At 54.5% G+C, this 57,671-nt stretch carries 47 protein-coding genes (1 of these 47 running past the window's edge); 24 read left to right on the forward strand and 23 right to left on the reverse strand.

Going from position 1 to position 57,671, the window contains the following annotated elements; translation table 11 throughout:
• The first annotated feature begins 84 nt into the window (after positions 1-84).
• Positions 85-1,500, forward strand: coding sequence for an alanine/glycine:cation symporter family protein (locus tag LKE08_RS20720; RefSeq protein WP_324706154.1), 1,416 nt, complete (start codon positions 85-87; stop codon positions 1,498-1,500).
• A 258-nt stretch (positions 1,501-1,758) separates the two neighbouring features.
• On the opposite strand, the gene LKE08_RS20725 is transcribed toward LKE08_RS20720, so the two are convergent.
• Both LKE08_RS20725 and LKE08_RS20730 read right to left on the reverse strand, forming a co-directional pair.
• Positions 1,759-1,914, reverse strand: a complete 156-nt coding sequence (locus LKE08_RS20725; protein ID WP_324706155.1) for a hypothetical protein — start codon at positions 1,912-1,914, stop codon at positions 1,759-1,761.
• 53 nt (positions 1,915-1,967) lie between these two features.
• Positions 1,968-3,752, reverse strand: coding sequence for a hypothetical protein (locus LKE08_RS20730; RefSeq protein ID WP_324706156.1), 1,785 nt, complete (start codon positions 3,750-3,752; stop codon positions 1,968-1,970).
• 95 nt (positions 3,753-3,847) lie between these two features.
• Here LKE08_RS20730 and LKE08_RS20735 point away from each other — a divergent pair, with 95 nt between their 5' ends.
• Positions 3,848-4,777: a glycosyltransferase family 2 protein gene (locus LKE08_RS20735; RefSeq protein ID WP_324706157.1), complete on the forward strand. Its 930-nt coding sequence runs from the start codon at positions 3,848-3,850 to the stop codon at positions 4,775-4,777.
• Between the two features lie 379 nt (positions 4,778-5,156).
• On the opposite strand, the gene LKE08_RS20740 is transcribed toward LKE08_RS20735, so the two are convergent.
• A complete protein-coding gene (locus LKE08_RS20740) occupies positions 5,157-6,545 on the reverse strand; it encodes an NB-ARC domain-containing protein (RefSeq protein ID WP_324706158.1) in 1,389 nt (462 codons plus the stop codon).
• 244 nt (positions 6,546-6,789) lie between these two features.
• Here LKE08_RS20740 and LKE08_RS20745 point away from each other — a divergent pair, with 244 nt between their 5' ends.
• The 3 genes from LKE08_RS20745 to LKE08_RS20755 all read left to right on the forward strand — a co-directional run bounded on the left by LKE08_RS20745 (position 6,790) and on the right by LKE08_RS20755 (position 8,607).
• Positions 6,790-7,095: an SH3 domain-containing protein gene (locus LKE08_RS20745; protein ID WP_324706159.1), complete on the forward strand. Its 306-nt coding sequence runs from the start codon at positions 6,790-6,792 to the stop codon at positions 7,093-7,095.
• Positions 7,096-7,342: 247 nt separating this feature from the next.
• Entirely contained in the window at positions 7,343-7,849 is a 507-nt protein-coding gene (locus LKE08_RS20750; protein ID WP_324706160.1) for a hypothetical protein, read from the forward strand.
• Between the two features lie 20 nt (positions 7,850-7,869).
• Positions 7,870-8,607 carry a hypothetical protein gene (locus tag LKE08_RS20755; RefSeq protein WP_324706161.1) on the forward strand — a complete coding sequence of 246 codons (738 nt, stop codon included), beginning with the start codon at positions 7,870-7,872 and terminating at the stop codon, positions 8,605-8,607.
• A 72-nt stretch (positions 8,608-8,679) separates the two neighbouring features.
• Here LKE08_RS20755 and LKE08_RS20760 read toward each other — a convergent pair whose 3' ends face one another.
• Positions 8,680-8,922: a DUF4278 domain-containing protein gene (locus tag LKE08_RS20760; RefSeq protein ID WP_324706162.1), complete on the reverse strand. Its 243-nt coding sequence runs from the start codon at positions 8,920-8,922 to the stop codon at positions 8,680-8,682.
• 443 nt (positions 8,923-9,365) lie between these two features.
• Between LKE08_RS20760 and LKE08_RS20765 the strand changes: the two genes are divergently transcribed.
• Positions 9,366-10,022: a HEAT repeat domain-containing protein gene (locus tag LKE08_RS20765; RefSeq protein WP_324706163.1), complete on the forward strand. Its 657-nt coding sequence runs from the start codon at positions 9,366-9,368 to the stop codon at positions 10,020-10,022.
• Between the two features lie 58 nt (positions 10,023-10,080).
• On the opposite strand, the gene LKE08_RS20770 is transcribed toward LKE08_RS20765, so the two are convergent.
• Entirely contained in the window at positions 10,081-11,520 is a 1,440-nt protein-coding gene (locus LKE08_RS20770) for a hypothetical protein (protein WP_324706164.1), read from the reverse strand.
• Entirely contained in the window at positions 11,517-12,386 is an 870-nt protein-coding gene (locus tag LKE08_RS20775) for an alpha/beta hydrolase (RefSeq protein WP_324706165.1), read from the reverse strand. Before LKE08_RS20775 ends, LKE08_RS20770 begins: the two co-directional genes overlap by 4 nt.
• A gap of 139 nt (positions 12,387-12,525) precedes the next feature.
• On the opposite strand from LKE08_RS20775, the gene LKE08_RS20780 reads away from it, so the two are divergent.
• The 6 genes from LKE08_RS20780 to LKE08_RS20805 all read left to right on the forward strand — a co-directional run bounded on the left by LKE08_RS20780 (position 12,526) and on the right by LKE08_RS20805 (position 18,594).
• Complete coding sequence (locus tag LKE08_RS20780) at positions 12,526-12,888, forward strand: hypothetical protein (protein WP_324706166.1); 363 nt, start codon at positions 12,526-12,528, stop codon at positions 12,886-12,888.
• Between the two features lie 251 nt (positions 12,889-13,139).
• A complete protein-coding gene (locus tag LKE08_RS20785) occupies positions 13,140-14,177 on the forward strand; it encodes a hypothetical protein (protein ID WP_324706167.1) in 1,038 nt (345 codons plus the stop codon).
• Positions 14,178-14,632: 455 nt separating this feature from the next.
• Positions 14,633-16,018: a sensor histidine kinase gene (locus tag LKE08_RS20790; RefSeq protein WP_375341454.1), complete on the forward strand. Its 1,386-nt coding sequence runs from the start codon at positions 14,633-14,635 to the stop codon at positions 16,016-16,018.
• Positions 16,019-16,242: 224 nt separating this feature from the next.
• Positions 16,243-17,532 (forward strand): DUF1501 domain-containing protein, encoded by a 1,290-nt coding sequence (locus LKE08_RS20795; protein WP_375341452.1) that lies wholly within the window; start codon positions 16,243-16,245, stop codon positions 17,530-17,532.
• Between the two features lie 234 nt (positions 17,533-17,766).
• Positions 17,767-17,988 carry a helix-turn-helix transcriptional regulator gene (locus tag LKE08_RS20800; protein WP_324706169.1) on the forward strand — a complete coding sequence of 74 codons (222 nt, stop codon included), beginning with the start codon at positions 17,767-17,769 and terminating at the stop codon, positions 17,986-17,988.
• Positions 17,989-18,594, forward strand: coding sequence for a ScaI family restriction endonuclease (locus LKE08_RS20805; RefSeq protein ID WP_324706170.1), 606 nt, complete (start codon positions 17,989-17,991; stop codon positions 18,592-18,594). It begins immediately after the preceding gene.
• 20 nt (positions 18,595-18,614) lie between these two features.
• Here LKE08_RS20805 and LKE08_RS20810 read toward each other — a convergent pair whose 3' ends face one another.
• Both LKE08_RS20810 and LKE08_RS20815 read right to left on the reverse strand, forming a co-directional pair.
• The gene (locus LKE08_RS20810) at positions 18,615-19,460 is read right to left on the reverse strand and encodes a site-specific DNA-methyltransferase (protein WP_324706171.1); all 846 of its coding nucleotides are present in this window, start codon (positions 19,458-19,460) and stop codon (positions 18,615-18,617) included.
• A gap of 360 nt (positions 19,461-19,820) precedes the next feature.
• Positions 19,821-20,240: a secondary thiamine-phosphate synthase enzyme YjbQ gene (locus LKE08_RS20815; protein ID WP_324706201.1), complete on the reverse strand. Its 420-nt coding sequence runs from the start codon at positions 20,238-20,240 to the stop codon at positions 19,821-19,823.
• Positions 20,241-20,515: 275 nt separating this feature from the next.
• On the opposite strand from LKE08_RS20815, the gene LKE08_RS20820 reads away from it, so the two are divergent.
• Positions 20,516-23,422, forward strand: a complete 2,907-nt coding sequence (locus LKE08_RS20820; protein WP_324706172.1) for a response regulator — start codon at positions 20,516-20,518, stop codon at positions 23,420-23,422.
• Between the two features lie 132 nt (positions 23,423-23,554).
• Here the strand turns inward: LKE08_RS20820 and LKE08_RS20825 are convergent, their stop codons facing one another.
• Entirely contained in the window at positions 23,555-24,949 is a 1,395-nt protein-coding gene (locus LKE08_RS20825; protein WP_324706173.1) for a heterodisulfide reductase-related iron-sulfur binding cluster, read from the reverse strand.
• 47 nt (positions 24,950-24,996) lie between these two features.
• A complete protein-coding gene (locus LKE08_RS20830; RefSeq protein ID WP_324706174.1) occupies positions 24,997-26,322 on the reverse strand; it encodes an FAD-binding oxidoreductase in 1,326 nt (441 codons plus the stop codon).
• A gap of 369 nt (positions 26,323-26,691) precedes the next feature.
• Between LKE08_RS20830 and LKE08_RS20835 the strand changes: the two genes are divergently transcribed.
• The 4 genes from LKE08_RS20835 to argC all read left to right on the forward strand — a co-directional run bounded on the left by LKE08_RS20835 (position 26,692) and on the right by argC (position 33,558).
• Positions 26,692-28,869, forward strand: coding sequence for a patatin-like phospholipase family protein (locus tag LKE08_RS20835; protein ID WP_324706175.1), 2,178 nt, complete (start codon positions 26,692-26,694; stop codon positions 28,867-28,869).
• Between the two features lie 207 nt (positions 28,870-29,076).
• Positions 29,077-30,270, forward strand: coding sequence for a glycosyltransferase (locus LKE08_RS20840; protein ID WP_324706176.1), 1,194 nt, complete (start codon positions 29,077-29,079; stop codon positions 30,268-30,270).
• Positions 30,271-31,117: 847 nt separating this feature from the next.
• Entirely contained in the window at positions 31,118-32,266 is a 1,149-nt protein-coding gene (locus tag LKE08_RS20845; protein WP_324706177.1) for a group II intron maturase-specific domain-containing protein, read from the forward strand.
• Positions 32,267-32,496: 230 nt separating this feature from the next.
• Complete coding sequence (argC, locus tag LKE08_RS20850) at positions 32,497-33,558, forward strand: N-acetyl-gamma-glutamyl-phosphate reductase (protein ID WP_324706202.1); 1,062 nt, start codon at positions 32,497-32,499, stop codon at positions 33,556-33,558.
• Between the two features lie 144 nt (positions 33,559-33,702).
• Here argC and LKE08_RS20855 read toward each other — a convergent pair whose 3' ends face one another.
• Entirely contained in the window at positions 33,703-34,554 is an 852-nt protein-coding gene (locus LKE08_RS20855; protein WP_324706178.1) for a universal stress protein, read from the reverse strand.
• 335 nt (positions 34,555-34,889) lie between these two features.
• Here LKE08_RS20855 and LKE08_RS20860 point away from each other — a divergent pair, with 335 nt between their 5' ends.
• The gene (locus tag LKE08_RS20860; RefSeq protein ID WP_324706179.1) at positions 34,890-35,342 is read left to right on the forward strand and encodes a thioesterase family protein; all 453 of its coding nucleotides are present in this window, start codon (positions 34,890-34,892) and stop codon (positions 35,340-35,342) included.
• On the opposite strand, the gene LKE08_RS20865 is transcribed toward LKE08_RS20860, so the two are convergent.
• From LKE08_RS20865 to LKE08_RS20885, 5 genes are all read right to left on the reverse strand, one after another.
• A complete protein-coding gene (locus tag LKE08_RS20865) occupies positions 35,339-36,679 on the reverse strand; it encodes a response regulator (protein ID WP_324706180.1) in 1,341 nt (446 codons plus the stop codon). The two genes, LKE08_RS20860 and LKE08_RS20865, sit on opposite strands and share 4 nt — an antisense overlap.
• Before the next feature lie 232 nt (positions 36,680-36,911).
• The gene (locus tag LKE08_RS20870) at positions 36,912-38,732 is read right to left on the reverse strand and encodes an EAL domain-containing protein (protein ID WP_324706203.1); all 1,821 of its coding nucleotides are present in this window, start codon (positions 38,730-38,732) and stop codon (positions 36,912-36,914) included.
• A 360-nt stretch (positions 38,733-39,092) separates the two neighbouring features.
• Positions 39,093-39,299: a hypothetical protein gene (locus LKE08_RS20875; RefSeq protein WP_324706181.1), complete on the reverse strand. Its 207-nt coding sequence runs from the start codon at positions 39,297-39,299 to the stop codon at positions 39,093-39,095.
• 30 nt (positions 39,300-39,329) lie between these two features.
• Positions 39,330-43,829, reverse strand: a complete 4,500-nt coding sequence (locus LKE08_RS20880) for a PAS domain S-box protein (protein WP_324706182.1) — start codon at positions 43,827-43,829, stop codon at positions 39,330-39,332.
• 264 nt (positions 43,830-44,093) lie between these two features.
• Positions 44,094-44,867, reverse strand: a complete 774-nt coding sequence (locus tag LKE08_RS20885) for a TIGR01548 family HAD-type hydrolase (protein WP_324706183.1) — start codon at positions 44,865-44,867, stop codon at positions 44,094-44,096.
• A 97-nt stretch (positions 44,868-44,964) separates the two neighbouring features.
• Here LKE08_RS20885 and LKE08_RS20890 point away from each other — a divergent pair, with 97 nt between their 5' ends.
• Both LKE08_RS20890 and LKE08_RS20895 read left to right on the forward strand, forming a co-directional pair.
• Complete coding sequence (locus tag LKE08_RS20890; protein WP_324706184.1) at positions 44,965-45,264, forward strand: 30S ribosomal protein PSRP-3; 300 nt, start codon at positions 44,965-44,967, stop codon at positions 45,262-45,264.
• Between the two features lie 272 nt (positions 45,265-45,536).
• Positions 45,537-46,229, forward strand: coding sequence for a Mo-dependent nitrogenase C-terminal domain-containing protein (locus tag LKE08_RS20895; RefSeq protein WP_324706185.1), 693 nt, complete (start codon positions 45,537-45,539; stop codon positions 46,227-46,229).
• A 351-nt stretch (positions 46,230-46,580) separates the two neighbouring features.
• Here LKE08_RS20895 and LKE08_RS20900 read toward each other — a convergent pair whose 3' ends face one another.
• Both LKE08_RS20900 and LKE08_RS20905 read right to left on the reverse strand, forming a co-directional pair.
• Entirely contained in the window at positions 46,581-47,324 is a 744-nt protein-coding gene (locus LKE08_RS20900; RefSeq protein WP_324706186.1) for a hypothetical protein, read from the reverse strand.
• Positions 47,325-47,415: 91 nt separating this feature from the next.
• Entirely contained in the window at positions 47,416-48,924 is a 1,509-nt protein-coding gene (locus LKE08_RS20905; RefSeq protein ID WP_324706187.1) for a UbiD family decarboxylase, read from the reverse strand.
• A gap of 485 nt (positions 48,925-49,409) precedes the next feature.
• Here LKE08_RS20905 and LKE08_RS20910 point away from each other — a divergent pair, with 485 nt between their 5' ends.
• On the forward strand, positions 49,410-49,979 hold the full coding sequence (locus tag LKE08_RS20910) for a Uma2 family endonuclease (RefSeq protein ID WP_324706188.1): 570 nt from the start codon (positions 49,410-49,412) through the stop codon (positions 49,977-49,979).
• Between the two features lie 272 nt (positions 49,980-50,251).
• Here LKE08_RS20910 and LKE08_RS20915 read toward each other — a convergent pair whose 3' ends face one another.
• Complete coding sequence (locus LKE08_RS20915) at positions 50,252-50,467, reverse strand: hypothetical protein (protein WP_324706189.1); 216 nt, start codon at positions 50,465-50,467, stop codon at positions 50,252-50,254.
• Between the two features lie 258 nt (positions 50,468-50,725).
• On the opposite strand from LKE08_RS20915, the gene LKE08_RS20920 reads away from it, so the two are divergent.
• The 3 genes from LKE08_RS20920 to hppD all read left to right on the forward strand — a co-directional run bounded on the left by LKE08_RS20920 (position 50,726) and on the right by hppD (position 54,823).
• Positions 50,726-51,997, forward strand: a complete 1,272-nt coding sequence (locus LKE08_RS20920) for an amino acid permease (protein ID WP_324706190.1) — start codon at positions 50,726-50,728, stop codon at positions 51,995-51,997.
• Between the two features lie 136 nt (positions 51,998-52,133).
• On the forward strand, positions 52,134-53,546 hold the full coding sequence (locus tag LKE08_RS20925) for an NYN domain-containing protein (RefSeq protein WP_324706191.1): 1,413 nt from the start codon (positions 52,134-52,136) through the stop codon (positions 53,544-53,546).
• 218 nt (positions 53,547-53,764) lie between these two features.
• On the forward strand, positions 53,765-54,823 hold the full coding sequence (hppD, locus tag LKE08_RS20930; RefSeq protein ID WP_324706192.1) for a 4-hydroxyphenylpyruvate dioxygenase: 1,059 nt from the start codon (positions 53,765-53,767) through the stop codon (positions 54,821-54,823).
• 99 nt (positions 54,824-54,922) lie between these two features.
• Here the strand turns inward: hppD and LKE08_RS20935 are convergent, their stop codons facing one another.
• From LKE08_RS20935 to serA, 4 genes are all read right to left on the reverse strand, one after another.
• The gene (locus tag LKE08_RS20935; RefSeq protein ID WP_324706193.1) at positions 54,923-55,378 is read right to left on the reverse strand and encodes a YeeE/YedE family protein; all 456 of its coding nucleotides are present in this window, start codon (positions 55,376-55,378) and stop codon (positions 54,923-54,925) included.
• Between the two features lie 4 nt (positions 55,379-55,382).
• Entirely contained in the window at positions 55,383-55,805 is a 423-nt protein-coding gene (locus LKE08_RS20940; RefSeq protein WP_324706194.1) for a YeeE/YedE thiosulfate transporter family protein, read from the reverse strand.
• Between the two features lie 25 nt (positions 55,806-55,830).
• Positions 55,831-56,724, reverse strand: a complete 894-nt coding sequence (gene prmA, locus LKE08_RS20945; RefSeq protein ID WP_324706195.1) for a 50S ribosomal protein L11 methyltransferase — start codon at positions 56,722-56,724, stop codon at positions 55,831-55,833.
• Positions 56,725-56,860: 136 nt separating this feature from the next.
• A protein-coding gene (gene serA, locus LKE08_RS20950; RefSeq protein WP_324706196.1) for a phosphoglycerate dehydrogenase crosses the window boundary here: on the reverse strand, positions 56,861-57,671 show its 3' portion. The gene runs 773 nt beyond the window's last position; the window shows 811 of its 1,584 coding nt (coding positions 774-1,584); its start codon lies beyond the right edge, outside the window; its stop codon occupies positions 56,861-56,863.

The following is a 57,671-nucleotide window of genomic DNA, read 5'->3' on the forward strand; positions in this document are numbered from 1 at the left end:
GGGGGCTGGGGGGGATGCGGTTTCTATTCCCTACACCCTACACCCTACACCCTACACCCGCGCGCAGCGCTATAATTGTTAATTATGAACGTTCTCTCCGCCACCGTCTCCCAACTCCTCGAACTGATTTACAACATCATCTTTTTCGAGGTGGCGGGAATCCCCCTGATCGTGGTCTGGTTTATCGGCGGCGGCTTCACCTTTACCCTGTGGATGAAATTTGTCAATTTGCGGGGTTTCAAACACGCGATCGCCGTCGTTTTGGGGCGTTACGACGACCCGGAAGAGGAGGGGGAAGTCTCCCACTTTCAAGCCCTGGCAACAGCCTTATCTGCCACGGTGGGATTGGGAAATATCGCCGGAGTTTCCATCGCCATCGGTTTGGGGGGACCCGGGGCGGTGGTGTGGATGACGCTGGCCGGTTTTTTGGGGATGAGTAGCAAATTTGTCGAGTGCACCCTCGGCCAGAAATACCGCCAGATCAAGCCCGACGGCACGATCGCGGGGGGGCCGATGTACTACCTTTCCGCCGGTTTGGAGGAGTTGGGGCGAAAAAATCTGGGGCGGGTGCTGGCGGGAATGTTCGCTATTTTGGCGATCGCCAGTGCCTTGGGAAGTTCGAGCATTTTTCAGGCGAATCAATCGAAAGTGGCGGTGGCGCGGGTATTACCAATTTTAGCAGATCGGGGCTGGATTTATGGCTTGATATTGGTGTTTTTGGTGGGGTTGGTGATCGTCGGTGGCATCCGCCGGATCGCCCAGGTGACGGCGATTTTAGTTCCCGTGATGTGCGGGATTTACGTTTTGGCTGCGGTGTGGATTATCGGTGCAAATTGGGCAGCGATTCCGGATGCGATCGCGACCATTTTTAAGGGTGCATTCGTCCCTCAAGCGGCTGCGGGGGGTGTTTTGGGGGCATTAATTCAAGGGTTTCGGCGGGCGGCGTTTTCCAACGAGGCGGGGTTGGGAATTGCCGCGATCGCCCACTCGGCAGCGCGGACGGAGGAACCGGTGCGGGAGGGACTCGTCGCCACCCTGGAACCGTTTATCGACACGGTGATTATCTGCAACATGACGGCTTTGGTCATCATTATTACCGGGGCTTACAATAACCCCGAATGGGCGGATTTGGGGGGCGCAGAACTGACATCGGTTGCCTTCGGTTCGGTACTCGGATGGTTTCCGACGGTGTTGGCGATCGCGATATTTTGTTTCGCCTTTTCCACCGCGATCGCCTGGGGATATTACGGCGAACTGTGCTGGCGATACCTGCTGGGAGAACGGACGGCTATTATTTATAAATTACTGTTTTTGACCGCGATATTTTTGGGTACAATTGTCAATCCCCAAACCGTAATCCAATTCAGCGATGCCATGTATCTCACCATGTCAATTCCCAATTTATTGGGGCTGTATTTTCTCGCCCCGGGGGTGGCGGCGGATTTGCGAGACTATTGGGAACGGCTGCGATTGGGGAAATTTAAAGTGCGATCGGGTTGAAGATCCCCCCCAGCCCCCCTTGGTAAGGGGGGAGAAGAGTTCAAAGTCCTCTTTTTTTCAGGGTTGAATATCCCCCCCAGCCCCCCTTGGTAAGGGGGGAGAAGGGTTGAAAGTCCTCTTTTTTTCAGGGTTGAATATCCCCCCCAGCCCCCCTTGGTAAGGGGGGAGAAGGGTTCAAAGTCCCCCTTATTAAGGGGGATTTAGGGGGATCAGACTGTATCGCAGTAGACAGACAAGCGCTATAATTGCCCAGCGGTTCTATTCAACCGGCTGCGGTTGATTTCGCCGTTGCAACTCCTGTTTGATCAAACTTTGCAAGGACTCGGCATAATCGGCACTTCTCTCAGCAACACCGTGGATAAAGAAGATCAGCATGGCGATCGCGCGATTAATATCGTAATTTTTTACACTCAATTATATCATTCATTGTAGGGGCGCAAGGCTTGCGCCCAAATGCCGGGACAAATTTACGTTCCCGAATTGCCTTGAATCAGACAGGGTGCGGAAACCACCGTCAAATTATTGGTGGCAAAAATCGTGCAGCGATCGCGTTCCGACAACAAAATCGGCGGCGGTTCTGACAACAATTTTTCTTGGGCTTCTTCCGCCAAATCCTTCCACTGCACGAACCAGAGATTTTCGGTCATAAATTCCGCCTCAAACGCATCATTTTCTAATACAATAAAATCGACATTGTAGGTGTTAACAAAATCCTGCATTACTGCCACATCAGAGGTATAGTGGGCGCGGATAAAATCCTTCGCACGTCGCCGGATTTGACGGTAGTAACCGAGTTGGTAGGGAAGGGAATGTTCCCAGGAAATTAACACCGATCGCCGCCCGAAACTGGGGATGTTGTCCGCCTCGATCGCCAGGGTTGCAACCACCGTATCTTTGGGCTGATTTTGCAAGAACATATACAATCCAGATTCCGCCCCAATAATATAGTTTTTTCTGGGAAACGCACTTTTCCAAAATAGGGGCGGATAGAAGATAATTAAAATTCCGATAACCGCAATTAAACCGGCGGTAATTTTGGGGCGATCGCGCAGCTTTCTCAATCCGCAATCCAACAGCAGCATCAGGGCGATCGCAGTCGAAATAGCCAGAATAATTCGGAAACTGTGGCTGGTGTAGCGACTGGGTAGAAATAGCTTAAAAAGGAGGATATGGGCGGTAAAAAATAGGAAAATCGAAGATACCGTCAAATCGGCGATAACCGTTACCCCGTCATTAATCTGTTTTACCAACGGGAAGCGATCGCGAAATTTCAGCAACACCGGAAGCAGCAACCCCAACGCCAAAATTGGAGGATTAAACGAGAGGCGGAACCCGCTGCGGCTATTTTTAAACCAAAAACTCCAAAACGCATTTTCATAAAAAAACGGAACCCGCCCATCTTCCCCAAATTCCGGCCATAGTTTGGCTTCGGCGACGGTAATTGTCGGGCCGAATTCCGAAACGGAAGAAAGGTAGTAAAATATCACCGCGATCGCCACCGAAATACCGACACCAGAAATGATGTAATCCCGGCGATTCTGGGAAAAACGAAATAGCCAGCCGTACCAATTAATCGGCCACAAAACTAACACCCCGACACCCACTAACATCAACGGCCCATAACAGAGTCCCACTAACGCCGTACAGATGGCGACACCCACCCAAGATCGCCGCAATAGATAATAGAGAAATGCCATAAAAGTGGGATATAAAAACCCCGTACTGATGGCGGTGACGAGTTCCCCATTCAACCACAGATTTTGACTCAGAAGCAGCGACCCTAAAAAGCCCACAACAGGAATCGGAAGCAGGACAAAACAGACGGCAAAACAGTAAGCAGTCGTCACCAATCCCAGAACAACCGGCAGCAGTCTATTCAAAATCAGCGGTTCGATACCCAACCGCGCAAAAATCCTGTAAAATACACTCACACCCGGCGCGATCGCGGACTGGTAAAAATCCGCGATTAAATCATTGGGAAACAGTTCCGGATCGGAAAAACGCTGCATCCAAAAGAGATATTGTCGCGCATCGTCCATGATTATATATTCGCTGCTAAACGCCGTTTTCCAGACCGGAATGGCGAAGCTGACGGTAAATGCCAAACTCAGGAAAAACCAAAATAATGTCCGGGGACTGTAGGGGTTCGGTTCGGGTTGGGTGAGAACTTTTTCCAAGTGTTGAAGTATCGGGAAATTCATCGGGCGATCGCAAATTTTTACAGTCAATTGCAGGGTAGCAGGGGCAATCATCGGAGTCAATCCCCCGACGTGGCGAATTACAGTCCGAAAATCGGTGTACAATGGTGCATCGTCCGCAAGCTGAAAGACTCATAAACAGGGGGATCATGCAGCAACCGACAGTAGCCCAGGAGTGGAATTTAAACGCCGCGATCGCCGAAACATTAGCGACGGATGGCGGGCTCTCCGTGGTCATTCCCGCCTACAACGAGGAGGCCGCCATCGGCGATGTCGTCCGGGGCATGGTGGCGCTGCTAACGCCCACTGAATGCGAATTTGAGGTGATCGTCGTGGACGACTGTTCGAGCGATCGCACCGCCGAACTCGCCACCGCGGCGGGGGCCCGGGTCATCCGCCAAGCCCGGAACCGGGGTTACGGGGCGTCGCTGAAAATGGGGATGCGGCGGGCGAAATACGGATTGATTGCAATGGCGGACGCCGACGGACAACACGATGCCGACCAACTCGCCAATTTGCTGGCGGCTTTGGGGGAGGCAGATGTCGCGATCGGAACCCGCTACAAATCCCACGTTCCATTAGTTCGCAAACCCGGAAAATTGGTTTTAAAATGGGTGGCAAATTGGATCACCGGTTGGAACATTCCCGACCTCAATTCCGGCCTGCGGGTGATGCGTCGCGATGCGATTTTGGACTGCATCCACCTGGCACCGGACGGCTTTTCTTTCAGCACCACCACCACCATCGCCCTCATCCACCACGGAATGTTAATTCAGTGGGTTCCGATCCAAGTTCATCAGCGGGTGGGGCGCCCGAGTTCGGTGAAAGTGATTCGGGACGGGTTCAATACGATCCTGTTAATTATCCGCCTGGTGGTCATTTTCGCACCGCTTCGCGTGTTTTTGCCCGCCAGTGGCTTGTTATTTTTACTGGGTTTGATCAGTTCCGCGATCGGTATTATTCAAGAGCAAAATATCGCCGATCGCGATGTCATTATCCTATTGACCAGCATCATTATTTTCTTTTACGGAATCCTCGCCGATCAACTCTCCGCCATCCGCCGGGAACTGCGGGGATAAGCCGCCGATTGACTGAGGGCGAATGGCATTGAGGACGAATGACATTGAGGGCGAATGCCATTCGCCCCTACATTCAATTATTTTTGATATCAAATCCGGTCGAATATCCGCATCGCTTGGGAATCAATTCCCAAGCTAATAGCATAAATCCTCTCAAGAGGATTGGGAAGTTTGTGCGATTCAATAATCAAACGAGATACACGGGTCAATTCAAAGTCCCCCTTTTTAAGGGGGATTTAGGGGGATCGAAACGTATCTCAGTAGATAGACAACTGCTATATTTTTTATGAATCGCATCTGTAATCATGGATTGACTGTCTCGCCCCCAAACCCTCAATTCTGAAGGCTTAGATCGATCGCATTTTAACAAATCAAGTCATTAATTGTTCGTCAGCGGTGGTAACTGCAAAATTTCGGGTATCGCCGGTGATCCGGAATGGGTGCTGCCGGCGGGATATTTTACATCGATATATTGTTTCACGATCGGTTGAATTCTGAAGTGCGATCGCGCGTTTTTTGCGGGAGTTTCCAACCACGATCGCCGTCCCAAAGATTGTAACGCGATACCCAGCAAATCGGGACAGCTTTCGATCTGTTCCTGGAGTTGGGAAAGTGTCGCCAATTGCTGTTTGAGGGCTAGGGATACGACAACCCGTCTTTCCAACTCGGAAAGGCGATAAAATTGGCGATCCAGGGAGGCGATCGCATCGTCGCTCAAACACAGATCGTCATATCGCAAAAACTCCGAAACTCGCCCCCCAAATAAATCCCGGATCATCGTCGCCACACCCTGCAACCACAGCGGATTTCCCCGATAAATGTCGATCAGCGTATCCCAACTGTCGCGATCGCAAAGTCCCAAATGTTCCAAAAGTGCGATCGCCGATTTCCCCAAACCGCCCAATTGTAAAAAATGAACGGGAATATTATCTGCGATCGCCTCGGCGATTTCCACGGGAGGTTCCCAACCGTTCAGCAGCAAACAACTGTCGTGGTTGAACGTCGCCAGATGTCGGAACAGGATGCGATAATTTTCATATTCCGGCCGATAATGTCCCGCTAATTCGCCGCTGGAAAACACGCCTTGAACGTCGTCCAAAACGATTAAATATCGGCGCGATCGCAGACATTTCATCAACTCACAAAGCTGGCAGTCGAAGCGATCGAGCGGTGTCGGTTCGGGGCGATCGTCCAAAAATTGTAATAAGTCGGCGAGGAGATTTTCCGGCGTCGGGGAAAAGAATAAACTCCGCCAGATCACCCCGTCAAAATGGGATTGGATGCGATCGACGAGTTGGGCGGACAAGCTGGTTTTTCCCATCCCCGCCATTCCCAACACCATCGCCACCCGACAGCGTTCTTTCACAATCCAGGTTTCCAAAATGTCGAGTTCTTCCCCCCGTCCGTAGAAGGGTTCGGCGTCGGGCACCTCGTCGAGATCGAGGCGGGTGGGGGGGGTGGCGGTTGAGTCCGGCCGGGGGCGATCGCTTTTTTGGTGGGAAAAGTGGGAAAAGTGGGTTCGATCTAGGGCAGCCCGAAAGTTAGATTTCTTAACCTTCTCGCCCAGAACCCGCGACAGGATTTTCCACAGGATTGAAGCCACATCTTTAATATGACCTTCCGTACAGTGGACCCCGGCGGCAATCTCCGCATATTTCTGATTTTGGAGGGTTCCCCGCACGATCGCGGTCTGCAAGTTGTCGAGGTGCTCCCCCGTTTTCTCGAATACCAGCTCGTCAGTCAGCCTGACCGCATCTTGCCCATCCATGACTCGCAATATCTATCAGGATTTTACCATTGTACTCCCACCCAATCCGACTTTTCAAGACCCGGGGCGACTTCTTCCGACTTAATCCGACTTTTTTTCCGGTGAGCGATCGCCGACCCAATCCGACTTTCTCCGACTGACTAACCGGCACATATTAAACCATAATAGAAATAAGCCTTCATCGTCGCACCTCACCGATCGCTTTCGGCATTTAGAAAGAGTCGTCAGGAGAAAAAGAGAAGCTATGAAAATAAAATCGATCTCCAAAATTATCTTAGTGTTTTCCCTCGCTTGTCTGGCCTCCCTGTCAGTGGGTCAGACGGCGAGAGCGGAGAGAGTTTGTCAAGTCACCGACCCGACCGGAACGCCTCTCAACGTCCGCGAATACCCGAACGGAACCGTCATCAATGCCTTGCGGAATGGCCGAGAAGTCTACATCCACGACACCAGCAATGATGGCCGCTGGGTGAGGGTCGGCGGCTACTACAACGGTAGCTATAGAATGTGGGGTTGGGTTTTCAGAGAATATATTAGCTGCTACGACCGATAAGAGAATTTACCCCAATTGGAAAGACAACTCCGATCGCACCGTTGACCGGTGCGATTTTTGCGATCGAAACCGGCCGGGCAAATTCCCGACTTTTTCCGACTGAGTATAAAAAAAATCAGTTTTCGGCTTATACTGATAATTGATAGTCAGAAAAATTGATATTTCCGTGTATTTACGGATGGCATTTTTCCGACAATCTCATCTTAACAGACTTGCGTAATTTTACGGATCTCCCGGGGTAAAAAATATGACATCTTCAACCATTTCTCCCGCCCAAGCCAACCTCAAAATGGCCCTCTGGCAGATCGAAGCCGATTCGACGAGCAACACGGAACTTTACGTTTGGCTCAGTGACAGCGGACTGTCCCCGGAAGTCGCCCTCAGACTCCACGAAATGATGAGCCACACCCAAACAGTCGGTCAAAAAGTGTTCTCCGTCGGCAAAATTGTCCTGATCAAAATTATCGAATTTGTCAAAGATCATCCCTTTCTCGTGGCGGGTGTCGGCATCGGTGCGACCGTCGGAGCCGCCGTCGCCGGCATCATCACCGCCATTCCTTTCATCGGTCAACTTCTCGCTCCCATCGCCCTGGCTCTGGGAATCACCATTACCGCCGCCGGTGCAGTTTTCGGCCACAACATGGATCGTCGCTTCCAAGGAGTCGGGGAAGAGATCGTCGAAATCGCGACCATTTTCTTCAAGTTGGTTGCGGATGTTTTCAACGTCATCTTTCGCCATCCCGCGATCGCCTAATTTTTAAGGAGAGTTTAAAGATGTCCGATCCGAAATCGTTGACCAAAAATCAACTCGTCAAAGCCATTGAAAAATTGGAAAAAAATCCCTACGACAAACTCACCATCCTATCGGATTTGGGAATTGGCATCGTCGGTGCGGGGGCGGCGGGTTCGGCGGTGGCAGCCTTTGGCGGCACGTCCATTTTATTTGGATTGGTGACAGTCGCCCCACCCGTCGGATTGGTGGTCGGCGGTGCGGCGTTGGGTGCGGCTGCTCTCGTCGGCGTCAAACGGATCTTGATCGACGGCACGTTCAACGGGGGCAAAAAAGCGGAACTGCTCAAACAGATGAAAGAGCGGCTCACGGAAGTCGAAGCCAAAGAAAAATCCCACCAGTTGGACGAGAGTGATAAAACAAAATTTATCATCCTCTTGAAAGAACCCATCCGACAGAACTTGATCTCGCCCGAAGATGCTCAAGCTTTGATCGAAGGGGTCGAAAGCGGCCACCTGTCTCTCTCGGAAGGGATTCAAATGGTGCGGGACATTATCGAATCGGTCGATGTACAACCCGTCGAAACTCCCCAACAACCGAAACCTTCAGACGCATCCGACAAAATCGAATTTTCTACATTATTGGAAGATGCGGTCAAACGGAAACTAATTTCCTATCAGGAAGCCCGGGCCTTAATTGATGAAATCAAACGCGATCGCCTCTCTTTCCGAGATGGAATTAAAAAAGTTCGCGAGATGGTCGGAGTAAAAATCGGCGTTTGAGAATAAAAAAAGCAGCCCGAATGGGCTGCTTTCACTGGGAGAGATACTACAATTTAGGTTGTCGTGAAGCGGTTAACTGAAGGCGGGAACGGCACTCGCCGAAACCTGTGGCGTGCGATAATCGGCGACTTGAGCCGTTCCGGTTGTGTAAGAGATGCCACGATATTTCAATGTTTTGGGGGCAGAAATTTCCGGGACTTCTGCGGTATGGATGGAATAAGTTTGACCTCGGTATTTGGCAGTGATGCCGGTATCGACCGTTTCGATAGTCCCATGATTTTGGGTGTAAGAGATGCCACGGTAGGTGAGTTTCATGAGGTTGAATCCTCGAATCTATTCATGTTTCAATCATCTCTGATTTTCCCCCTGTCGGCTGTGACGAAAGTCCGCCGGATCGGTGAATTGACCGGCGCGATCGCGTGACGAAAACTGACGGTAATCTGCGACGTGACTCGGGGAGATGACGTGACGGCGCGATCGCTTTTCGGGTGACGGCGATCGCTTTTCGGCTGGGGGGAGGCGGAAACCGTCCCAGAAGATGAGAAAAAATACTTACTTTTTTACAAAAAATCGAGCGAGAGGGCGATCGGCAACGTCAGCCCGACTGAATCGCACAATTTCCCTCAAAACCAGTATTTAAAAGACTTCCAGGCTCAAAATCGACACTCCCGATTCTCGCTCCATTATCCCAAGTTGGCAGTTTTTTGTAAAGTTATGTAAAATAAATTGTTAAGAGATGTAAATTTTACTCAGCTACTATGGAACTCAAGCAAATTGAAACCTATATCGACAGTCCCAACCCCCAGGACCGCATGAGGGCGATCGTGGCGTTGAGACACCATTCCCCCGCCACAGTCGTCCCCCTATTGATGCGGCGGGTGTCGGACAAAGAATTTATCATCCGCTCCTTCGTGGCGATGGGGTTGGGGAACCAGCAGACGGAGGAAGCCTTCGCCGCGCTCATCGACCTGATCGAATACGACGGCGACTATAACGTAAGGGCCGAAGCCGCCAATTCCCTGCTCAAATACGGCGATCGCGCCCTCCCCGCCGTCGTTCAATTATTCGAGCGGGACACCAACTGGCTGGTGCGGCAGAGCATTTTAGCCGCCGTTTCGGAAGCCAATCGCCCCGCAATTCTCATCAAACTGTGTCGCTGGGGAATCGCCGGAGAAGATATCGTCGTCAAACAGGCCGCGATCGCCAATTTGGGGCGGTTGCACGGCACACCCCAGGCGGAAGAAGCCCTGGAAATCCTGCTCTCCCTCGCCACCGATGAAGCCGTGGAAGTGCGGGCACAAGTCGCCCGGGTCCTGGGATTTTTCCAGGAACCGGAAGCCCAAGCCGCCCTCATGGAACTGCGGAGCGATCGCGATTACCGAGTTATCGGCGCCTCTTTAGAAGCGTTGCTGTAAGATTCCGTTGTTGCGCTTGGGCGCTTTTCTGCGGAGCCCAAGCCCAACAACGGGTTTTTTAATCGGATTGGAATTTGACTCGGAAATCGCCCCGCTTGACAAATTCATCCAAATCCTCCAAACTCAGGGGTTCCGGGAGCGGATAGCGGGCGGAAATCAGACGTTTGAGATCGGTGTGGTAGCGGATCATCGACGCGAAATGTCGCGGGTATTTGTCCTCGGCGACGCCGACAAAACTGCCGCCCTTTTTCGCTTTTTGAAACACCTGCCGCCAGCGACCGATCGCGGGCAACCCCACCGAATCGACCCCGTGGGAAAATAACATCAAATAAATGTCCTCGTAGCGATCGCTATTATCCAAATAATTTTCCAGAACCCGCAGGGAAGATTCCGTGTTGAACGTCATCCAGAAAGGCACCGAACCCGTCCGCAGCGTCCACATCGGTTCCGTCAATAAAAACGATTCCACCAACAGGCGATTGGTCACGATCTGACGTTTTTCGTACCACCAACGATACAGTTGGGCCACTAAAGGACTCAGATCCGAAGGCTCATCGAAAATAATCCGCCGCACGCGATAGCCGTGCTGTTTGGCGAACCGCTCCACATCGTCCCGCAGAGACGGCTCGAACCCCCATTCCGCCTCGGGTCGATCGCCGTCCGGTTCGGGCCCCTTCCACCGGCGGCGGTGGGAGTTTTCGCGTACCAAATAGGCTTCGACGCGATCGCTCCCTTCCATAAATTCTTCCGGCGTCGCGCCCCCCAGGGCACCGAACTGAAAAATGTGGCGATCGCCGATTTCAACCGTCGGCCAGGTGCGCCGACATTCGATTAAAAATATCGTCCCCCCGGGCGGCAAATTCTCCCGCAAAAATCGCTCGTAACTCGCCCCCAACGTCAACCGCTTGACGCGAAAATAAGCCATGCCCTGACTCGTCAAACGATCTTGACAGGGATCGTGCATATGGTGTAATTTTAAATCGGGGTTATTTTCCAACAAAAAATCCGCCCACTTTCGACCCCAATCCAAAGCCTGTTTCGGTTCGTCAATATTGATCTCGCCCCCGTGGTTGACCGGAATCAAAAAAGTCTGGGGAAGCCAGGGCATATCCAACGCCGCGCAGAGGTTCACCAAAGCGCCGCAGGACGACCCGATCGCCACGGCGGGATAGGAGCGTTGGGGGTATTGATTCGCCATCCAATCGGCGACCACTTCCGATCGCACGTCCTGCAAATTTTCCGGCGCGATCGCCTCCCCCGCGCTGCCAGAAATGTACACTTGTTCTTGCAGCGATCGCGGCAACTGTTCCACCAGATCGGCGATCGGTTCAAAGGCGGACGGAACCACCCCGATACCGGGAAAATCTTCCCCCCGCAAATAAGCCGACGTCGCCCGCAGCATCCCGGAAGCCGAATCGAAGTTGGCGATGTAGGGCGGCGTAAAATTATTTTTGGCAAAAATTGAACTTAAAATCGGGTTCGTCGAGGGTGCTTTCATCGGATGGGTTCCTTTTCTTTTTGGCCATGAGATTGGGTGCCGCTGAGGAAGGCTCGGGCGACCCGGGCGACGGCGACGGGTTCTTTATAATTCAACGTGTGTCCTCCCCCTGCAATTTCGACATATTGGGCATCCGGCAAAAGATTGAAAACTTCTCGCGCCCATTCATAAGGGACGACCGGATCTTTTTCGCCCCGAACCACCAATGTCGGAACTCGGACACAGGGCAATTTCTCTTCGATCGCATCCGAAATCGCCAGATTAAAAGTCTGTAAAATGCGTCGAAAACCCGCTTTTTGATAATCTTCAATTTGAATCCCGGCCTGAGAAGACGCTTCATAGGGCGCATCCAGAATCAGACGCCAGAGCTGCTGGCCGAAGGTGCGGGCTGATCGATCAACCGTCGGACCCTGTAAAATCGCCCGTTCCAGGCGTTCGGGGTGGCGGACGGCGAATTCGACGATAATCTGGCAACCGAAGGAATTTCCCAGCATCGCGGCTTGTTGAATACCCGTCGCATCCATCCACCGGCAGAGGCTATCCGCGAGCCCCGATAAATCCAGCGGCGGTTCCGGTTTGTCGCTGTCGCCGTAACCGGGCAAGTCGGGGATGTAAACGCGATAATCCGGTGCCAACTGTTCCCCCGTGGGCACCATGTAGCGCCCCGAGAGTCCCGCACCGTGTACCAAAATGACGGCGGGCGCACCCGGCGGCGCGATATCTTCCGATCGCCGGTCGTAGATAGATAAACCCTTAACAATTGTATATTGACCCTGCAATTTTCCCCTTTGTCTCGTTTTTCCGGGGTCGAGGCGATCGCCCGTTACCCTGCCACCAATTCTCCCGACGGGCGAGAATTCGAGCATCTGCCGCCGGGAAGAGATTCGGAGCGAAAATCAGTTCGCCCCGGCAATTCTAAAGAGAATTGACGCATTATTCCGAACCGGAGAGATTTGGAGCTTTAATAAACCCAGAAAACTGGATTTCTCGAACCGGTCACAAGCGATGAACTTCTGGAAATCGACCCTCCCGACGATCGCCCTCATTTCCACGATCGCCTATTTCCCCCTCTCCCCAAGTGCGATCGGCCAGACCCCGGAACAGCGGGAAGCGATCGAAGCCGCCACCATTGCCGTCGTCCGACAACCCGGACGCCCCACCCCCACCGTCGAGAAAATCACCCTCGTCGGCGAATACGGCCTGGTTTCCTGGCTGATGGGAGAAGCCGGGGGAATGGTGGCACTCATCGCGCGCGGCGGCACCTGGGAAGCGATCGTCCTCCCCGGCGGCCTCCCCTCCCCGGACGATCTCAGTCAAGCCACCGGCATCCCCGCAGATGTCGCCGCCCAACTGCTTTCAAATCATTAACGGGAGTCGGGGGGCGGAGGAAGCTTCGGTAAGCGGAGGAAGCTTCGGTAAGCGGAGGAAGCTTCGGTAAGCGGAGGAAGCTTCGGTAAGCGGAGGTTGAATTGGGGGTGGGCAGGCGCGGAGGCAGAGCCCCTACAATCTAAAATCAGGGCGCAAGCCAGGGGCCCCTACAATCCCGACACCCGACACCCGACACCCGACACCCTAATTCCGATATAATAATCCGGCAGTTTCAACACGAACCGCTTCGGATGGCCGACATTCCCCAATCTGCGACTGAACTGGCTGAAGTTCTCACCGAATTGAGCGACCTCAACTTTGAACTCCCCGACCCCGAGGACGAGGGGGTTTCCGAGCACGAGTTCGCGAACCAGGTGGACACGGCCTGGAAAGTGTGCGATCGCTTCGACTTGCAGACGGAGATCTGGCGGGGGCGGATTCTGCGGGCCATCCGCGATCGCGAGAAACGGGGGGGCGAAGGCCGGGGCTCGGGGTTCCTCAACTGGCTCAAACAGCGGGAAATCAGCAAAAGTCAGGCCTACGCCTTAATTGAACTGGCCAACAGCGCCGACTCCCTCCTCGCCCAGGGACACCTCAACCCCGAGGCGATCAACAATTTCAGCAAGCGGGCCTTCGTGGAAACGGCCAAATCTCCCCCAGAAGTGCAGCAGATGGTCAGCGACGTCGCCTGTCAGGGCGATCGCATCACCCGCCGGGAAGTCCGCCAGATGGCCGACGAGTGGACGGCGATGAGCTCCGATCTGGTCCCCGACGAGGTGCGGGAAAAGGCCGTCGCCGGGTCGATGCCGCCCCGCTACCTGGCGCCGCTGGTGCGGGAAATGGAGAAGTTGCCGGATGCCCACATTGGGGAAATTCAGCGGGAGATGAAAGCGAGTCCCGACGTCGATACAGTCCGTCAGTTGACCTCCGAAGCCCGCAACTTGTCCAAATATTTGGACGCCGCCGCCCAGGTTCAGGCCTTGAACCAGTCCTCGGTGGATGTGGAAATGGCTTTGGAAGAGGCCCTGCGGGTCGGATGCCTGAGTACCGCTTCGGATCTGGTCAAACAGGCGACCCAGTTGGAACAGAGCATCGTCAAACTGCACGCCACCTGGCGGCGGGTGGGGAGTCTCGCCGATCGCCTCTATGTGGATACAGGGGCCAGCACCCCCCACCTGCGATCGCTCCTGAATTGCCTGGAACAGTTGGCGGGTCAGGTATTGGAAGTGAATTTGGGCGAGAGTGACGAGGGGCGGATTCGCCTACAAATTCTGTCGGATGGCGAATAGCGATCGGGGGAATGCCGAACGATTGAAACCCCCCAATTTTATCGCCCGGTTAATCGGAGATTAAAATTTGGTTAATTCCGGCGCGATCGCCCGAGAGTCGAAAATCGATATGATAAACTTCTAAGTAGAATAATAAATTGTCTGTCCGTTGATTTTGATTGGGGCGGGCAAAATCAGCGATCGGTTATTTGGCAGTGTGAAATAGTTCGTCAAATTTCGCTCCGCTCAAAGCCCCCAGAATTGGGGGTTTGGGGGCAAGATATTTTCAAAATGATTTCAGATGGCTATTTCTTTTTTCATCAAGTCATCGATGACATCTGGGTTGAAAAGGTTCTCCATCGCCGGCGAGAAGAATCGAGGTACAGTTCGGATGTCCGCCTTCCTCACTCGGTAGCATCTACGGGAATTGAGTTGACAGCGATCGCCGAAAAAATTGGGTCAAAAAAAACTTAATGATGAACGTATGTTCTCAAGGCTCCCCTTTTATGCCTGCCTCCCTATTTTCCCCCCAAAATCTCCGTTTAGATTCTAGCTTACAAGAACTGTCCCTGTACGAATGTCAGGTCGATGTCGATGCGGTGGGGATGGTTCTGTCTCATATCTTTGAAACCAATCCCGGCATTCCGGGGGTGATTTTGAAGTGCGATCGCGAGTTCGTCGGCATGATTTCCCGGCGGCGATTTTTGGAACGCCTCAGCCGTCCCTACGGGCGAGAATTGTTCCTGACGCGATCGATTCGCGCCCTGTATCGGTTCGCCCAAATTGAACTGATGATGCTTCCCGGAGACACCCCCATCGTCGATGCCGCGCACCAAGCCATCCGGCGATCGCCCGGACACATTTACGAACCCATCGTCGTTCAAATTTCCCCCGAAGATTACCGCCTCTTAGATACCCAACAATTATTGATCGTTCAATCCTACATCCACCAACTCGCCACGGAATTACTTCGCCAACAAACCCAGTCCCAACTGATTCAATCCGAAAAATTGGCGAGTCTCGGACAGATGGTGGCGGGAGTCGCCCACGAAATTCGGAATCCCGTCGGCTGCATCGTCGGAAATACCCACTGCCTCTCCAATTACTACGAAGATTTGATGGAATTGATCAACACCTATGAAGAAGAAAGGACGGCCTCCAACGGGCGGATCGAAGAAGTCAAAGAAGAAATAGATTTTGATTTTTTGAAAACTGACTTATTCGAGATGATTCGCAGCATCCAAGTGTCTTCGGAGCGGTTGAATTCCCTGGTCAACAGCCTGCGAAGTTTTTCCCACATGGATCAGAATAACCGGCGAGAAACGGACATTCACGAATGTTTAGAAAGCACCCTTTTGATTTTGAAAAATCGCCTAAAAATGGGCATAAAAGTCATCAAGAATTATGGTAAAATACCGCAATTTTTGTGCTATTCAGGATTGCTAAGTCAGGTGTTTATGAACCTGATCGCCAACGCGATCGATGCCGTGGAAGAGAACGCGAAAAGCGGAAAAGAATCCGGAAAAATTTGGATTTCGACCCACATCTTAGACGGATTTCCGCCCGAGTCGCGATCGCTCCAAATTCCCCCCGAACCCGAAATTGAAATTCCCCCATCAGCCTTGACGAAAAATATTCGCTGCATCGTCATCCGCATCGCCGACAACGGCTGTGGCATCCCCCCGGAAATTCAACATCGCATTTTCGAGAACTTTTTTACCACCAAATCCGCCGAAAAAGGCACGGGTTTGGGACTGGCGATCAGCCATCAGATCGTCCAAGAAAAGCACGGCGGCAGTCTCAACCTGCGATCGCTCCCCGGAGTGGGTACGGAATTTGAAATCGTTTTACCGTTTATGTGATAACAATTAACAATTAACAATTAACAATTACTGAAATTTTCAAGTCTATGCCATACAGATTTCAACTTTAAGTCCCCATCCCCCCCTACCCCCCCTTTGTAAGGGGGGAGATCAGGGGGGATAATGGCGGATCGAACCGTATCGAAGCAGAGCGACAACTGCTATAATTCTCGGATTTCCGTTTTGTGTTTTCTGAGCTAGAATGGTGGGATGGGACATTAACGATGATTCGACTTCCGATCCAGGACGGCATTTATCACTATCGTTCCTCAACCCCTCAAATTTCCATGCACAGACGGCAATTTTTGCGATTTTTGACCGGCTTCGGAACCGGCGCGATCGCCTCCTTTGGAAGTCGCGGTTGGGTCGCCAGAAGCCTCGCCGCGACACCCAATTCAAAGCGGTTGGTCCTGTTATTTTTGCGGGGGGGAATTGACGGACTCAGCGTCGTCGTCCCCCACGGCGAAACCGACTATTACCAAGCCCGACCCGCGATCGCCCTCCCCCAACCCGACAAAGACGGCGGCGTTCTCGACTTGGACGGACAATTCGGCCTGCACCCGTCCCTGGCCTCCCTGCTGCCCCTGTGGGAACAGGGAACCCTGGCCTTCGTCCACGCCTGCGGGTCCGCCGACCCCACGCGATCGCACTTCGACGCCCAACATTATCTGGAAGTGGGCACCCCCGGAAACAAAAAGACCCCCGACGGGTGGATGAACCGCCTGCTGGGCGTCTTGCCGGGACAGACCCCCGTGGAGGCCGTCAGCGTCGGCCAGTCCATCTCCCCCATCCTCTCCGGGTCCGAACCCGCCAGCAACATCTCCCTCGGACGCCACGCCGCCCGCAAACTGCCCATCGATCGCGATAACGTCCGCACCGCCTTCGACCGCCTCTACACCGACGACGACCCCCTCAGCGTCGCCTATCGGGAGGGTAGAACCGCCCGCGATCGCCTCCTGAAGGAACTCGAAGCCGAAATGGAAGCCGCCAACAACGGCGCCCCCCTCCCCGCCGGCTTCGCCGGAGACGCCCGACAACTGGCCGGTTTGATGGCCCGCGACCCGCAAATCCAACTCGCCTTCATGGACCTGGGCGGATGGGATACCCACGTCAACCAGGGTTCGACCCGGGGAATCTTGGCGAACCGCCTCAAAAGACTCGGCGAAGGGGTGGCGACTTTAGTCGAAAGCCTGGGAGAAACCTACGCCGACACAACAATAATTGTCATGTCGGAATTCGGACGCACCGTGCGGGAAAACGGCAACGGCGGCACCGATCACGGCCACGGTAATGTCATGTGGGTGTCGGGCGGTTCGGTGCGCGGCGGCAAAGTGTACGGCACCTGGCCGGGCCTGTCGGAGGATGAATTGTACGAAGGCCGGGATCTCGCCGTCACCACCGATTTTCGCGACATCCTCGCCGCCATCCTGACCTCCCAATTTCAACTGACCTCCACCCAATTAAACCGCGTCTTCCCCGACTACAATTTCGCCGGAAATTTTGCGATCGATTAGAACGCCGCGCGCGGAATGGGGAGTAGGGAATGAAATCACCTTTAAACGGTGGTTAACGGCGGCTATCGGGTCCAGCCGCACCTCCTCGCCTCCTAAAACGGCCATTGCCCCCCGAGACGCTGAACGTAGTGCGACAGGGGTTGATCGACACCAAAAGCCATCTTGAGTATATTTTGGGCTAAATCACACTTATAGTGTGTAGATTTTGACGGGGATCGGCCGTATCCTGACGTCGTGATACCAAATCCAGAGCTTAAAAAATTGGGTCAAAACATTCGCAACCTGAGAAAAGCGAAGGATCTGTCTCAAGAACAATTAGCCGAACTCTCAGGCCTTCACCGCAACTATATTGGTGGGATAGAAAGGGGGGAGAGAAACGTAGCAATATTGAATATCCTACGCATTGCCCGGGCTTTGGAAGTGTCACCCGGTGAACTTTTGAAGGGGCTTGAATAAATGGAGTCTCCATATGAGGGAATTCCGGTTTCTGATTGGGAATCCAAGACCCGAGAGCTGATCGGGCAACATCCTCTCGACCCGGATGAAATCTACGAAGTGATCGTTCAAGTTTGGAGAGAAATCTTTGAATCTAACTTGACCAGCAGGGGGTATCGGATTGGGGTTGATTTGTTTCCGCGTCCTCAAATTATGGGATTTTTTCTGCACGAACTGATTCCCTTGGAATTTTCTAACCGTTATCCTGGAATCTGGAGGCGTGAGGAAAATGATTTTGAAAAAGATTTGGTCTATCTTCCCAACAACTACTTTTCCATAGAAATCAAAACCTCATCGAGTAAACGGAGTACCTATGGAAATCGTAGTTATGCTCAAAAACGGACGGCAGGTGCCAAGCAAAAAAAAGATAAATCGGGATATTATCTAGTAATTAATTTTCAGAAATTTGACAAGGAGCGATCCGAAACTCAGATTCCAGACATCAATTTGATCCGGTTTGGATGGATCGATTTTTTGGATTGGCAAGGTCAAGCGTCTGCCACCGGACAACAGGCTCGATTAAATCCCAATGTCGAGAAATACAAACTCCTCAAATTGCCCCTTTAATCGATTTTACTGACCTTTTTCTAGAACAGCGAAAGTTGGGATGCTTGAATTTGCTGTTGAGTCAAAAAATTATCAATTCTGTCGGCCGCAATTTTGCAGTAATCCTCTCTAATCTCAAAACCGATAACAGGACGCTGCAACTCCAAGGCGACAACTGCAGTCGTTCCCGAACCCATAAAGGGATCGATCGCAATTTCGCGGGGATTGGATGAAGCTTTGATAATTCGCGAGATCACCGCAGTCGGAAATTGTGCGGGGTGGGGCGTTCTTTCTTTCGAGGCTCTTTGAGTTCCGGAGGTAACTTTTGGAAGTTCCCAAACATCTGTCGGATTTTTTCCGAGAGGGTTGACTTTCAACTTGCCATTCTTTTTTTGATTGGGATATTTGACATTGCGATCGCGCACGTCATCCAAATTAAACGTATAATTTTCGCTATCTTTGACATACCACAAAAATTTCTCGTTGCGGGGTGAAAAAAATTTCCGCCCCGCAACACCGGCACCGTAGTTCCAAACAATTTCTTGAATGAGATAAAAGGGGACTTTATCCCAAAGCAGATAGGGAATGGGAATACTTTTGGCGCGATCGGGAATTGACAGATAGCCCAAGTTGAGCCAAAAAGCGCCGTCGGGTCGGGTGAGGCGATAAATTTCTGTAATCCACTGTTGACACCAATTTAAGTAATCTGACAAAGGCTGTTTCTGTTCATATTCTTTACCAATGTTATAAGGGGGACTGGTGACGGTGAGCGCCACCCATTCATCGGGCAGATAGCTCATGGCTTCCAAACAATCCAGGTGATAAATCAGGCAATTTTGAGCCTGGAAGTAGGGAGTTCCTAAAATCCGAACAATCTGATTGAACATGATCTTGAAGGGTCATCGGCTCCGATTGGCTTTGAGGAGCGATCGCCCCACCTCGGGGAATTGTAGACCATTTTCCGACACTCGATCGTCAATAAAATTCGTGGTCGGGGTTTCAGTCTCGATCGTATGAGTTCCACATCTCAAATGGAAATGCTATAGCAGTGTGAAATGATGAGTGAAAATTTGAGCGGCTCAAAGCCCCCAGGATTGGGGGTTTGGGGGCCAGAAGATTTTCAAATGACTCCTGATCGCTATATAGCAGCGTGAAATGATTCGTGAAAAATTGATCGACTCAAAGCCCCCAGTATTGGGGGTTTGGGGGCCAGAAGATTTTCAAATGACTCCTGATCGCTATATATATTAAAGATCTCCATTAATATGAATCACCAATTCCCGCTGATGTCCGCGGCTGCGGTGCTCCCACAGGTAGAGCCCCTGCCAGGTGCCCAGAACCAGGCGGCCCTGGGAAATGGGGATCTGTTCCGAAGTCTTGGTCAAAACGGTGCGGATGTGGGCCGGCATATCGTCCGGGCCCTCGGTGCTGTGGATGTAGTGGGGGCCTTCGGGCACCAATTTGGAGAGGAAATTTTCCAGGTCTTCGAGAACGTCCGGGTCGGCATTTTCTTGGATAATCAGGCTGGCGGACGTGTGCCGCAAAAAGACCGTGCAGAGTCCGATTTGGACCCCCGACTCGGCGACGGCATCCTGGACGTGGCGGGTAATTTTAGCCAGGGATTTGCCCTGGGTTTTAACGGAAATGAATTTTTGATAGTGTCCCATGCGATCGCTCCGATGGTCGTCGGTGGAGAGCGGAAACGCCACGATGGTGACGGGCGAGACACGCTCCAACGGTGGTGTGTTAACCTTTAACTTATATTACGGTCCATCTCCGAGCCCTATCGAGTCCGTCGAGCGATCGCGATCGCGATCGCGATGAAAAATGAAAAACTGCAAGCTGACCCCACCCTACTCCGAGAGCCGGCATTCGAGATGATTGGGCTAGAGTGAGGGGCATCTGTCAGGGACAACCCTACTGATCGAGAGTGTTTCAGTCGATGTTTCCTCCAACCCCGCTAGATTCAAACAATTTGCTGGCCATCAGCCTCAGCTTCGGTGCCATTTTCAGTGTCGCCGCCAGTTGGAGTTGGATGAAATGGCGAAAAATTCCCCCCCTCGCGCGCCCCGACTTTCGCAATCGCGCCGACTCGTTGCTCCAACAGATGGGGTGCGTCGTCATCGGGCTCTGTGCAGAGGGCAAAATTCAGGAGTGGAACCGGGCGGCCCGGGAGCTTTTGGGCCATTCCCGGGAAGAAGTCCGCGATCGCGACTTTTGGACTTTGTGCGTGCCGGAATCCCGGCGGGAAACGGTGAAAGCCCTGTACGGCAAGGCGATCGCCTGCCTCGCCCCCGTCCGCGTCCACCACGTCCTCCTCACCTCGGACGGACGGGAACGGCAAGTTCAATTCCAAATCGTCCCCTGGCGCAACCGCCGCGGCGAAATTATCGGCATCATCGCCACCGGGGAAGCAGTGGCCTGCAGCCCGGACGGTTCCGGCCAGACCGAACTCGAATGCGAACGGCTGCAGCAACTCATCTCCCACCTCCCCCTCCCCGTCGCGATGTTCGACACCCAAATGCGGTACCTCGCCCACTCCACGGGGTGGATCGATTTCTGCCAGCCAAAAACCGCCAATCTGATCGGCGCGAGTCACTACGAGATCTTTCCCGACATCAAGCCGGAGTGGAAATTGGTTCACCAACGGGCACTGCGGGGGGAAACCATCTCGACGTTGGAGGATTGCTGGGTTCGGGAAAATCAGTCGCCGACCTACCACGGTTGGGCGATCGGACCCTGGTATCGCCACTCCGGAGAAATTGGCGGGGCCATCCTCGCCCTGATCCCCCTCAACCACCTGGTGGAGTCCCGCGACGCCGCCCTGCGATCGGTGCAGTTCAAATCGCGATTTTTGGCCCAGATGAGCCACGAGATCCGCACCCCCATGAATGGCGTGTTGGGGATGGTGGAACTGTTGCTCAAAACCGACCTCACCCCCCAGCAGCGGGACTACACCGGCACCATTTACCGCAGCGCCCGACACCTGCTGACCGTGATCAACGAAATCCTCGACCTGTCCAAACTCGAAGCCGGGGAGGCCCACCTGGAGGAACGGGACTTCGACCTGCACAACTGCATCGAAACGGTCGTCGATCTCCTCGCCGTCAAGGCGGAAGACAAACAACTCGAACTGGTCGTCCTCATCGATCGCAACCTGCCCCGACAACTGCGGGGCGACGGGATGCGCCTGCAACAGGTGCTCATCAACTTGGTCAACAACGCCATCAAATTCACCGAATCCGGCCACATCGTCATCCGGGCGACCCGCGACGGCAGGGAACCCCAGAAAACCGGCATCCGCTTTTCCGTGGAAGATACGGGGATCGGCATTTCCCCCGAACTGCAACAAAAACTGTTCGAGCCCTTCGCCCAGGCGAGTTCGAGCACCAACCGCCAGTACGGGGGTACGGGGTTGGGACTCTCCATCTGCAAGCACCTCATCGATCTGATGGGCGGCCAGATCGGGCTCGAAAGCCGGGAGGGGTGCGGCTCGACGTTCTGGTTCACCGCCGGTTTCGCGCCGCCGGAGTCTGAATGCGCGATCGCCGTCCCCGAACAATTGCGAAATTTGAAATTGCTGGTGGTCGATCGCAGCCCCCTGGTGCGGGAGTCCGTCCGCCGCATCGCCGAGGAGTGGGGCATCCGGGTGGAAGAGGCCGACACGGCCGAACTCGCCCGCACTTCATGGCAACAGTGCCGGGTTCGCGGTCGTCCCTACCACCTGATTTTGATCGACTTGCACTTGCTCAACCGGGAGGGGGCGCAGTTGGTCCGCCAACTCTACCGGGAGTCCAAACCCTCACTCACCGGGCTGATTTTGATGAGCGGCATCAACCAGCGCAACCGCGCCGAACAGGTTCTGAATTTGGGAAATTTCAGCTATCTGATCAAGCCGGTGGCGCCCCTGCGGTTGTTGCAGAGTTTGGCCGTCGCCCTCAAATTGGAGATGCCGGAGATGCCCGATCCCACCGACGGCTTGGAAAATTATTGGTCGGCGCGATCGCGGGATTTCTCCCCACCCGAATCGTCTTTCCCGGATTCCGAAACCCCAGCGGGGGAAACGCCATCGAACCCCGTCAAAATCCTCCTGGCTGAGGATGATGTCGTCAACCAAGAGGTGATTGTGAGCCAACTCCGGCAACTCGGCTATGCGGCGGATGCGGTGGGGGACGGACAGTCGGCCCTCGACCGTTTGCAACGGCAAGACTACGACATCATTTTGATGGACTGCCAGATGCCGATTTTGGACGGCTACGAAACGACGGCTAAAATTCGCGATCGCACCGGCCCCAAACCCCCCCCGGCGATCGTCGCCCTCACCGCCAGCGCCATGCCCTCCGACCGCCAGCGCTGTCTGAAAGCGGGGATGGACGACTACCTCAGCAAACCCATCGATCTGAGAGCCCTCGGCAGCGTGATCCGGCGCTGGAGTTCCGTCGGGGGCGATCGCAGCCCGGAACCCCCCGTTCCATCCTCCGATTTCCCCGCCGAACCGGAAATCCCCCTCGATCTCGATCGCCTCGAACAGTTATTTCATGGAAAACTGAACCTGCAATATCGCCTGTTGTCCATGTTCATCCAGCAGGGACAAGAACGCATCGACGCGATCGCACAAGCCGTCCGCACCGAAGATTTCACCCAGATCAAACAGCAAGCCCACGCCCTGAAAGGATCGGCCGCCAACGCCGCCGTCCTGCACATTCCCGCGATCGCCAAACAACTCGAAACCCTCGCCCTCCAACAAAACCTCCAAGACGCAAAACCCCTCGTCGAACAACTCCAAAACCACCTCGATCGCCTCCAAGCCTTCGTCGAAGAAAAAATGGTCCCCCAAAGCCAAAGCTAGAAGGAGGCGACCGGAAGCGACCGGAGGCGACCGGAAGCGACCGGAAGCGGAGGGAGCGGAGTAAGTCTCTGTCTTCTTATTGCCTATTGCCTACTCCCTACTCCCTACACCCTACACCCTACACCCTACACCCTAAATTTTAACTCCCCGAATCGAACAATCCAACAATTCCATCGGGTGCATCAGGGGAACTTCTTTCTCCTGCAATTTCAGATGTTTTTTAATCTGCAAAGAACACCCCGGATTCGCAGAAGCGATCAAAGTCGCCCCCGTATTCAGCAAATTTTCGACCTTCTGTTCTCCCAACTCGTCCGCCACTTCCGGTTGCAGCATATTGTAAACCCCAGCACTGCCGCAACACAGCGCCGCGTCCACCGGTTCCCGCAATTTGACCCCCGGAATTTGTTTCAACACTTCCCGAGGTTGGCTGCTGATTTTTTGTCCGTGCAACAGGTGGCAGGCATCCTGATAAACCAACGTCAAATCCTCCCCATCAACCAACGGCGACAATTCCGCCGTCAGTCCGACTTCCGCCAAAAATTCCTGGGCGTCCCGCACTTTTGCCGCGAATTCTGCCGCCTTTTCCCGGTATTCCGGAACGTCTTTCATGATGTGGCCGTATTCTTTTAAAGTGTGTCCGCAACCCGCCGCATTGATGATAATCGCATCCACGCCAGTTCCTTCAAAACTGTCGATCATTTGCTTAATTAAAGCGTGGGATTGTTCCGTCTGTCCCTGGTGTTCCGGCAGGGCGGCACAGCAACCCTGGGATTTGGGAATTACCACTTCGCAGCCGTTCGCCGTCAGCACCCGCACCGTCGCCTCATTCACCGGGGAGAAAAAGAGTCGCTGGACGCAACCCAAAATCACCCCCACCCGGTAGCGTTTCTCGCCTTTGGCGGGAATGACAGTCGGCATATTATCCCGAAATGCGGCATCGGAAATTTCCGGCAGGATCGATTCCATCGCCGCCAGCCGTGGGAAGATTTTCGGCAGTAATCCCGTCGATCGCACCACGTTTTGTAACCCTAATTTCTGATAAATATACAGGGGAAATAACAGCGGACGCAGGCGGTTCGGATAGGGAAATAAACTGAAAATTAGGGTGCGGATAATGCGATCGCTCAAATTCCTGGGAACATTCCGTTCTACCTGGGGGCGGGTTGCCGCGATCAATTGATCATACTGCACCCCGGAAGGGCAGGTGGTGACGCAGGCAAGACACCCCAAACAACTGTCAAAATGTTGGGCGGTGGCGGGGGTTAACGGCGCCTCTCCTTTATTAATCGCATCCATTAGATAAATGCGACCCCGGGGAGAATCCATTTCTTTGCCAATCACCCGATAACTCGGGCAGGTGGCCAGACAAAACCCGCAGTGCACGCAGGTATTAATCAAATCGGGAGGGGGCGGATTATTGTCATCGAAACCCGGAAATTCTTCGGAGGGTTGCAGGTGGGGATTTTGCCCCAAAAAATTGCTGTCTTTTGCCGGAATGGCTTCGGAGGTTTTGTCGAACGTTTGCATATTAAAAAATGAAAGTCCTGCAAAATTATCGTTGTTAAAAATTGGAATTAAATTCCATCCACAAATCGATGATTGTTCAAAAGTCCTTCGGGGTCGAATTGTTGTTTGATGCGGCGCATCAGATCCGAGGCATTCCCGGTATATCCCCAAACGTCGATCTGCTGTTTGAGGTCGGCGGGGGCCTCCAAAATCGACAGGAAACCGCCATTTTTGCCGCACCACTGACGCAGGGTTCGCAACCGTTCCGGGGTAGCCGTCTCGAACCGCACCACACCCAAACCGCTGCCCCCGTGAATCATGGCGGGGGTTCGGCACTGACTCAGGGTTGCCACCGCCGTCGTCGGGGTTACTCCTATTTTGCCGATCATTCTCTGTTCAGGGGAACCGTTCCACATTTGTTGCTTTAATTGCCCCCATAAGTCCGCCTCATTTTCCCCGAGGCGGTGTCCTTGCAATGTCAATTTTTCCCCCACTTCCAAGAGGCGATCGCACTGCTGCCGGACGCTTTCGGGAATGCTCTGGAACCGCACCGCCAACCCCATCTGATTGCCGAGAGCGGCGATTTCCATCAACTCAGGGGAGAGCAAATCGACGGCGATCGGTGTCAGGGCCGATGATAGCAGAGTTTGGGCCGCCGCGGCGATCGCATCCGGATTTCCCGATAGCAGGACAGTATCCGAGGCATCCTGGCGGGGGTACAGCCGCAGGGTAACTTGAGTAATGATCCCCAACGTCCCGTAAGAGCCCGTCAGCAACTTCATCAAGTCGTAACCGGCGACATTTTTAACCACCCGTCCCCCGGCTTTGGTGATTTTGCCGTCGGACCGGACGAAGGAAATCCCCAGCAGCAGATCGCGGACCCCCCGATATCGGTGTCGCAGGGAACCGCTGTCCCCCGTGGCGACGATGCCACCGATGGTGGCGGTGTCGGGGTAGGTGGGGTCAAATCCGAGGAATTGTCCCTGTGCTCCGAGAATGTCCCGCAATTCCCGCAGCGTCATCCCCGCTTCCACTGTCGCCGTCAAATCTCCGACGGCGTGTTCGATTAAGCGGTTCATCCGGCGGGTGCTCATGGCGATGCGCGGACCGGCGATCGGATTTCCCCAGGACAGCTTGCTGCCGTTCCCGAAGGGCAAAATTCCCAACCCAGTTGCCGCGGCGTAGGCGACGAAAGCCGCCAATTCCGCCGGGGTTTCGGGGTAGATGACGCCTTCGATTTGGGAGTCGGGGGTGACGGAACGGGTGATGCGGTTTTGGATTTCCGGTTCCAGATCGTCCCACCTCCGCAGGCGATTGCTCCCGGCGATTTTGCCGATTTCCTCCCAATTCAGGGGTTCGGATGTCTGGGATAATTCGCGACTGGCTGTAGACATCGCACTCAATAGTTGTTGCAATTTTTTTATTATATAAGACTTGTTGACATCCGACCCCGTCAAGCTGATGCCAGAACGGGGGATTCCCAGAACGGCGATCGGATTCGGGCATCGATCGCTCGACTATCCTCTGTCAAACGGTTCGGGGGGGTTTCATGGGGGGAATCGCGATCGCACCCTTGTGATTTCTCGGTCAATCTCCGCCCGGGGTCTATTTCGGAATTTTGATTTCAATATAACGCCCGGTTCGGCCTGTGAGGGGGCGTCGGAGGTTGGGGGTTAAGTTTTCTGAAAAAATCGGTCAGGGGAAAAATGATCGTGTTAGATTCTAGTAAAAAACGATGTGGAGTCAGTTACTTAAAAATAACGATGATCGTAATTCGCTGGATCGATACACTGATGAAATCTCTCAAAATGCTTTTAAAATCCATCGGGGAATTATTCGGGCCTTGTATGGTTTCTTTGGGAGCATTTCTGATTTTCTCGAGCGTCGAGCAAACCAAAGAAGTGTATCGTGTTATTATTGCGGATTCACTCCTGCATCAGGCTATTTTATCCGCATTTCTCGTCCATATTTTGGCTTCATCTATCTGGTACTCTGCCTACCTGCTGTATTCGACCCCACCCGAGTCAAACTGGCAATCCTCGCAACAGCAAGAAGTCAATAAAATTCTGTCCCTAGTGATTGGATATCTGCCAATATTGGGTTTTTCATTGGGCATACTTTCGGCTGGCAAAAATCTCGAAAATGCGAATTTTATTTTTAGTTATGCCGGCAATATTACGTTTTTGTTTTTATTCAATGCCCTCGAAATAACCGGCTTTTATAAAGCCTATCGTTTGACTCCGCTTCCGGTCGAAAGAATTAAAATTCTATTTGTCAATGTTGTCTCCGGAGCTTTCAGTTTAATTTCCTTGCCTTTGATCGCTCAAACATCCAGTTCCGCCTGGGGAGTGGTCGGTATTATTATTTTACAACTCTCACTTTATTTGCTGCTCTATTGTTCTTTTTATGATTCGGATAAGGACAAAGAAAATATTCAAAAAAATGCCCTCAAATATGCGTTACTATTTCCCGGGATTTACGTCGGATTAGCTTCCCATGTATTTCCCCCGAGTTTCTCTATACTTATCCCCGTTGTGATCGGGCCAATTAGCCTGGTTGCTATCTCATTTACAATTCTTGTTGTCGGCATCTCTATCCTGCAAAAAGTGGGCGACAAAAATGATTTTTCTGCTGTCATTTTCTTGATTTGTTTACTCATTTTTAACGGCGTTACAAACATCAATGATAACCATAAATTCAGATACATAAAACCTTCTATAGATAACTTTAAATCGGAACTACCGAGCTTGAATCAATGCTTTAAAGAATGGTTGGATAGCCGTCCAGACCGCGATCAATACCGGCCTGAAAAACCCTATCCTGTCTATATTATATCGGCGCAAGGTGGCGGGATTTATGCCGCCTATCATTCGGCGATGACTTTCGCAAAATTGACCGATGAAATTCCCGACTTTCCCCAGCATATTTTTGCCATCAGTGGCGTTTCCGGTGGCAGCTTGGGAGCGTCAGTCTTTGCCAGTCTTTTAAAAAACAGTGGCGAGGGACTTCCGGGGTCGATCAGTTATTCCGAACAAGCCAAAAATATCTTGAATCAAGATTTCCTTTCTCCTTTACTTTCCCTCGGTTTATTCCCCGATCTGTTCCAAAGGTTTATCCCCTTTCCTATCAATGAATGGGATCGGGCTAGGGGACTAGAATTTGCCTTTGAAAATTCCTGGGAGCGACTGGCGATCGAAAATCATGAAAATCCGTTCAGACAATCGTTTTACAAGCATTGGAAGCCCGAAGATACTTCGCCGGCTTTAGTCCTCAACACGACCGTCGTCGAAACGGGTGAGCGCTTGTTAATCAGTCCCTTTACAATGTCATCAGATCGACCAGTAAATCCAACAAAAAATAATTCCGAATTTCCAGTAATTCTTCGTGACACGGACTTGAGATTGAGTACGGCAGTGGGCCTGAGCGCCAGATTTCCTTATATCACTCCTGTCGGTTGGTATCGACCGGGCGACGATCGCGGTAGAATACATCTGGCAGACGGGGGTTATTTTGATAATTCTGGCATTTCCACAGCTCTAGATATTGGCCGATTATTACAGCAAATAGACGGGCAAGATAATCGATTCAAGATCATCTACATCGCGCTGGTAAATGCGCCCAAAAATCGTTCTTTAAATGAGCGCAGCGATTTGGTTTTTAATGAAATTTTTTCGCCGATCCGAGCCCTATTTCGTGCCCGCGAAGCTCGCGGCCGCAATATCGTCAATTTGTCAACCTATGCCCTGGATGAGGAGCGATTGAGAATCCTCAGACTGCGGACCGTCGGCAATGGTTTCAAACTCCCCGTCGGCTGGTTTCTCTCTCGCAATTCGCAAAATTTTATTGACGATCAAATCCTCGCATCAATCTCCTGCGACGAAGAAAGTGTCGGGCGGGATAACAGTTGCATAGTCAAGTCAATTCGGGAAGATTTGACGTAAGGGTGTAGGGTGTAGGGTGTAGGGTGTAGGGAGGAAAGAAAAATTTCTGACTCCTGACTCCTCACTTCTACCTTCTCCGGGAACCGATCGCGCGACTGAGGTGCGACGGTCAATTCTCGATCGCCCCGAAAAGGTCAATCCATCAATAATTGTCAATTATCAATTGTCAATGAATAATAGATCCTCGAACGCGACTTTTGAAAAACCATGAAACTAAGCTTTTGCGCGATCGCGAAAAATGAGGCGGACAATCTGCCCGACTGCCTGAACAGCGTCCGGGAGGTGGCGGAAGAGTTGGTGGTGGTGGATACCGGATCGACGGACGGAACGCCGGAGATCGCCGAAAAATTGGGGGCGAAGGTGTACGAATTCCCCTGGTGCGACGACTTCGCCGCCGCCCGGAATGCGTCGCTAAAATATGTCACCGGGGATTGGGTTTTGGTACTCGATGCGGACGAACGGTTGGTTCCCGATATTATCCCCCAAATTCGGAGAGCCACTGGACTCGAAGATCATTTATTGATTAATTTGGTGCGGCAGGAAATTGGGGCGGTGCTCTCCCCCTATTCCCTGGTGTCGCGGCTGTTCCGAAACCATCCCGATCTCTATTTTTCCCGTCCCTATCATGCCTTGGTGGACGACAGCGTTGCGGAAATTTTGCGGCGGGAGCCCCACTGGCGGATCGGTTCAATCTCGGAAATTGCGATCGCCCACGAGGGATACAGTGCAGATGCGATCGCGGGACGGAACAAGCGAGAAACCGCCAAAACCTCGATGGAGAAGTATTTGCGGCAACATCCCGGCGATCCCTACGCGGCGAGTAAATTGGGGGCGTTGTACGTGGAAATGGGGGATATGGAAGGCGGAATTCGACTGCTGAAAGGGGGACTCGAACAAAAAAGTCAAATCGACCCGGGAATTTTGTACGAACTGCATTATCATTTGGGCATCGCCTACCGAAAAAAGGGATTCGCCAAACTGGCCGAACGCCACTACCGGGAGGCGATCGCGGCGGAAGTGCTCCCCCAACTGAAATTGGGCGCCTATAACAATTTGGGAAACCTGCTGAAAGCCAAAGGGGATCTCGCCGGCGCCCGGACCGCCTACGAAACCGCCGTGAACATCGACCCCAATTTTGGCCTCGGCCACAATAATCTGGGGATGGTGCTGCGGGCGATGGGAAATTCTCGGGGTGCGATCGCCTCCTACCGACGGGCGATCGGGCTCAATCCCAATTATGCCGAAGCTTACCAAAATTTGGGAGCCGCCCTGCTGGGCATCGGCAACCTCCCCGAGAGTCTGGATGCCTTCCGAAAGGCGATCGCACTTTACGAAAAAACGAACCCCGCCGAGGGTTCGCGCCTGCGGCGGGGGTTGTCGGAGATGGGGTTGCCCATTTAAACCCTGCGATCTTGGGGAATTTGATACTACAATGCAGCAACAATTCAGCTATGCTGTTTTGTCGAACTTAATTGAGGAGTCTTGCAATAGTGCGACCCGTTAGCCCGAAACCGGGGAATTTCTCCTCGGGGGAAGGGCTGCAAGGTTTGGCGAAGCGCCCGGACAATTTGAGGACGTGGGGAAAATTGACAATTGACAATTCATTCCCCCCCTTCACCCTTTGTATCGGACGCGGCGTCAATTTCAACCTTGACAACTGAAACTCGCTTGTTGGTGCGGAAAAATCGAGTCATTTCGACTTTGAACCCTTCCAAGTCCAACCCTCCAGGTGCCGGAGTGAAAGCACTTCCCCACGGTAGCGACTGGCCCTCAATCCGTGAAGCGGGAAGGAAAGGTGGGATGCCTGCGAGCCCGATGCGGGCGCTTCCGCCGAGTAGCTGGCTACGGGCAGGGAAACCGAACTTCCGTCAGAACTACCGTCAGACTCGACTTGCGAAAGGGCTGTGACGCAAGGGTGCAATTGGCACTCGGGGCGAGACGACGTTGTTGTTGCCGACGTCAAAGGTAATCTCACTTTGTGGGATAACCCGGCACTCACAACGCCCCCGGTAGAAAGGAAGGCCCTAAGGTCAGGAACCAAAGTGAGTTTCGGAACGGGATAACCTCCGAGGCGCTCTCGGTTTCTGCGATGCGATCGCACGATGCCGAGCAGTCAGCCAAGACGCAAATTCTGGACTATCCAGGCGTCTCGGAGGCGGGATCGTGTCAGAAGCCAAGGCCCCGACCACAAATCGGGGATATGCAGACGGACACGCGGAATCTCAACTGGTAGAGGATGTCAATTGCGGTGAATAAGACTAAAGCCCGTCCGAATCGGACGAGGATGGTATGCACGGACGAAAACCTTGCGGGCGCCAACCTTGCGCCCCTACGGCGTCGTTTGTGGAAGCTGCAACAGCGAATCTACCGGGCCTCGAAACGGGGTGATGTGAAGGCGGTTCGCCGACTCCAAAAGACTTTGATCCGGTCCGCAACGGCGCGATATCTCGCTTCGCGGGTGATCGTCGCGGCCGACGGACCCACTCAACCGATCCGAGAGTGTTTGATGAGCTGGGCGATCGAGCCAGAAAGTCGGGCTCTGTCGGAGCGGGATGACGGGATCGTGAAGGCCGAGCGATCGCTTTCGGGGGCGGTACGGACGATCGCCCGAACCCTGGAAGATGAACCCCAATTTGTCGGGGTGGCGGATCTCAAATTCGCCACTCAACCGGGGAATTTTGCGCGGGGACTGACCTCGCTGCCCCGAAAGCTGAAATTGACCCCAAAAGCGATCGCGGCGCCTCTGGTGGCTTTATTGGATGCGATCGCCAATGCTCAATTGGCCGATCGCTTGCAAGCTGAACTCGGGTCTGAGGTGGATCGAATGCCCAGGGTGATCCGGTGGGGAACACATCTGGCGATTGTGCACCGCGATCGCGCGGTGGTTGAAGCCTGTCAGGAGGCGATCGCTCGGTGGTTGAAGCAACGGCAACTGCCATCCGGGGTGAATTGTCAAATCACCCACAGCGTCGATGCCGTCGGTGGGCAACGGCCGGGGTTCGAGGTGTCGGAATTTCACGTCCGGCAGTTTCCCCGGGGAAATGGATACCGGACGGCGATCGCGCCGAGTCGGGATTCTGTCGCCCGACACTATCGGGAATTGGCCGCGATCGTCGAATCCCACAAAGCCGGCACCCAAGCCGATCTGATTCTCTCCCTCAACCGGGCCATCCGCGCCTGGGGCGATCGGTTCAGAATCGCCAATTGCCGGAGTCATCACACCCGCCTGGATTGGTTGCTCGACACCAAGCTCAAAGCCTGGGCGAAACGCCGCCACCCCAACAAACCCGCCGACTATCGACGGCGAAAATACTGGCAAACGACGCCGGATGATCGCCATCAATTCGGGTGCTTCCAAAACGGAAAATGGGCCGGTTTGTTGAAACACGGAGTTTAGGGAGTCGGGAGTCGGGAGTCGGGAATAGGGAATAGGGAATTTTTCACTTTTCACTTTCCCCACACCCCACACCCGTTGCCCTGAGCGCAGTCGAAGGGAGCGCAGTCGAAGGGCCACACCCCACACCCCAATTCGAGGTCACATTGAGATTCTGAGGAGCCGTGTGAGGTGAAAGTCTCACGCACGGTTCTGGAGACGAGTGGGCCGGGTGACTGGCTCGCTTAGTTTAACTGGGTGATAAGCGCGTACCGATCGGAATCGTCGGAGCATCGGGCTACGGCGGCGTGCAACTGGTGCGACTGTTACAGGATCATCCGCAGGTGGAAATTGTCTATTTGGGAGGAGAAAGTAGCGCCGGAAAACCGTTTTGTAGTTTGTATCCTCACCTGGGACACCGGGTGGAACTGACCGTCGAGGCGATCGACTTGGACAAAATCGCCGATCGCTGCGAGGTGGTGTTTTTGTCCCTCCCCAACGGTCTGGCCTGCGATATGGCACCGAAGTTGTTGTCCAAGGGATGTTACGTTCTGGACCTATCGGCGGATTATCGGTTTTCCAACTTGGAAACCTATACGAAGTGGTACGGAAAAGAGAGATCGGGCGATCGCGAGGTGGCGAGTACGGCCGTTTACGGCCTGCCGGAACTGTACCGCGATCGCATCGCCAATGCCCGGTTGGTGGGCTGTCCGGGGTGCTATGTGACAGCGAGTTTGCTGGCCCTGTCCCCCTTGCTCAAGCAGGGGCTGATCGTGCCGGACAGCGCCATCATCGACGCCAAGTCGGGGGCCTCCGGCGGCGGTCGGCAGGCGAAAACCAATATGTTGTTGGCGGAGGCGGACGGTTCGGTTTCGGCCTACGGCATCGGCGGACACCACCGCCACACCCCGGAAATCGAGCAAATTTGCGGCGACCTGGCCGGACATGACGTGAAGGTGCAGTTCACCCCCCACCTGATGCCGATGGTGCGGGGCATTTTGGCGACGGTTTACGCCAACCTGCGCGATCCGGGACTGGTGCGGGAAGATCTGCTGACGATTTACAAGGCGTTTTACCGCAATTCCCCCTGGGTGAAGATTTTGCCGGGGGGGACGTTCCCCCAGAGCAAGTGGGCCTGTGGTACGAATTTGTGCTATATCGGCATCGAGGTAGACCAGCGCACCGATCGCGCGATCGTGATTTCGAGCATCGACAATCTGATCAAAGGTCAGGCTGGTCAGGGCGTCCAGTGCATGAACATCATGATGGGGTGGGAGGAAACCCTGGGACTGCCCCAGTTGAGTTTTTATCCTTAAAAATTGGGGTGTGGGGTGTGGGGTGTGGGGTGTGGGGAAAGTGAAAAGTGAAAAATTCCCTATTCCCTATTCCCGACTCCCTACTCCCTACTCCCTACTCCCTATTCCCTATTCCCTATTCCCGACTCCCTCCTTTCCCCCAAACTAACCGGCGTGGCGGGTCAGCAGGACGGGGCAACCCGCGTAGACGCGCACATAGTCGGACAGGGAGTTTCCGAGCAGGCGATCAAGATCGACGAAGCTCTTGGCGACGGTGGGGCGGCGATCGGGGGAACCCAAGATCAGCAGGTCGGCGTTGACCTCTTCCGCGATGCGGCAAATTTCCGGGCCGGGTTTTCCGGTTCCGGTGACGCAGCGGTAGCTGATACCCATCTGCTTGGCCTGGGCGATCGCGGGGGCAAAGGTGGGGTCATTTTCGGCGTTGGCGGTGTAGTCCTCCGCCGATTTCCCGCTCAGATCCTTGTTGACGTGGGTGAGGATCAGTTGTCCCCCCTGGGCTTCCTTCGTCAACGCCAGGGCCATCTGTAGGGCTTCTTGAGCTTCCGGAGAGCCGTCGAAGGCGACCGCAATCCGGCGCAGTTTTTTGACGTAAATATCATCTTTCACCAGCAGCATGGGGCGGGAGGTGAGTTGGAACACATACTGGCTGACGGAATTTTCCAAAATCGCCTGTAGGCGCCCGAGGCCCCGCGATCCCATGATGATCAGGTCGGCGTCTTCTTCGTCGGCCACCTGACAGACGATATCTTTGGGGTCGCCCTGTTTGAGTCTGGGATTGACCTTGCTGGGGTCGAGTTTGATCGACTTCACGGCTTCGGCCAGGATTTTGCCCCCTTCTTCGAGCTTGTCCGACATCGCGTCGGCAGTGATTTGGGTGGGGACGACGTGCAGGACGGTGACGGAAGCCTTTTGGAGGGAGGGCAAGTCCATCAACATATTCAGCATCTCTTCGCAGAGTCCCCGGCCGGCAACGGCAACTAAAATTTTTTGGATCATAGGTTTTTCCCGAAATTCAAAGCGAGCGTTTTGATCAGGTGTTCAGTTTCGATCCGATGATGAAGAGTCCCGCGGCCCGAGTCCGGTCAATCGGGATGGATCGCCTTCCGGAAGGGTGAAAGGCCGAACCCGGATTCGGCACCGATCCCGTTCCTCGGATGAAAGAAGCAGTCCGGCGAGACTCCCGGGCTTCCCCCACCTCGACTGCGCGTCCTTCGGTGGCGGGCGAGTCTTCTTGACGGAATTGCATGAGACACCGAAGCTATAACTTCAGGATAAAGCTGATGACTGGCTGATAATTTGTAGAAATGTAGCGTTTTGGAAAGAATTGTAAAGTGTCTGGATCGGAACAGTCCGCTTCAAAATGGTTCGAGTACCGGGTCGAGGTGTTTCCCCACCACACGGATTATGCGGGGGTGGTGTGGCACGGGAGTTATGTGGGTTGGATGGAGGAGGCCCGGGTTTTGGCCCTGCGATCGGCCGGCCTCGGGTATGAGGAATTAGTGGCGTCGGGGTTCGAGTTGCCGGTGGTGGAGTTGGCGGTCCGCTACCACCAGTTCGCTCACATGGGCGATCGCATCGTTATCAAACACCGCGTCGCCGGACTCGAGGGCGTCCGCATCCCCTGGGAATACGAGATCGGGTCGGCCGACGGCGGGCGGCGGTTCGCCAGCGCCCGGGCCACGTTGGTGTTGGTGGACCGCCAAACGGGGAAGATCCGGCGGCGTCGGCCCCCAATTTGGGAGGATGCGATCGCCCAACTCCTCGCCCCCGTCCCCGAGATTTAATCCGGGGGCACTTCCGGCAGTGTCACCGGCAATTCCACCCGAAATTCCGTCCCCTCCCCTGGTGTCGAATGGAAGGTCAACTGGCCGCCGTGCTTTTGAACGACAATTTGATAGCTGGTGGAGAGTCCCAACCCGATCCCCTTGCCCACGGGTTTGGTCGTGAAGAAAGGGTCGAATAAACGGGATGTGAACGCTTCCGGAATCCCCACGCCGTTGTCCCGGACTCGGATCGCGACCCATTCCGGATTCACCCGTTCGGTGGCGATCCAAATAGTGGGATTTCCGGAAGCGCCGGGGCGTTCTCGGTGCGCCGCCTTCAACGCATCGATCGCGTTATTGATCAAATGCATGAACACCTGATTGATTTGACTGGCGTAGCCGGTGACTTTGGGCAAATCTTGATAATTTTTGACGATTTGAATGGGGGGACTGTTTTCGGCTTCCGACAGGCGAGGTTTGATTAAAAATAACACGCTATCGAGACTTTCGTTGAGATTGACCGATTTGATTTCCGCTTCGTTGAGGCGCGAGAAAATTCGCAGTGCCAGCATGACGGTCGAAATTCGTTCGACCCCCGTTTTCATCGATTCCATCAATTTGCGGACATCTTCCATGACAAAATCGAGGTCGATTTTGTCAATTTTGTTCGCGATTTTTTCGGAAGGTTGGGGATATTCTTCTCGGTACAAATCGACCAGTTCCATTAGATCTCGGATGTATTCGGAGGCGGGCTCCAAATTGCCGGAAATAAAATTGATCGGATTGTTGATTTCGTGAAACATACCGGCGACAAATTGACTCAATCCGAGCATTTTTTGCTTCTGCACGAGTTGGGCTTGGGTGCGTTGTAATTCCCGCGTCGTTTGTTTGAGCCGCCGATTTTGCTGCAAAATATTTTGCTGTAGCTGCCGGATCTGAAGTTGATTTTTAATGCGGGCAATGACTTCCTCAAATTCAAAGGGTTTGGTGATGTAGTCGGCGCCGCCCACTTGAAACGCTTTCACCTTGTCTTCGACCTGGCCGATCGCGCTGATGAAAATAATCGGAATGTCTCGGGTTTCGGGATTCTGTTTGAGAATTTCGCACACCTGATAACCATTCATCTCCGGCATATTGATGTCGAGCAAAATGAGGTCGGGGGTGAGAGTATTCACGGCGGTCAGAGCCATCTTGCCGCTGATCGCCTTGCGGACACTGAACCCAAAATCGGCCAACATCGTTGACAAAAGCTTGAGATTTTCCGGGACATCATCGACGACCAAAAGATCGGCTTCGCGTAAAATAATATTGTCGGAATCCATCTGATTAAAGACAAAATGAGCGTTGGCAACGGTCATTCGATAATTGCTTAAAAATTTTTCAAACCGGCAGTGGGGTTTCAATTGTCAAACCGAAATCGATCCCAATATACAGTCGCATACAGTTCCGCATAATACGAATACACCCGATTCCAAGATAACATAGTTTTTTCACGGGCTGTTTTCTGTCTATTTTGTCACTCGGATGGGGCGGTCGTCGGCTCGGCTGGCGGGGGGCGGCGATCGCGGCGGGTCGCCCGTCCCGCTCGACTTACCAGGTCGGGCGAGATTCAATTAGTTTCAATAACTGCCGTTCTTTCAGGGGTTTAGCGAACAGATAACCTTGGGCGAATTCGCAGTCAAACCGTCTCAAACTCGACAGTTGCTGCTCGGTTTCCACCCCCTCGGCGATCACCCCCATTGCCATCGTCTTGGCGATATTCACGATCACCGGAACCAGGCCGAATTGGCCGCGGGTTTCATCCATCCGCTGGACGAAAGATTGGTCGATTTTCAAGGTGTCAACTTGGAAAGAGTGCAGGTAGCTCAAAGAGGAATATCCGGTGCCGAAATCGTCGATACTGAGCTGAATGTTTTGTCGCCTCAGACTGTCCAGGATGGCGGTGGCGGTTTTGGGATTGTCCATGATGGCGCTTTCCGTAATCTCCAGTTTTAAGCACTGGGGATCGAGTTGAGTTTGGAGCAAAACTTGTTCGATCTGCTCGATCAAATCGAGTTGGGCGAACTGTCGCGCCGAGACGTTGACGCTCACGAATAACGATTCATCGACGAGTTTTTGTTGCTGCCAATATCGCAGGCGATCGCAGGCGGTTCGGAACACCCAATTGCCGATCGGCGTAATTAAGCCGGTTTCCTCGGCGACGGGAATGAAGAGTCCAGGGGAAATCAGCCCTCGGCGGGGATGATGCCAGCGGACGAGGGCTTCAAACCCGGCAATTTGACCGGTTTTGAGAGATATAATAGGCTGGTAGTAGACGATAAATTCTTCCTGTTGGATCGCCCGTCGCAGGTCATTTTCAATTTGCAGGGTTTGGGAAACCTTATCATGCATACTGGGGTCAAAGATGTGATATTGACCTTTTCCCAAATCTTTCGCCCGATACATGGCCGTATCCGCATCTCGGAGCAAATGTTCCGGCTTTTCGTAGCCCAAATAGGAGAGGGCGATGCCGATGCTGGCGTTGATAAAAACTTCCTGATGTCGGAGGTTGAACGGGTGGGAAAAAACGTCGAGAACCCTTTCCGCCATGGCGATCGCCTGGTCGCGTCCGTCGATGTCCGTCACCAAAATTGCAAATTCATCCCCTCCGAGGCGGGCGAGGGTATCTCCGGATTTGAGCAGGGATTGCAGGCGTTGAGAAATGGCGACCAACAGTTCGTCCCCGACGGAATGGCCGAGGGATTCGTTGACCATTTTAAAGCGATCGCAGTCCAGAAACAGCACGACAAACTGACGGTTCGGTTGCGGTGCGGCGGTTCCGTTTCCATTCCCCGCCGTCCCCCGGATCGCGCGTTCAAGGTATTGAAGAAACAGCGCCCGGTTAGGCAAATTCGTCAGGTCGTCGCGAAAAGCCATCTCGCGCAGTTTGGCGTTGGCGACTTCCAATTCTTGCGTCCGCTGTTTCACCCGTGCTTCCAATTCGGCATTGAGCAGGCGCAATTTTTTTTCGGCTTTCCGAATCGTCAGTTGGTTCCGAACCCGGGCTAAAACTTCTTGAAATTGAAACGGCTTTGTGATGTAGTCCACTCCGCCGGCTTGGAAGGCTTTTACTTTATCGAATACGTCGTCTAAAGCACTCAGAAAAATCACGGGAATTTCCGCCGTTTTCCGTTCGGATTTCAGTTGGGCGCAGACGGAATAGCCGTCCATATCCGGCATCATGATGTCGAGCAAAATCAGATCCGGCAACAGGGTTTGCGCGGCTTCTAGCGCGGTTTTCCCGTCGTTAGCTTCGCGAACCCGATACCCTCTTTTGAGCAAAATTCGAGACAGTAGATGCAAATTTCCTGGCGTGTCGTCAACGATCAGGATGTCGGTATTTTCGTTCTCGTCTGGTCGGTCATCATTCATCATCGGTCTTAACCTATTGAGCTGGGCGACCCGGGAAAGTTGCAGGGCTCGCGATCGCGCTCTAAACATTTTTTACATCGGGCTGGAAATCGGAGAGAGTGCGGCACCGGAGGGTTGGCCGAGAGGCAAGTTTCAAAACATCCCTCGTTCCCGGAAATTGACCCCGGAACCTTCGACGGACATCCGCCGATGGCAAAGTCATGGGAATTGCCAAGGCTGCCGGGGCGGTCATGGAGCCAGTCATCGTAACTACGAACATTGTAATCGGGAGAGTTGCGGTTTTCAGCAAAAACGCCAGATCTCCGGAGTCAATCGGGCGGGCGGTTTCCGCTGCGAACCGCCGTCCGACCCGGAAGACCTCTAATTTGAGACAGCCTCCAGTTCGATGGTCGCCACAACCTGCCCGTGGTCGGACTTCCAGGGGGGGATGGCTTCGTCGCCGAGGGTTTCGTCGATGTGGTCGTTCAAAATCGAGTCGAGATATCCCAGGTATCGCGATCGCCCATTAACGGTTTCGTTGGCCCGCGGCAGGCTACGGAAACGGAGAGCCAACCTGGAAACCCCCATTCTCGGTGATTCCGATTCGCGATTCCCTCGTTATCGAGAGGCGATCGCCTTCAGACAGCCCGCACTAAATAAGAGCATCTCAAATTCGGTTCCCCCGCCTTCCCGGGGGCGGCATTCCAAGCGCCCCCCGTGCTTGTCCACGATAATTTGATGGGCGATGGAGAGTCCCAAACCCGTCCCTTTTCCGACAGGTTTCGTCGTAAAAAAAGGGTCGAAAATTTGCGATTTGATCTCTTCCGAAATGCCCGCGCCATTGTCGGTGATCGAAATTTTTACCCCCGCAGAATTGAATTGAAAATCGGCGATCGCGGAGCTGGCGACGGTGAGAGTCGGGAGAAATTCTCGATCCACCTTCAGGCGTTCTTCCAAGGCATCGATCGCGTTATTCAACAAATTCAGAAACACCTGATTGATCTGACTCGGATAACATTCGATCTTCGGCAACTCTCCCAACTGCTTGACGATTTCGATGTCGCGGCTTTGAGCCGCCACATTCAGGCGGCCCCGCAGCATCATCAGGGTGCTTTCGATCCCCTCATTCAGATCAACCGCCTTGACTTCCGACTCGTCGAGGCGGGAGAAATTCCGCAGAGACAGGACGATCTTTCTAATCCGGTCGGCCCCCGTTTTCATCGATCGCAACAGGTGCAAAAAATCGTCCCGGATAAATTCGAGGTCGATGCGATCGATGCAGTCTCGAATCACTGGGTCGGGGTCGGGATAAACTTTCCGGTAGAGGTCGCACAATTCAAACAAATCGGACAAATACTCCATTGCCGGAGTCACATTTCCGTAGATAAAACTGATGGGATTGTTGATCTCGTGGGCGACCCCCGCCACCAACTGTCCCAGGGACACCATTTTTTCGCTCTGCACGATCTGCGCCTGGGTGCTTTTGAGTTCCCGAAGCGCGACCGACAACTGTTTCGCCTTGCGCCGTTCCCGGGCCTCTGATCGCCGCAGCGCCTCCTCCGCCTGTTTCCGCTCGGCGAGTTCCGTCTGCACCTGCTCGAACAAACTGCACTGCTGCAGGGCGATAGCCAACTGCACCGCCACCTGCCGGAGGCAGGCCACCTCGAACTCCTGCCAGTCCCGCGTATCCCGGCACTGGTGGGCGATGAGCAGCCCCCAGAGCCGATTCTCTTCCCCCTCCAAGGTTTTGGGCTGCAACACCGGGATCACCAAATTAGCCTTCACCTGCAACCGTTCCAGGAGTTCGACGTGGCAGGGGTCCAAATCGGCATCGTAGATGTCCGCGATCGCCCGGGTGCGGCCGTCTCGATACAGGGGGGCGTGGGTGGTTTCAAAACAGCGGTCGCGGATGTCCATCCCCTTCAGGGCCATCGGGCCGTCGGCCGCAGACTCCACGGCGATCCATCCGCGACCATCCGCGTGAAATCGGTAAATCACGGCGCGATCGCAGCCCAAAAACTCCCGCACCTTGTCTGCGGCCTTTTGCAAAACCTCGTTCAAATCCAGCGACGACCGCACCTGCTCCAACATCATCGTCACGAACCGCTCCTGCAGCAACTTTTGCCGCAGGGTTTCCTCCACCCGCCGGCGATCGGTGATGTCGGTGTGGGCCGCGATCAGCCCGATGGGGCGGCCGGCCGCGTCGAAAATGCAGTCGGCTCGCACCAAATTGGGGACGATCGCCCCCGACCGCGTTTTCATCCCCACTTCCCCGCTCCAGGAGCGCCCGTTTTGAATCGAGGCGAAAATGGCATTGGCGACCCCCGCCGAAATGTAGAGTTTCCGGGGTCCGCCGGCGGCGTCCAACTCTTCGGCGTCGTAGCCGTACTTTTCGACCGAAGTCCGATTCAAATACAGCACCCGCCCCCCCAGGTCCGCCATCACGATCGCATCGCTGCTGCCGTCCACCGCCGCCTTCACCCGCAACAGGTCGATTTCCGCCTGTTTTTGCTGCATCAGCGCCCCCAACTGCGTCCCCACCGCCTCCACCAGGGCCATCAGCCGGGAATCTCGCCGGCAGCGGCCGCGCCGGCGGAACACCAGCACCGCCAGCACCCGTCCCGCCGCCAAGATCGGCACCGCCAGACTCGACTCCAACTTCGCCCGAGACAGGAGGGAGCGGCGCAAGGACGGCCGCCGGGAACCCTCGGCCAAATTTTCGATCCACTCCGGCTCCCGGGAAACCCAGACCCGCCCCGAGATCCCCTTGTTCGGCGGATATTTCACCGCAGCGCTGCGGTGCAGAAATCCCTCCAAACTCGGGTCGTCCGCGTAGCCGTCGCAATAGTCCAGAACCGACCCGTCCGCCGCCGGGACCCAGGCTTCGGCGACATCCCAGCCGATGTGGGTGCAGATCAGGCGCAGGACCTCGCCCAGGGCGGTATGGAAATCCGGGGCGCCCGCGATCGCCCGGGTCGCCGACCGCAGCAGCCCGACTTCCAATTCCGCCTGTTTGCGATCGCTGATATCCTTGTAGGTCCCCGTCATCCGCACCGGGCGTCCGCGATCGTCCCACTCGAACACCTTGCCCCGGCAGAGCATCCACTGCCACCCCCCCGAGCGGTTCCGCATCCGCACTTCCACATGGTAGACCGCCGTGCGGCCCTTGACGCAATCGTTGAGGGCCTCGAAGGCTGGCCGGCGGTCGGGGCGAGGGATCAACTCCCGCCAGGCCGCCCGGGTGTTCTCGATCTCGCCCTCCGAGTAGCCGAGCACCCGCTTCCAGCGGGGGTCAAAGTAGGCTTGGCCCGTGGTGATGTTCCAATCCCACAGCCCCAGGGCGCTGCCCTCCAGGGCCAGTTGCAACTGTTCTTCCCGACTTTGCAGGGCTTCCGAGGCTTTTTTCAATTCGATCACGGCCCGCTGCCGTTCGGTGATGTCCCGGACGATGGAAATCACGGTTTCCGCGTTCCGGGCCACGATCCGGGCTTCGTAGTGCCGCGGTTCCCCGCCGTCCGCCGCCGGCAGTTGGTATTCGATCGCCTGCATCTGGCCGGAAAACCGAGCGCGATCGTGGGCACGCCCCATCGCCCGGGCGACCTCGGGGGGCAGGAGGTCTTGAATGTTTTGGCCGACGGGGGATTCGAGAAAGGCCCAGCCGTCCGTCTCGCTCGGCGGCTTGAAATCGACCACTGTGCCGTCTCCCCGACAGTGCAGGATCAGGTCGGGGATGGCATCCAACAGGGCTTGTTTGGTGGCTTCGCTCTCCCGCAGGGCGGCTTCGGAGAGTTTGCGATCGGTGATGTCCGTGGCTAGACAGCAGATGGCGTGGGGTTCCCCGGCGCCGTCCTCCAGGGGGAAGCGGTGGGAGAGATAGCTGCGGAAGCCGGTTGAGGTGGGAATCTCTTCTTCCCAGTGAACGGGTTCTCCCCGGTCTAATACGGCGCGGTCGCGGGCTTCAAAAACCGTCGCCATTTCGGGGGGAAACAAATCGTAGTCGGTTCGGCCCCGGACGCGATCGCGACTCAGGCCGAACCGCCGTTCGTATTCGCGGTTGACGAGCAGGTAGCGCCCGTCGAGGTCTTTGAGATAGACGATCGCCGGGGCGCGATCGAGGATGGCCTGGAGCTGCCGCTGGCTCTGTTGCAGGGCGGTTTCGGCGATCGCCCGCTCCTTCGCTTCCAACGCCAGCGTCACCCAGTCGGCCAGGTAGGCCGTGAAGTTCTGGTCTTCCTGGGTCCAACGCCTCGGCCCCCCGATGTGTTCCAGGCACACCACCCCCACCGTCTTTCCCCCCGACCGGATCGGGGTGTCCAACATGGCGCCGATGTCCAGGGGTTCGAGGTAGGATTCTGTAAATTCCTGCGTTCGCGGGTCGGTTCGGGCGTCCGCGGCCACGATCGGCCGGTGGGTTTCCAGGGCGGCAAAATAGCTGGGATAGTCGTCCTCGGTGAGTTCGACCCCCCGGCCGTGGCGATCGCGATCGCGATCGTACAGGTCGGCGCAGCGGATGGCGTGGCGGGTGGGGCTGTAAAACCAGACGCTCACCCGGGCGACTTCCAACGTGTGGGCGACGATCCGAGTCACCGTCTGTAGGGCTTTGTCGAGATCTCCCCGATAAAATTCCGGACACCGGGCCAGTTCCACCTGGGCCTGTTGTTGGTTGTGCAAATACCGTTCCCGCCCCCGCAGATCCGCCGCGGTGCGATCTTCCCGGGCCACCCCCAAGAATCCGATCGCCCGCCCGGTTTCGTCGCGGATGGCCGTCACCGCCAGCCACACGGCGACGGCCGTCCCGTCCCGGCGGATGTAGGTCCGCTGCCGCTCCTCCGTTTCGCCCTGCCGGACTCCGGCGACCAAGATTTCGTGGGGGGAACCCGGCGCCGTCGGGTCGGAGGGGGGCGGCAGCAGCCGCGCCAGTTCTTCCGGGTCGTGAAATTGCGTCCAATTCACCCGGCCGACGACCTCGCGGGCCGGATATCCCAGGAGTTGTTCGGCAGCCCGATTGAAGGTGCAAACCATACCCTCGAGATCGGTGGCGATCATCGCCATATTGGTACTGTCGAGGATCGCTTGTTGAAAGTCCGGACTCGGCGGGAGAGTTGTCTGAGTAGCCATTACGCTTAGGTAGGGTCTCGACCGACTTCAAGGATCAAAAGGAATGGTCAAAAAAAATGAGACACCCCGAACATTCGACGGCTTTGATCTCCCCAGAGATTGCCGTCTGAGAAGATACACCCGACGGGGACAGCCGAAATCCAAGCTCCGACTCATTTAAAGATAACGAAAGAAACGGCTGGATGTTCTCAATTTTTGATAAAACTTTATTTTTGCATCCGGCCAGTCGGTCGGCCGATTCTGACTCGTTTGAACCGAGACAAATTATGGATGAATTATTGCCAAAATCCGCTCGGGTGTCAGGTTCTCCACGCGATCGAGGACGACCGTCGCCCCGGCATTTTTGAGCGTCTTCTCGTAGGCTTCCCGACGGTCTGGGTTTTCCCGGACGTGGGGGGGTAAGATGCCGACTCCCACCCAAGTCCGGCCGGGGTGGTGTTCCCGGGCTTTTTGCACCGTGTAGAGGTCGGCGACGGTATCGCCGGCGTAGACCACCGGAAGGGTCGAGTCTTCGGCTTCTACCTGGGAAATCGTGGCGAATAATCCGCTGGGGTCGGGTTTTCCGGGGGCATCCTCCATCGCGATCAAGGCCGGGTTTCTCAGGTCGAGTTTTCCCCGCAAAACGTACAGGGCCTCGTCCCGCATCGCCCCGCTGAAGAATCCCCAACCGATCGCCGCGTCGGTGAGGTGGCGGAAATAGTCGGGGGTGCACAGCAGGGGTTCGGAACAGATGTAACCCGTCCAGTTGTCGGGATCGGAACCCCGGTAGCGGGATTGGAAAAAGGCCACCATTTCGTCATAATCCAGGGCGATCGCATCCCGAGATTGGCCCCGACTCTCGAAATGCCGGCCGATCAACTCCCGGGAGGCCTCCCAGTCGTTGTTCCAGATTCCTTCGGACTTGAGGCGGTCGATGTCGGCTAGGGTGGGGCGGTAGCTGCCGGTGAAGTGTTCGACGGTATCCGCGATCGCCCGCCGGTAAGACCCTCCCACGTCCCGGATCACTCCGTCAATATCGAAAATTGCGATGGCTTTCATATTCGGTCGAGTCGAATGGCTACAGAACATCGATGCTGTGTTATAATAGTACGCTGTGTATTTTTTGAAATGAACTCGGATTGACCCGGAGGTGTAATTGTCAAGGTTCGTTCTCAAAGTTCTCTGGCTCGATGATAATGTAGCGCTGGCCGTTGACCAAGTGGTGGGTAAGGGCAGCAGCCCCCTCACCTCCTACTTTTTCTGGCCCCGCAACGACGCCTGGGAACAACTCAAAACGGAAATGGAAGCCAAGCGCTGGATTGGCGATGTCGAGCGCATCGAGTTGCTCAACAAAGCGACTGAAGTCATCAACTACTGGCAGGAAGAAGGCAGACGGCGTCCCCTCGGGGAGGCCCAAGCCAAGTTTCCCGAAGTCATCTTTACTGGTAGCAGTTGATCCGAACCGGTGCAATAATTTAACGAGTTTGAGCCTACAGCCCGGTGGTGTAGGCTTTTGCTCTGTTTGGGGGAGGTTTTCAGCGCGATCGCCGCGATAGAATGAAACTGTGCGACACGTCACGGATACGATCCGGAATTGCGGGCATACTGTTGGACAGACAATCCTAATCAAGTTTCTAAATCGGGTCGCCCGAACCCGAATCGGTCGGACGGACTTTCGATATTAGAAGGGCTCATTCTGGACAGGAGATCTCACCGCGAGGAGAACTGATGAACAGCACCGCTCAATCTTCCCAGTACCAGTACACTAGGGAACAAACCGTCGCCTGGATTCGAGGCCTGCTGACGTTAGCCTGGGCTGACGGTCAGTTCGACGAAGAAGAAAAAGAATTGATCGCCTCCATCACCCACGACATCCTCGCCAGCGATATGGATGTCGATACCCTCGAACCTATTTCGCCCGGGGAACTGGCGGCGGTTTTGGGACGCCACACGCTGATCGGCGAAAACTTCTTGCGGACGGCGGTGATGGTCGCCCTCGCGGATGGGATTTATTCGGTTTGCGAAGATGACATCCTGCACCAATTCTGTGAGGCTTTGGATTTAAAAGTCAAGGCCCTGGAGTCCCTGAGACATACCCTGGAAGATGTTTCGGAGGGATGGTGCAAGCCGTCCCCAAAATCCGATCGCAAAAAACATCACCCCGTTGACGTGCTCAGTCCCGTCAAGCACTGGTTGGACGACTGGGACCTTCACGATCCGAAAGTCGCCCATTTCATCTGCAAAATGGTTCCCCCCCAATGTCCGTTCGAGCGGGATATCAAACTCTTCGGACACAAAATCGTCCACATCCCCCCCATGTGCAAGCTCAACCCCCTCTACGAACAACTCGTCGGCCTGCGCTTTCGGGCTCTATCTTACCTCGCCGACGAGTGCAACGAGGATGTCTCCCAATATTTTTAGTTCAAAGACCAGAAAAAAAAGAAAAAAAGCCTGCTCCACTCGGGGCAGGCTGTTCTCGTAGCATCTCTTGTGTTTATATTGGTATCATCCCCCATCCACCTCGCTTGACACTTCCTCCGATGGGCTCATCCGGACGGGCGATATTTCTGAAACGCCCTGGATTGATAGCGATCGCCAAAAATGCGACGAAGTCAATCGGGTTGAGGCACGAAACCCAACCCAAAAAGATGGGAGTCGCCTCACTCGGCCTCACCGAATCATGTCAAGTTTCGGGCATCAGTGATCATATCGATTTTTGCTCCTTGAATGACAGCAATAGTTTTCATAAAAACTATTAGAGCGGACATGATATCATTTATCCAGCCAATAGCCGTAATGGCGACTATAGTATGGCGAATGAAGTTCCTCGTACAAATCCTCTATAGAACACTCCACATTATCACACAATTTACTTTCCCATTCCTCCCACTCTAATTCCGTGATAACTCGGGTCGCTTTGGAGATTTTCAAAGCGTGTGCAGGTTTGACAAATCTCCGGCGTTGCCAGCCAACGAAGGGATATCCAGAGAACCATATGACCGCTTTTTGACAGTCATTAATCACCGGAATATCCAAGTTTAACTGTTCTCTCATATAGATTCCTAGTGACAGGGCTTGGCTTTCATAATTCTCGAAAATCTCGCTGTCCCATTCGCGCCATGCCATCACCAATGGTCTAGCCCAAGCATGGTCTTGATAAACGGCTTTGGCAACGATAATTTCAAGGGTTGTGGGAGTCCAGTCATAGGTTTCTAAAAACCGTTCAACCGCCTCGTCATCTTCCAAATCCAGATCGATTTCGAGGTCGTCAATCAAGTATTCGAGATCGGCATCTTGCCAGTTTTGTTGATACCACTCCCGAATCTCTTCCGCTGGAAAGTATTGACAAGCCTCTGCAAAGGTCAACCTTTCCCATCCCGCATCGGTGACAATTTTTCCGTCCGAATTGGCGACTAATTTCCGCGATGTTTTCACCAAATCATCTATATCGAAAGACGCATAAAAATTGTCTATTCTTCGACCTTTTTTTTTGTGTCGCGATCGCTTCTTACCCATCGTCCACTCACCTGATATTGTTTCCAATTGTCTGACCGAAAATTTCCAATAGAAAAGGGGGGAAAGTTTTTGGGCTTTACCCCCTGGGTAACTATCGCATTTCATACCCGAACTTATTCGGGTCAACTTCGGTCAAATTCACATCCCCCAAACCGTACTCCGCCCAGCGGCGTTCCACCATCGCCGCCACGTCCGGATCGGACTCCAGCGGTTCCCCCCATTCGTGCTCCGTTTCCGGGGGGATTTTGGTGGTCGCGTCGATGCCCATCCGTCCCCCTAAGCCGATTTTTTGACTGGCAAAATCTAAACTATCAAAGGGCGTATCGGGGAGAATAAACACATCCCGAGACGGGTCAACTTTTGAGGTAATCGCCCACACCACCTGACGCGGATCGCGGATATTAATTTCCTTGTCCACCACGATCACAAATTTGGTATAAGTAAATTGGGGCAGGGCACTCCAAAACGCCAGCGCCGCCCGCCGTGCCTGTCCGGGATACGCTTTATCGATGGAGATGACCGCTGCCTTGTAACTGAGGGCTTCCATCGGTAAAAAGAAATCGCAAATTTCCGAAACCTGCTGGCGGAGAATCGGCGTATAAATGCGGTTGAGTGCGATCGCCATCATCGCCTCTTCTTTGGGCGGGCGTCCGCTAAATGTGGTCAAATAAATCGGATCGTTGCGGTGGGTGACGCAGTGGAACCGGATCAGCGGCGAATCCTCCACGCCGCCATAATAACCCATGTGATCCCCGAACGGTCCGTCCGGCAACATTTCCCCCGGCGTGATAGTCCCTTCCAGGACAAATTCCGAGTCCGCCGGGACTTCCAAATCCACCGTTCTGCACTTCGCCAACTGCACGCCGGAACCGCCGTAGAGCCCCGCAAACAGCCACTCTGACAAGTCTACCGGAATCGGAGTCGCCGCCGCCATCAGAATCAACGGATCGACACCGAGGGCGATCGCAATTTCCAGCTTTTTACCATTTTCCGCCGCCTTCCGCAGGTGTCTCGCCCCGCCCCGCACGGACAGCCAGTGCACGGTCATGGTATTCTCGGACTGGAGTTGCAGGCGATAAACCCCGACGTTGGGAGTTCCCGTCTCGCAATCTTTAGTAATCACCAATCCCAACGTGATAATCTTCCCCGCATCTCCCGGATAGGGCCGAATCATCGGAATTTTGGTCAGATCCACATCCGATCCTTCCGTCACCACCTGCTGACAGGGGGGAAAAAAGTTCCGTCCCGGCTTCGCTTTCACCACGTCGAACAGGATTTTACCAAAATCGATCGCCTGGGAGATTTTTTTGGGCGGCTTGGGTTGTTGCAGCATCCCCAGCTTTTTCCCCAACTCTTCCAACTCCTGGGGTTTATCCATATTCATCGCCCAGCAAACCCGTTGTTCGGTGCCGAGCAGGTTCACCGCTACCGGGTGGGCGGCGCCTTTGACATTCTCGAACAGGAGGGCGGGCCCCCCGCACTGTAACATCCGGTTGGAAATTTCCGCAATTTCTAAATCCGGGTCTACGAGGGCATCGATGCGCCGCAACTGTCCCCGTTCTTCCAATATTTTTAAAAATCCCCGCAGATCTCGTGCCATTGTTTTGAGTGTTTTTAACGATTCCGAGCTAATGTTATTATAGGGAAAAAATGGGAAATAGGGAAGGTAACTTCTGTTGTTGCGCTTGGGCGCTTCCCAGTTACAGCGCTTCGCGCAGTAATGAGGTACAGCAGTAAAAGATCCCCCCTAACCCCCCTTAATAAGGGGGGAATAAGAAAGTCCCCGTTGAAGTTTCTAGCGTTGCCTCCTCTGGCTCCCCCGGACTAATTTCTAGCGTTGCCTCCTCTGGCTCTCCCCTTTCTCCCCCCTTTCAAAGGGGGGCTGGGGGGGATGGGGGCGGGGGGGGATCGAAGGGGGATAATGGGGGATAAAAATGTACCGCATAGCAGAGCAAACTGCTGTATTGGTTGTTGCGCTTGGGCGCTTCCGAGGGGTTCAAGCCCAAAAGCGATCGCCCGACAACGATTTCGGAACAATTTGATTTGATAAAATTATCGCATCAATGATAATGGGGGATCGGTTCGATGATTGCGTTTTCTGATTCGTCCCGGATGACGGCGGAAGAATACCTGAAATGGGAAGCGTTGCAGGATGTGCGATACGAATTGATCGATGGAATTGCGGTGGCGATGACAGGGGGAACGATCGCCCACAACGATATCGCCCTCAATTTTAATGACAAATTACGGCCCGTTTTGCGTCCGAAAGGCTGTCGGGTGAATGTGTCGGATGTGAAAGTCACGGTAGAAGCGACGGGGAATTATTTTTATCCCGATTTGGTAGTCAGTTGCGACGATCGCGATTTGGAAGCGACCAAAGAAATTCGGTTTCCGAGGCTATTAATTGAGGTTTTATCTCCCAAAACGGAGGCAAAAGATCGGGGCATCAAATGGCAACATTATCGGCAAATTCCGACGTTGCAAGAATATGTTTTGGTGAGTTCTGACCGCATTTTAGTAGAGTGTTTTCGTCGGCGGGAGGCTTTTTGGATGTATCAGGCATTGGGGACGGGGGAAATTTTGCAGTTGGAAAGCGTGGGGGTTTCCGTCGCGGTAGATGATTTGTATGACGGGGTGGCGATCGCGGATGATTGAACCACTTACCGCAATCTTTGATAAAGTTCAGCGTTTTTCTGCAAAACGTATTCCATCGCCAAATGAATGTCATATCAAATCCGGTTAAATACTCAAACATCGGGCAACCCGAGACGTTTGCCCCCAAGGGAAGCCGATCTCCCCCCTTATCTCCCCCCTTACAAAGGGGGGTAGGGGGGGATGGGGACTGGGGGGGATGGCGATCAATTGTAAATAGAGAAGCAAAACTCGCATCATATAAAATTCGTTTAAATGCCCGAATTTCTCGGAAATCAATTCCCCTGTAAGGGCGGTTCGCGAACCGCTCCTACGAGTTCGTCACAAAACTCCAGATAATCATCAACAGAGTCACGAAAAGCCTGATTCGCTTCCTCAACAGTTTTTCCCTGAAAGGTAATCGTATCTTTAATATCTAAAACATAACCAAAAAGAATTTGGCGATCTGTATCGACTTCAATTTGAGCGGTGTAACCTTGATATGTCAGCATCGTTGGTTCAGCCACAGAAGAGAAAGTATAGCAGTTTTCTATCCAGTGCGATACATCCGATCCCCCTAAATCCCCCTTGGCAAGGGGGACTTGAAATGCCTACCGTATCTGATTAGCCTGAAAGAGGCTATATCTGCACTATCGCCCAGCTTGATAACATTTTATCCTCGATTGTGTCTCGATCGCCCCCCAGATTACCTTCCCTTAACCTCAATCCCCTAAACTCAGATCTGATAATATCGGGCATTTTGTCGTTCAATGCCAGAATCCGCATCTATCCTCAAACGAGAATTGGGCGTCTTCGGCGCCACCCTGATGGGGTTGGGGTCGATCCTGGGAACCGGGGTATTTGTCAGCATCGGCATCGCCGCCGGGATCTCCGGGCCGGCGGTCATTTTGGCGATCGCACTCGCGGCAATGGTGGCCGTCGCCAACGGGTTGAGTAGTGCCCAGTTAGCCGCCAACCACCCCGTCAGCGGGGGAACCTACGAATACGGCTATCGTTATTTAACTCCGGAATTGGGATTCGTCGCCGGTTGGATGTTCCTGCTGGCAAAAAGTGCCTCGGCGGCGACGGCGGCTTTGGGGTTTTCCGGCTACGTTTTGAATGCCTCGGGAGGCGAGGGGGTGTCCGTGCCCCTGGCGTTGGCGGCGGTGGCGGGATTGACGGCGGTGGTGCTCGGCGGGTTGCGTCGATCTAACATTGCCAATATTGCGATCGTTTCGATTACTTTATTGTCTTTGTCGGTATTTATTTTGTCGGGTTTACCCGTGGCTTTGTCGGCGGCGGGAAGCGATCGCCTGACTCCTTTTTTCCCAGTCGAAAATCCCGTCGCGGCCCTGTTGCAGGGTACCGCTTTGATGTTCGTCGCCTATACCGGATACGGACGCATCGCCACCCTGGGGGAGGAAGTGCGGGAACCGAGGCGGACGATTCCTCGGGCAATTATTGTCACGATGTCGGTGACGATGGTGTTGTATGTCGGCGTGGCGTGGGTTGCCGTGGCGACGGCGGGGGCGGCGGGTTTGGGTGCTGCCCCGCTGGAGGTGGCGTCCCGGGCCTTCGGGGTTCCCGGCCTGCCCCAATTGGTGGCCCTGGGTGCGATCGCGGCCATGTTGGGGGTGTTGCTGAATTTGATTTTGGGCCTGTCTCGGGTATTATTGGCGATGGGACGGCGGGGGGATATGCCCGCCCGGGTGGGGAGATTGAATGCGTCGGGGACGACTCCCACGGCCGCTGTGGTGGTGATGGGGACGACAATCGCACTGTTGGTATTAATCGGAAATCTGAAGATTACCTGGTCTTTGAGCGCCTTCAACGTTTTGATTTACTATGGAATTACCAATTGGGCGGCGCTGCGATTGTCTCCCGAAGAGAGACTCTATCCCCGCTGGATCGCCGGGGTGGGGTTGGCGGCTTGTTTTTTCCTGGCGTTTTGGGTGGAGTGGCGGATTTGGGTAGCTGGAGTTTTGGCGATCGCAATTGGAGCCCTGTGGCGGGCGATCGTGCGATCCCGGGGGCGATCTTGAGGAATCCTATCGGGATGAAATGCCGTTTTCTGTAGCCCCCGAGCCCATCCGATCCCGGAACGTGTTACCCTAAATTGTAATCATCACAAGTCTGAGCGATTTGTCAAGGGCGATGCCCATGCCTCATCAGTCGAGCGTGTCACAGACAACCAATGGAACGACAGCGGTTCATGCGATCGGGGATTTGATTTATCAAACCCTGGTTTCGTTATATCAAAATCACCCCGAACGGCTGGACGATCGCTATCAAAAGATTCGTTGGGATCAACCCCAATGTCGGACGGCACTGTTGGATAAACTCACACCGGGGTTAAGTCAAGCCAAAAATCGGGACGCATTATTTTCTAAAGTTCACGGTTATCTGAAATCCCTCCTCAATTCAGATGCGATCGCCGCGGCTGAGTTTGAACGCCTCAAACCCCAACTCGAACAACTGTTCGACGCCGCCCCATCCGCCGAAAATTCCGCCACCCATTCCGCCACCCATTCCGCCCCTCCTGGCTTCAACGGTCGCGGAGTCGGCAACAACGGCATTAGTATTTTACTCCTCGATGCCGAAAATATTCAACTCGACGGCGCGATCGAAAAATTTTTGGAAAAAATCTGCCACTATCCCCTACAAATTCGGGTCGCCTTTGCCAACTGGCGGAGTATGGGAAAAAAAGATGCCGAGTTCCACCAGCGGGGCTATCAATTGATTCACGTTCCGGCGGGAAAAGATAGCGCAGACTTGAAAATGGCGACGGTGGGATCGTCGATTTTTGTCCACTATCCGACGGCGCGGGAAGTGCTGGTCTGTTCCTCCGATCGCGCCCTGATCCACCTGTGCAATACCCTGCAATCCCACGGTCTGACGGTGTATCAAGTCCGCAAGGACAAAGAGAAAATTATCGTTTCCAACAGTCAGAATGGGACGACGGAAACTTATTCTTTGGTTCCGCCGCCGGAAATTCCCAGCGTGGAAGATTTTTTGACCCAGCTTAAAGGCCTCATCCAAGAAGAGCAAAATCGCACCAACAGCCCTTGGGTCAAACTTTCCAGGCTGTCAAATCTTTACCGCAACCAATATAAATTGACGTTGAGCCAGGTCGTATCTTGCCATTATCCAGATGCCAACGTCCGAGATATTTTTGTCAACAATCCCCTGGTTTTTGCCGTCCACCAGCCCTCCGGAAAATCGCAAATTTACGTCACTTTATTCCAGGATAATTCATCTCCAAATAATCCTTCCGAAACTCTCCCCCAAAAACCGACGGATGCGATCGCGCCCATCGCCTCGCAGTCGGATTTGGAAACGGCCCTGGTCGAGTTGATGGCGGAACTGACTCAAAATTCCGATAATCCTTTCGTTCCCATCTCGATTTTGGGCAGTCATTTTAATAAAAAATACGGGCAAGCTATCACCCAACTGATCCGCCAATTTCAAGCCGGCGGAAAATTCCCAAAATTTTTGGAGTCCTGCCATTCGTTTAAACTTGAAAAAACGGAGAGGGGTTGGCAGGTTTGCCTGTCAACCGCCGAGTCCGTCGGTTTGTTGGCGTCGGAATAAAAATCGGCCATTCCCCGTCTTCCCCGCTTTTATTGATGCAAAGACCGGTAATCTTGTCCGGCGATTTAAACCTCTCCCTTTGGGTAGATATCGATAATTTTAAGAGTCCATTGTCAGGTTGAATGGGCGGGGGTTCCCGATCGCTTTCCGGAGATCTTCTATACTGAAAAGCGGATTGTCGGAATTGCCAACTCGTCATCGTTCATTTGATTCATTCTATGAAGTTCGACCACATTCACTTTTATGTTGAGGATGCCGAAGCGTCCCGCAATTGGTTTATTGAGAAACTCGGATTTCGGGGGGTGGGACAGGCGGTAACGGAGGGGTGTCACACGGAGGCGATCGCAAATGGCCCCGTCTATATTTTGCTGTCCTCGCCCCGAGAGTCCCGCAGTCCCGTGGCGAAATTTCTCGCCCACCACCCCCCCGGCGTTGCGGACGTTGCCTTTCGGGTGGCGGACGCGGATGGGGCCGTCGATCGCGCGATCGCCGGCGGGGCGAAACTCCTCGAACCCCTACAACATCGCGAATTTGCGATCGGGACCCTGCGGTGGGCGACGATTTCCGGCTGGGGAGATTTGCGACATTCCCTCGTCGAAGTGAAAGGAATCCCTTCCGACTCTCGCCTCCTCCTCCACTGTCCGAATCCCGTCCGGCAAGCGCCATCGCCCCTGCAGTTGACGGCGATCGACCATGTGGTATTAAATGTAGATGGGGGGGATCTGGAGACGGCTTTGAAGTGGTACGAACGGGTTTTGGGACTGCAACCGCAACAAACGTTTAATATCCAAACCGATCGCTCGGGCCTGCAAAGTCGGGTGATGGTCCACCCGGACGGGGAAACCCAATTTCCCATCAATCAACCCGCTTCGGAAACCTCTCAAATCCAAGAATTTTTGGATGTCAACCGGGGTTCGGGCATCCAACATATCGCCCTGCGATCGGACAATATTATTCACGCCATCCGCTCTTTAAAAGGTCGAAATTTACCGTTTCTGTCGGTTCCCCAAACCTATTACGAACAGATGCAAGAAAAGGGGGGCGATCGCCGTTTGCGGGGCGATTGGGACGAGATTCGAGAGTTGCAAATTTTGGCGGACTGGCAAGATCCGACGTCGGAGGCGATGCTGTTGCAAATTTTCACCCGGCCGATTTTTTCCCAACCCACCTTCTTTTTTGAATTGATCGAGCGGCGGGTGGATGCCCGGGGCTTCGGCGAAGGGAATTTTCAGGCTTTATTCGAGGCGATCGAACGGGAGCAGTTGCAGCGGAAATAATTGGGGTGTGCTCGGTGCTCGGTGCTCGGTGTTCGGTGCTCGGTGCTCGGTGGGGTGTGGTCGGAAATCTGTACAATAACTGATTATCCGAACTTGATATCAACCATCACTGGAGGGGACGGGGGGTTGGGATTTGGGGCGGGTCGAATACCATTTGTAGGTGAAAGAACCGGCGATCATGGCGATGAGAAATAATACAGGGTTGAGGATGCCCAAAATGAGGGCGGTGATGGCGGGGCCGGGGCAGTAGCCGGCAATGCCCCAGCCGATGCCGAAGATGGCGGCGCCGGCGATGAGGGGAAAGTCGATATCTTTTCGGGTGGGGAGGTAGAATTTTTCGGAGAACAGGGGGTGGGGGAGGCGGAGGACGAAGCGAAAGGCGATCGCGGTGACGCCGACGGCGCCGCCGAGGACGAAGATCAGGGTGGGGTCCCACAGGCCAACGATATCCAAAAATCCCAACACGCGATCGCGATCGATCATCTGGGACAAACCGAGTCCGAAGCCGAACAAAAGGCCGGAAATGAGGACAATTACATTCTGTTTGAGGTTCATTTTTTTAGACTCCCAAAACGTGTCGCGTGATAAAAACGGTGATGAAGGCGGTGGTCATAAAGGTGAGCACCGCGACGAGTGATCGCCCCGAGAACCGGCCGAGTCCGCAGACGCCGTGTCCGCTGGTGCAGCCGTTACCCATGCGGGTGCCGAACCCGACCAAAAAGCCGCCGAGGAGCATCGCCGCGGGGGCGAAGGTCGAGGTGGGGGTGGGTTGGGCGGCGAAGCCGTATTCGTAGAGGGCGGCCCCCCCCAGCAAACCGAGGATAAACAGCCACCGCCAAGCCTCCTGGGAGGCGAAGGTGACGGCGCCGTTGACCATGCCGCTAATGCCGGCGATGCGTCCGGTGAAGGCTAACAGCAGGGTGGCGCTCAGGCCGATCGCGGCGCCGCCGATCATCGCAGTTATCCAGTTAAACTCTGCCATCGATGTGTCCTCCAATATTCGATATTTAGCATCGCCGGATGTTGAAGCAGCACCACTCCTTCCGCTTCCAGAGGGTGGCGACGATCCAGCCGTGTTGTTCGAGGGTGTCGGCGATCGGTTTAGCCTGGTCGAGTAGGATGCCGCTGAGGACGCCCCAGGTGCTCGCTGTGGCGATCGCGTCAAATTGGGGGATCAGGTCCATGATCACCTCCGCCAAAATATTGCAGACGATGCCGTCCACCGGGCCGCCGGCGAGTCGGATCAACTGCTCGACGCTCCCGGCTTCGACCACCATCTGCTCGTTGGAGATGCGGTTGAGGGCGCGGTTGTGGCGTGCGGCCCGCACGGCCAGGGGGTCGGTGTCCACGCCGTAGACCTTGCTGGCCCCCAACAAGATGGCGCCGATGCCCAGAATTCCCGAACCGCAGCCGACATCCCCGACCACGATCGGCCGGTCTTCCTTGACGCCCAACCGCATTTCCAGGGACTCCAAACAGAGCTGGGTCGTGGCGTGGGCGCCGGTGCCGAAGGCGACCCCCGGATCGAGTCGCAGCACCAGGCGGTCCGTTTTTTCGGGGAGGGACAGCCAGGCCGGGTAGACGAGAAAGCGATCGCCGATTTCCGCCGGTTCCCAATGTTGCTTCCAACTGCTGGCCCAGTCCTGCTCGTCGATCAGGTCCCACTGCACGACGGGCACCTGCATTTCCATGCACAGGGCATCCTGGCGCATCCACAGGGACAGGGCGGCGAGATCCAGCAGGTGAGCTTGGTCTTCGTGCAGATAAGCGCAAACCAAACAGGACTGATTTTTGGTCTGACTGGCGGTTCCCCGACAGCCGAAGCTATCCAGACGCCAAAAGACCGTTTCTTCCAGAGCCGGATCGCAGAGGACTCGAATTTCCCACCAGCTATGTGCCATATCAGTGTTTGTAGGGGGGCCTTACGCCGGACATTCCGACCGCGCCGGAAGGGGGCGAAGCGGGGCGCTCAGGGCGCATTTCCCGCCACCACCCTCCCGGTCTGCCGACGGCCCGCCTCCCCAGTTCCCTCCAACTTTACAGCGTCACCGTGTAGGCATCCCGAATGCCCGGTACTTTCATGATCTCACTCAACAGGCCGTCGGGCAACGGGTCGTCCAAACTCAACACCATCACGGCCTCGCCGCGCACGATCTTGCGGCCCACCTGCATACTGGCGATGTTGACGTTGAAGCTGCCCAAAAGGGAGCCGATTTTGCCGATGATCCCCGGCATATCCCGGTGCAGGGTGAACAGCATATAGCGGGTCGGCGGCACGTTGATCGGGAATTCGTCGATGTTCGTGACCCGAATTTCGCGATCGCCCAGCAGCGCCCCCGTCACAGAGTGGCTCCCCAAGGACCCGTTCGCGGCCAGGTGCAGCGATCCGGTGTAGTCGCACACCGACGCATCCCGCGTCTCAATCACCCGGATACCCCGCTCCTTCGCCTCGATGGTGGCGTTGACGTAATTCACCCGCTCCCGCAGGGCTTGGGAGAGCAGCCCCTTCAGGGCGGCCACCACCACCGGCTTGCTGTCCCGGGTAGCCAGATCCCCCTGCAGGCGCACGTCCAAGAAATCCACCCGTCCCCCGGCCAGTTGGCTGACCAAGTTCCCCAGGGTTTCCGCCAGTTGCAGGTAGGGTTTGAGCTGTTCGAGGGCGTCGGGGTACAGGCCGGGGATGTTCACCGCCGAGCGAGCCGGCAGTCCCAGCAACACGTCGCGAATTTGCTCGGCCACGTCGATCGCCACGTTGACCTGGGCCTCTTCCGTGGAGGCACCCAAGTGGGGGGTGAGGATGATTTTTTGACCCAACTCCCGCAGGGGGGAATTGTCCTCCAGGGGCTCG

The organism is Lyngbya sp. CCY1209 (genome assembly GCF_035615495.1).
In the GTDB taxonomy this organism is placed as follows: Bacteria; Cyanobacteriota; Cyanobacteriia; order Cyanobacteriales; family Microcoleaceae; genus Limnospira.

Excerpts from the sequence above, each read along its gene's own strand:
- LKE08_RS20720 (WP_324706154.1), top strand. The coding sequence starts at position 85 with ATGAACGTTCTCTCCGCCACCGTCTCCCAACTCCTCGAACTGATTTAC.
- LKE08_RS20730 (WP_324706156.1), bottom strand. The coding sequence starts at position 3,752 with ATGATTGCCCCTGCTACCCTGCAATTGACTGTAAAAATTTGCGATCGC.
- LKE08_RS20735 (WP_324706157.1), top strand. The coding sequence starts at position 3,848 with ATGCAGCAACCGACAGTAGCCCAGGAGTGGAATTTAAACGCCGCGATC.
- LKE08_RS20740 (WP_324706158.1), bottom strand. The coding sequence starts at position 6,545 with ATGGATGGGCAAGATGCGGTCAGGCTGACTGACGAGCTGGTATTCGAG.
- LKE08_RS20745 (WP_324706159.1), top strand. The coding sequence starts at position 6,790 with ATGAAAATAAAATCGATCTCCAAAATTATCTTAGTGTTTTCCCTCGCT.
- LKE08_RS20750 (WP_324706160.1), top strand. The coding sequence starts at position 7,343 with ATGACATCTTCAACCATTTCTCCCGCCCAAGCCAACCTCAAAATGGCC.
- LKE08_RS20755 (WP_324706161.1), top strand. The coding sequence starts at position 7,870 with ATGTCCGATCCGAAATCGTTGACCAAAAATCAACTCGTCAAAGCCATT.
- LKE08_RS20760 (WP_324706162.1), bottom strand. The coding sequence starts at position 8,922 with ATGAAACTCACCTACCGTGGCATCTCTTACACCCAAAATCATGGGACT.
- LKE08_RS20765 (WP_324706163.1), top strand. The coding sequence starts at position 9,366 with ATGGAACTCAAGCAAATTGAAACCTATATCGACAGTCCCAACCCCCAG.
- LKE08_RS20770 (WP_324706164.1), bottom strand. The coding sequence starts at position 11,520 with ATGAAAGCACCCTCGACGAACCCGATTTTAAGTTCAATTTTTGCCAAA.
- LKE08_RS20775 (WP_324706165.1), bottom strand. The coding sequence starts at position 12,386 with ATGCTCGAATTCTCGCCCGTCGGGAGAATTGGTGGCAGGGTAACGGGC.
- LKE08_RS20780 (WP_324706166.1), top strand. The coding sequence starts at position 12,526 with ATGAACTTCTGGAAATCGACCCTCCCGACGATCGCCCTCATTTCCACG.
- LKE08_RS20785 (WP_324706167.1), top strand. The coding sequence starts at position 13,140 with ATGGCCGACATTCCCCAATCTGCGACTGAACTGGCTGAAGTTCTCACC.
- LKE08_RS20790 (WP_375341454.1), top strand. The coding sequence starts at position 14,633 with ATGAACGTATGTTCTCAAGGCTCCCCTTTTATGCCTGCCTCCCTATTT.
- LKE08_RS20795 (WP_375341452.1), top strand. The coding sequence starts at position 16,243 with ATGATTCGACTTCCGATCCAGGACGGCATTTATCACTATCGTTCCTCA.
- LKE08_RS20805 (WP_324706170.1), top strand. The coding sequence starts at position 17,989 with ATGGAGTCTCCATATGAGGGAATTCCGGTTTCTGATTGGGAATCCAAG.
- LKE08_RS20810 (WP_324706171.1), bottom strand. The coding sequence starts at position 19,460 with ATGTTCAATCAGATTGTTCGGATTTTAGGAACTCCCTACTTCCAGGCT.
- LKE08_RS20815 (WP_324706201.1), bottom strand. The coding sequence starts at position 20,240 with ATGGGACACTATCAAAAATTCATTTCCGTTAAAACCCAGGGCAAATCC.
- LKE08_RS20820 (WP_324706172.1), top strand. The coding sequence starts at position 20,516 with ATGTTTCCTCCAACCCCGCTAGATTCAAACAATTTGCTGGCCATCAGC.
- LKE08_RS20825 (WP_324706173.1), bottom strand. The coding sequence starts at position 24,949 with ATGCAAACGTTCGACAAAACCTCCGAAGCCATTCCGGCAAAAGACAGC.
- LKE08_RS20830 (WP_324706174.1), bottom strand. The coding sequence starts at position 26,322 with ATGTCTACAGCCAGTCGCGAATTATCCCAGACATCCGAACCCCTGAAT.
- LKE08_RS20835 (WP_324706175.1), top strand. The coding sequence starts at position 26,692 with ATGATCGTAATTCGCTGGATCGATACACTGATGAAATCTCTCAAAATG.
- LKE08_RS20840 (WP_324706176.1), top strand. The coding sequence starts at position 29,077 with ATGAAACTAAGCTTTTGCGCGATCGCGAAAAATGAGGCGGACAATCTG.
- LKE08_RS20855 (WP_324706178.1), bottom strand. The coding sequence starts at position 34,554 with ATGATCCAAAAAATTTTAGTTGCCGTTGCCGGCCGGGGACTCTGCGAA.
- LKE08_RS20865 (WP_324706180.1), bottom strand. The coding sequence starts at position 36,679 with ATGACCGTTGCCAACGCTCATTTTGTCTTTAATCAGATGGATTCCGAC.
- LKE08_RS20870 (WP_324706203.1), bottom strand. The coding sequence starts at position 38,732 with ATGAATGATGACCGACCAGACGAGAACGAAAATACCGACATCCTGATC.
- LKE08_RS20875 (WP_324706181.1), bottom strand. The coding sequence starts at position 39,299 with ATGGGGGTTTCCAGGTTGGCTCTCCGTTTCCGTAGCCTGCCGCGGGCC.
- LKE08_RS20880 (WP_324706182.1), bottom strand. The coding sequence starts at position 43,829 with ATGGCTACTCAGACAACTCTCCCGCCGAGTCCGGACTTTCAACAAGCG.
- LKE08_RS20885 (WP_324706183.1), bottom strand. The coding sequence starts at position 44,867 with ATGAAAGCCATCGCAATTTTCGATATTGACGGAGTGATCCGGGACGTG.
- LKE08_RS20895 (WP_324706185.1), top strand. The coding sequence starts at position 45,537 with ATGAACAGCACCGCTCAATCTTCCCAGTACCAGTACACTAGGGAACAA.
- LKE08_RS20900 (WP_324706186.1), bottom strand. The coding sequence starts at position 47,324 with ATGGGTAAGAAGCGATCGCGACACAAAAAAAAAGGTCGAAGAATAGAC.
- LKE08_RS20905 (WP_324706187.1), bottom strand. The coding sequence starts at position 48,924 with ATGGCACGAGATCTGCGGGGATTTTTAAAAATATTGGAAGAACGGGGA.
- LKE08_RS20910 (WP_324706188.1), top strand. The coding sequence starts at position 49,410 with ATGATTGCGTTTTCTGATTCGTCCCGGATGACGGCGGAAGAATACCTG.
- LKE08_RS20915 (WP_324706189.1), bottom strand. The coding sequence starts at position 50,467 with ATGCTGACATATCAAGGTTACACCGCTCAAATTGAAGTCGATACAGAT.
- LKE08_RS20920 (WP_324706190.1), top strand. The coding sequence starts at position 50,726 with ATGCCAGAATCCGCATCTATCCTCAAACGAGAATTGGGCGTCTTCGGC.
- hppD (WP_324706192.1), top strand. The coding sequence starts at position 53,765 with ATGAAGTTCGACCACATTCACTTTTATGTTGAGGATGCCGAAGCGTCC.
- LKE08_RS20935 (WP_324706193.1), bottom strand. The coding sequence starts at position 55,378 with ATGAACCTCAAACAGAATGTAATTGTCCTCATTTCCGGCCTTTTGTTC.
- LKE08_RS20940 (WP_324706194.1), bottom strand. The coding sequence starts at position 55,805 with ATGGCAGAGTTTAACTGGATAACTGCGATGATCGGCGGCGCCGCGATC.
- prmA (WP_324706195.1), bottom strand. The coding sequence starts at position 56,724 with ATGGCACATAGCTGGTGGGAAATTCGAGTCCTCTGCGATCCGGCTCTG.